Source organism: Bradyrhizobium sp. 190 (assembly GCF_023073415.1).
Lineage (GTDB): Bacteria > Pseudomonadota > Alphaproteobacteria > Rhizobiales > Xanthobacteraceae > Bradyrhizobium.
Window position 1 is genome coordinate 1 of the sequence record NZ_JADPJL010000061.1, and the last position, 57,671, is coordinate 57,671.

Here is a 57,671-nt window from a genome sequence, read left to right on the forward strand (position 1 = left end):
CATCTTGCCAGGGGCAAGCTCTTCTGAAATTGGATGGATTACATCGCTGTGCGGGTGGTGCCGGGGTCAGAGACACTGGCTGGCTTCAGGGGGATGCGCCGCGCTCAACGCGGATACCCTCCCGCGGAGCGGGTTCGTCCAGCGCGGATTATGCGGAGCGTGGCGTTATGCGGATTGGCCTGATTTGAGCGCAGGTTTTTCGGCGCGTTTTGGATGGCGGCGCTCCGCATAATATCGTTGAGGAGAGCCGCGGCGCCTCGCGCGAGGCGAGACGCCGCAAGCCGAGGGTCAGCGCGACCAGACGAGCGCGTAGCCGTCATCGACTGCGACGAGGTTGGCGTAGATCGGCGCCGGGAAGGACGGGTCGTCGAGCTTCACCGAGTGATAGACGGTGTTCTCTTTCGAGGTCCGCTGCCACGCGGCGCCTATCTCAACGTTGCCGGCCGTCACGCGCAGGTCCGGCGCCTTCTCGTTCTCGGAGGGTTCGGCCGGAAGGAAGCGTACCTTGATGTTGAGCAAGAGCGTCCTGATGGTGCCGGTGTACGAGCCATCTTCGGCGCGGGTGAAGGTGCCAATCTGAGCCATGGTGATCTCCTGTTGCTGTTTCCAAGCCCGCGACCATCGCGGCCTTGATGGCGATCTGTGAGCGCCGCAACGACCGCCCCGCAGCCTTGGCCCGCAGCGTGAGCGGAGGATGGCGGGCTGAGCGATTTTGTTGCCTCGCGAGGAATGCCGCCGATTGGCGGCAGGGGAAGAAGATCGCGAACGAGCCCTTGCGGGTAAAGGTCGGCGAGCGCAGCGAGCGTATTGTGGCGCGTGATCCGCCAGCAAAAGGCCGGTATGGACGTGGGCCCAAGCAGCTTCACAGGAGAGCATCGGCTCACAGGCATCACCAAGGCCAATGACGGCGTCACCGCACCAACCAGGTTCACGCGCAACAACAGCGTCCTTCTCCGGTTCCAAGATCGACGGGAGAAGGCTCAACTTGCTGATGTGGCCGGCACGATCGTGCAGCCGCACCGAACGGACCGAAGGCGTGTCACCGTAGCATGATAATGAAGCCTCACGTCGTATCGGACGTAGATTCCAACAAAGAGATAATGCATCCGGCGCCCTGAACCGACCGCGGCGCAGCTCCGGCGGAACGACCGCTTCCACTGCCTCGAGCTTTTCCGAGGGATCCATGCGGAGATAGACCTCGGTTGTGCGGATATCGGCATGCCCAAGCCACAGCGCCACCTTCCGGATATCGTGCGTCGCCTGCAGCATGATCACCGCGCAGCTATGCCGAAGCTGGTGCGGAGAGATCGAACGACTGCGCAAAGACGGGCACGCCTCGGCCGCAGCACGAACGTGCTTGTCGAGCACGTACTCGAAGCCCGCACGGGTCATCGGCTCATCCTGTGCGTTGACGAACAGCTCCGGCACGCGGACTGCTCCCCTGACGCTCAACCAGGCGCGAAGGTCGCGCGCGGTGTCCTTCCAGAGTGGCAGGCAGCGTTCCTTGCGGCCCTTGCCCCGGATCGTCACGCTCGCTCCGTGCTGGAGCGACAGGTTTTCGGTCAGAACGCCGACCAGCTCGGAGACCCGCAAGCCTCCGGCGAAGCAGAGTTGCATCATCGCCCGGTCGCGCACGCCGAATCGTGTCGCAAGATCGGGGGCGTTGAGGATCGCGCGAACCTCCTCCATCGTCAGATGGCGGAAGAGCTTCTGGTCGTGGCGCTTGACCGGGATGGCATGGACGCGATCGATCTGCTCCAGGGCGGAGGGCACACGGTGCTCCACATAACGCATGAACGTCTTGATGGCGGCGAGCCGCAGGTTGCGCGTGGCGGCGCCATTGCCGCGCTCCTGTTCGATGTGGGCCAGGAAGGCGGCGATCAGCGGCGCGTCCAGGTCTTCGATCGTCAGCCGTGACGGACGCGTGCCGAACCGTTTCGCGGCGAAGTCGAACAGCAGCTTGAAGCTGAACGCGTAGGTCTCGCAGCTTTCCGGACTGTATGCATTCGGCACTTTACGGACTTTCATCACTGCGATCATTGGCATTGTAGTGACGCATGCGATGGATGCGTTCCGATCAAGGCTGTCGTCTAGGGCGGCCTAAGAAGCGTCGGTAGGCTTTTCTTTGAGAACGGGTAACGGCTACAGTTTCTTCATGGCAGAGCGAGTGACGGTTTTCTTCTATGGTCTGTTCATGGATCCGGAAGGCCTGGAGGCGAAAGGTCTTCGGCCGCTCAACGTCAGGCAGGCCTATATCGAGCGGTTTGCACTGAGGCTGGGAGATCGAGCGACGTTGCTGGCCGATCCGGATGGGCGGGTCTACGGCACAACCGCGACTCTCACCCACTCCGAGTTAGATCGGCTCTATTCAGAGTCGAGCGTCGCAGCATATCGACCTGAACCTGTTCGCGCCCAATTTTCCAATGGCACGGCCGAGCTTGCGCTTTGCTTCAATCTTCCGAGCATCGCGCAGGAAAAGACGACCGAACCGAACTACGCAGCTGAACTACGAGCAGTCGCCCGCAAAATGGGGTTGCCGGAGTCATACGTGGCTAGCATCGGAAAGAATGAGTAAGGGCTCACGGCACCGCCTCGCGATGCGGCAAGTGCCAGTTTGCAAACGGCCATCGCCGAGCTGGACGCATCGCACGCACTAACTTGCATCGGACGCATGAACCGGAATCGCCTTCGCGCCGGAGGTAGCAGTCTAGCCTACGATCTTTAGCGCTTTGCGAGCTTGCGGCGAGCCGTCGGCTGCGGCTCGCCGTGGGTCAATGCCATGGCACTCCTGGCCATCATCATCAAACCGTCGACAGAAGACACTGCAGGCGAGCTGCTATGAGAAAGCTCAGCATCCTTCAGGCACTTCCTGACGCAGTTGTGGAGTCGCGCAGCCTGCAGGGGCTTGCCATGACGCGTTCGAAATCCGTCAACGGTCCCGGTGGAGAGCGCACCAACGGATCGGCCGCGGAATACTGGCCATCCGTTTTCCCGAATACGTTGCTGTAAAGGTGACAGCGCACAGTCGAGAAATTGCCATCCCAGGACGTCCAGGATCGTCGTCGAGCAGCTAGGCGATAAGATCACCGTAGCAGACGTCGTGCTCATGAAGAAACTTGATTTTCCGGCGACTTAGTTTCAGCTCAGGCAAGGTCTTGCTTGTCATCCCGATCGAAAGAAGGTGTCGGACGGATGCCTAGCCGCCGCCACGCTCCGTATCAGCGTCAGGGATCGAAGCCGCAAGGACCCCGCGGCCTCAGTCCGCGCGAGCGCGGCTGTCGGAGCGAAGGCGCCCGAGGTTGAGGCCATCTCACAACAAAAGCTGCTGAACCTTTTGTTTCAAAAGCGCATCGTCCAGACACACCGCCCATTCCAGCAGCATCTGTCTCACCGTCGTCGGCAAGATGCCGTGAAGCGCAAGTCGATTCAGAACGAGAGATCGGTCCCTGTCAACACGCGCTGCGGTGAGGTCCGAAAGCAAGCGTACGTCATATCCCCGCTCGGCCGTTTGCAGGGCGGCAATAAAGATCTCCTCTTCGAGCCAACTTCCTCCATAGAAAATGATACCGGTTTGGGCTGAAGCCAGATTGTCTGTGAAACGGCGATCCCGCCAAATGGAAAGGGGGTCGACGTCCAGCTGCATCATCGACTGGGTGAGTTGCTGACGAACGTCAATCCCGGCCGGTTGGCATTCGCCGATAACCGTCAACGGGACGGCGAACATCTCTAAGCCTGTGTGCAGTAGTGAGAAGCTGCTGTGACGCGCGGCAAGACCGGCCGAAATTGGCGTCTCGCCGCGCGACAGATTAATCAACACCACATGACTATGTCGTGGGTCTGCGAACATTTGCGTGCCAATCACCTTTTCCGGGCTCAAGAGGCGCGTGTGGTCAGGCGGCCGCGTTGACAGGATCGGGTGAGAGAAGCACAGGACCGCTGACGGCGGCTCGTTCGTACATCCTGTGAAGCGCTTGTTCGGACGTGTCGAGAAACCCGGCAACGGCCATCGTCGATCCGACCTGCTGTGGCGCAGCGATCCGTCTCAATGGCCAGCCTGCTCGCCGGAGAATGCGCTCCATACGCGTATCGGTGACTGTCACGATGTTGTCTGCGCTCGCGCCGCGTGCCGCCTCTATCATCGCGGCGAAAAGGATAAGCGTGGCGCGGTTGAGACTATTGGCGGCCTGCTCGGTGATAAGCCTAGTGTCGACGCAAAAGCGCGAGCTTTCGAGAATTCTTTCGTCCTGCGGCGCGAGGGTCCCGCCGAGCAGGACGGGAAAGGTGTCGGCCAACATGGTCGGTCCCATGGTCGGAAGCAGACGAACCGAACCAACCGGCTCTCCGCCGTCTGACATCAGAATGAGATAAGTCGGCCCGAGCGTGTCATACACATCGAGCTCAAATTCACCTGAGACGGACACGGACCAGTCGAGCCTGTCCATGAAGACACGCCGCCGCAGCCGATACATCGCCGCGAGCAAGTCCAGATGCCGACCAAATTGAGGTGCGTGAAGTCCAAGGGCATGCATGCCAATCTCCCGAAATTATCAGGAGGCCTCAAGACCAGAAAGGAACTTTCTAATCGCCTGTTAGATTTTACAGGTGGGTCTGGTTCAGCTTGATTTCGCTAGATCTTTTTGGACAGAGTACAATAAATAATGAACGGCGTGACAACCGCGCCAGGTCTGTTTTGCATCTTGCGAAATGGGAGGGTGTGGATGATTACGACAACAAACCGCGTCGCAAGGCCTCGGCGACGCACTGGGCAATAGATGCTGCACCGAGCTTGCGGCGAGCGTTCTCAAGATGAAAAACTACCGTGCGCGGCGCAATCTGGACCAGCACCGCGATATCCGCGACGCTTTTTCCCTGTGCGGTCCATGCAAGGCATTGGCGCTCGCGCTGAGTAAGTTCAGTTCCGGAACGTTTATCGGTGGAGGGTACAGCAAGTTTGCTGGAGACATGACTATGAAAATACACCCCAGCGAGTTGTACGAGGCCCTTCCAGTCGGCCACGAGCCGCTCCAGGTGAACGTCGCGGTCGTCCGTCGCCAGCGTAAATGCAGCCATCCGTCCAAATCCGCCCCTGATCGGCACAGTGACGCCTGACCTAATGCCGAAGGTCGCCGCTTCATCGAAGAAGCGGCGCTGCTCGCGATTTCCGACCGGGGCTGAGCCCCCTCCTCCCCAACTGAACAATGCGTGCTCGACACGCGCGCGGCGCACCACAGGGTCAAGCTGCTGATATCCAAGCTGGAAATAGCGGCTGGTCCAGGATTTGGGATAGGACGAAATCAACGTTGGCGTGTCGCCGGTCAGGCGCAGATAGGCAAATCGCTGAAAGCCGAGCTGCTGTGTGAGTCGTGTTGCGACACGCTCGAATTCATCGACGTTGACTGCGGTCTGGATACTATCAATGAATTCCTGGAAGATGCTTTCGACCCGGCTCATTCCGGCTCTACCATCTTGAACACACTAGCCGTACTTTCCTGAGCGCGTTCGGCAAAGGAGCTGTCCGGCAACAGGTCGCGCGATCTACCGACCGATACAGATATGTCCCACGATGCCGCGCGGCCGAGTTGGAGGCGCACCGGCGCTAGTCCTTGCTCCTAGCGCAGCTGCTTCGTCCCAGGCACACGTGTAATAAACCAGAACCATGCGCCAACCTGACCTGCAAGGTTCACTGCAAAGGCGGTCTGGTAAGCAACTTCCGGGTAATGGCCATGCTCAGGCGTCCAATGCTGAACCACGAAACCGAGAAGAGACTGGACCACAAACGCGTAACCGATGTGAAAGACGTTAAGCGCCGCATTCGCACGTCCACCAAGCTCTTTGGGGAAGAAATCGAACAGAATCGCGCCGCTAAGGACAGTTGCAGCGCCGGCAGCAGCGATGATGATCCACGGAGCGGATGATGGCAGAGGGGCTCGCAGGATTATTGCCAGTTGGGCAGCGAAAAACAGAATTGCGACCGAGCCCAAGAGCGCCTGTGGTCCTATCCCGTATCGCCGGAGCTTCTGAGCCGCAACCCCTAGCACCAGGGCGCCCGCACTCAATGCAATTGCCATGGCAAACAGATTGCGAAGCAATCCCGACCGGTCCAGGCCCTCCACATCCGAGAACCACTGGGCAGCCCACAATCCCTGTAGCGCCCAAGCGGTACCAATGCAGCTCGCAGATAGGGGCGCCAAACGCCAGAAGCGAGGATCAGCATAAATCATTCTCAGTCCAATGGTGGTCCCCTTCGCTGCCAATGAGCCCGTGGCCTCTGGCACGACAAGGAAAATTGCAAGTGCACATCCAGCCGATGCGATGGCTAAGAGTTCAAACAATCCCCGCCAGCCGACCGAAACGAGCAGGTATTCGGCCGGCAATGTCCCCGTCACGCCGCCAAGTGCAGCCAGCATGACCATAAGGCCATTGAGCATTGGGACCTGCTCGGCGGGAAACCAGAGAACGACCGCTTTCAATCCGGCCATCAATGCTGCGGAAACGCCGAGACCGATCAACGCCCTGCCGAGAAGAAGAAGCAAAACGTTGTCAGCGATGGCAAACAGCGCTGCGCCGGCGGCGGCTGCCAAAAGCACGACACTCTGGATTCGTCGTGGGCCGTATCGGTCCAACAATATCCCGATAGGAATCTGGGCCGCCGCAAAGATCAGGAAGTAGATGGACGTCAGGAGACCAAGTTCATCGGCACCCAAACCAAACTCGAAAGTTAGCGGCCCAGCTATCGTCGCATTGATGTTACGAAAGAGAAAAGAAAGGTAGTAAGCAGCGACGAACGGCAAGAACACGCGAAAGATTAAAAGCCAATCTGCGTTGAAGGCCCGTGACCGCTGTTGCGCCGTCGCACGCCAGGGCGGCAAAGCGAACCGCGATATCGCGCCACGGATTGTTTGCTCGGCTCTTGAATCGGGTTCGTGCTCGCACCATGCCCCTCCGGCAGAATGCGGGGTTTGTGGTTTGTTGCCGGCGACAGTCGTTGCACCGGCCTTCTGTTCCGGGTGTGTTGAGCGCGTCAGCGCTTCTGGCCCCACCGGTTCTGTTGCAACATGCTCCCGCTCAGTCGAATTTACCCGCTCGATTGTCTCCTTTATAAGGGAAGTTCCTAGGTTAACCCGCCTTGTCACCTGGGTAGCAAATTCGTCGAAGCGCGCGAGCCCGAGGGTACAAGCGTTAGGTTGGTCGGCAGCTGCAAGCGGCGGCGTGACCGCGAGAAGAAATCGAGCCTGAAGCGCAACAGTCTCGCTTACCATTCGCACATCGTCATGAAGCTGTTCGAGGTTCCGGTGTATGGCGCTCAGCCGCCGATCAATTGAGGCCTCTTTGATGTTACGATCAGGGTCGAGGAAATGAGCGAGCGCAGCCTCAACGATCGCCGATTTGGTCGCCCCTGGACTTTTTGCTGCGACTGCGAGCCGCGCGGCGACCGGCTCCGAAAGATAGACACCGATGCAGGGCTTCATGGAAGCGCTCCGTCGAAAATCAATCGAGCGGCTGTAGACTTCTCATGGCTTGAGACGGACTGTTTCCGCCGATCGAGATGACCCCAGCTTCCTCGCTCTACGGAGCTGAAGAAACCTTCAACATGCGCGTTGAATGCCGCAGGCTCTTCGAGGTTGATGGCATGGCCCGTATTGGGGCAGACCCAAATGCCGGCGGACGGAAATGTGGATTTGAGCATCAAGCTGGTTTCAAGACATGCCGTGTCTTCGTCGCCCACCGCGAGCAGCACCGGTAACGGTATGTTTGAAAATTGATCTCGGAAGTCGTACAAGGACGGTCGCACGGCTTGGCACTGAAGCAGAGTATTGGACATCCCGCGTGCAGAATGGTGCTTTAATCGCCCCACAAACTGTTGCCAGCTCTTGGGGTCTTTGTGCTTCAGTCGAATGCGCGTGGAGTGGCCCGCCATTTTCTCGGCCATGGCATCGATACCTCGTGCCGTCAATGTGCGCGCCAAAACCGTCGCGCTTCTTGACCAACTTTCACGATTCGACGCTGGAGATCCTAATCCTGCTCCGGCTGCAAAGATCGCACTGGCCCCTTGGCGGTACCACAAACCAAAAAGCAGAGATGCAAAGGCACCCATGCTCGATCCAACCACGTGGGCTCGACTGATTGATAGACCGCGCATAACGGCATCAATGTTATGTACGGCGAACTCCCAACCGTACGCGGCTGGATTATCGGGAACGTCGCTCGGTGGATATCCCCGCGCATTGTAGGCGATACATCTATAGCTACGGGAAAAATAGCGGATTTGTGCTTCCCAGCTGTGCAGATCCGATTCAAAGTCATGAACGAAAACGATTGGATAGCCGCGACCGTACTCTTCAAAGTAGAGCTTCATTCCACCTGACGCGATAAAAGGCATCACCACCGCCGATCTTTTGGAGCGTCGGCAAGGCATGCCGCGCATCGTGTGGCGTTATGGCCGAGCAGCGACAAAAACGGAGGTGTCGCTTATCCATGATCGGTTTTCGACACACCTGCTTTTCGTATGCCTCGAAATAAAGCTGTCCAATGATTAGGAGTTGGCTGCGGCGGAGGAATCGACCTCCGAATGGCGAGATAGTGACGTCTCAAGCCCGGCGGTGCTCTGAAATCGAAGATCGCCTTGGCATGACGTGCACCAGTGCCGCGGACCTGGCCCTTACCTTCGTGAATCGCTGCAAGCTTTCGGGCTTGAATGGCCCTAAAGCTTGCAGCGCTATTTCTGGCATCCATCTCACGCTAGCCACAGGAGCCGAGCTTTCGCCGTGTATAGTCGCAGCCTTTGTCGGCTTAAAGCGATGAGCGAGCAGGTTCAGTCAAACTTATAGGAAGCCTGGAAAAACGTGCCCCATCGCTCCATGCTGTACTTCGCGAGAGAAGGCCCCTGAATTAGGGTATCCGTGCCGCCGCAGCAGACGAAGGTGGCATTGCTGTCCTTCTTGGTGCACATTGCCCAATATCGGCCGCCAACGCCAACGCTGAGATTCTTAGTGATGATGTAGGATATGATTTCCTTCCAATTTGACGCCCCCGCCACCGTCCCCGCGATGATCGTAGAAAGTTGTTCTCTGGCGAAGGAGATGGTGGTCGCGACCACTGAAATCCGTCCACGGCAGGTAAGCCGCGTCGACGCTCACGCGCCGGCGCTCAAGCAAACGTGGTCTCGGCGCTGAGGCCGATGCGCGGCGCGTTCCAATCGGTGTCTTGGCTGCCTATGAGCCTTCTGTCACTCGGCGTCAAGCATGGATACGGCGAGACGGTCTGCACGCATCCTATCGAGTCGGACTTCTGACCATAATAGGTCCATCCCACAAATGCGCCCACCTTGTAGGTGCTGCCGCGCAGGAAATCGTAACCGGCATCGGCCGTGTAGTACATGAATTTTCCGTTCGCCTGGCCTGATATCGTGTTGCTGTAGGCTTCGCGGTAGCCGACGCTCGAATCCTCATCGTTCATCTTTCCTTTGTTGAAGCGCCCGATGCCAACATTGCTCTTCAGGAAGCCTCCCAGGGACTGTCAAGACGTCCGAACAATTCGCCGGAAACTCCGTCCAGCCCGTCATACGTGAGCCTTGAACTAGGAGTGCCGGCATCTCCAGGCATCAGGGGCGCAAGAATGTAGTCCCATTTGAATTTTCCCCGGCTGAGCCAGAGCCGTGAGCCGCCTTCGAGTGACCAATCGCGTATATGCAAAAGGCGCCGCTTTGGCGGTCGCGCTTGTCGGGTACAGGGGCGCATCGGACCATTCCGGCGCCCTCGGATCCATGCCAAACGATAGTTCAGACCGACCTTTCCGACGTGATAATTGCTAGATAAGCTGCTTGTGTTGGCTGGGACGATTGCAAAAGGCGGAAGCTGCACGGTAGAAGGGGTCGCCACATCCGGCCCGCCAAACCCCATGTAGTCGTACTCAAATTTGACGGACCAAGCGGCCGTGAGCGCTTGCTCAAGGCCGACACCGACGGTCCCCCCGAAACGACCGTAATCGAACTGCGTTGCCCCCGCGGGAAGCCCGCAAAGTTCCCTTCTCTAAATTCGTTGTTATTGGCGATTTCGCCGCGATCGTTTTGCCAAGCGACGCCTCCTTTGACGTAGGCCAGCGTATGGCCCTGAGGGCCAAAAGCGTAACCCACACGAGTGGTCCCTGTGACAAAGACGTTTGGACCTGCCGTGCAGGTCGCGATCACAACAATGGGGGAGAAGGCAAGGCAGGTATTTGTACCGTCCGAGACGGCGCCACTGGCATCCAACTCAAGGCCAAAAACCCAGCGGTCCCCCTACCAATTGTAGCCGATCTGACCTCCGGCGAGGAACACAGGCGTATCGACGACATCGCCGTAAATTGACGGACCGTAGGGATCACTGAACGAAGTCAAGCCGGAGCCCCCCCGCCGACGTGGCCGCCGATATATCCTCCGGTCCAGCGCCACAGTGCCGGTCGAGCCTTTACTGCCGGCCTGAGATCCGCCGAATTGACAGCGCCGCTTACTACGACCGCAGTTGCTGCGGCCCCCCAAAAGAGAAGTTCAGATCGCATATCACCTCCCAACACACAACGCGCGCGCCACCTGGCAACGGGCCGAATGGCCGACGTTATGAGCGCCGCTTCGATGCCGCTTATGGGGTGTAGGATCTATGCCAGCGGACGCGACGCGCATTCCCTGCGGGTTTTGGGGGCGCTGTCGTCTTTGCAACAAGACCGGTGGTTGTTGAAACAAGCCGCGCGTCTGATGTCGAACACCAGGCGCATGCTGCACACCGGCACTTGAGGCGGATTGAATAGGTGAGCACTTGTGAAGAGGTTCATCTCTTGATCCAGTCTCGCGCAATCGTTGCAATGAGATATTGCGTTGAGCGAGTAGTACTTTCGGGGAGTCGGTCAATGTACGGTTTTAGAACCGTTTCCGGAGAAGTCGCGCAATGGCTTCCACATCGTCCTTCGCTCATCCGCGGAACTCTTTCTTGGTACGTTCAGCACGTCTTTCTTTGGTACGTTAAGTACGAAAGTGATGCACCACAGACACAATGTGAAGCGTCACGCAGAAACATACTCTTAAAGCGATCTCGGGATTACCTATTCTCTACCCTAGACAATGCACGCGGAGTCATGCCTTGAACGCGTTCAGAATACGAGTCCGACGATGATCAGCGAAGATTTGGCAGCCATGCGCACTCATCGCAACCGCATCCACTACTATCGCAGGTTACTTGAAGCTCAGCTGGCCGAGCCTGAGCGCCAATATGTCGAGATGCGCCTTTCTGAAGAGCTTTGTGCTTTCGAGGATCTAAAGGCCGCTATCTTTCCCCTAGTTTTCACAATCTCAAACCCGCCTACGGTGCAACGTTGTGCGAGAGCTATATCTCTCTCTTATCCTCTTGATAACAGCGGACTTGCACCTGATCGCCCTCGACAAACAGCACAAACGCGGAAGGGCCATCACGAAGCTGATCCTTGAGTGGTCCTTCGGGGCCAAAAAGCGCAGAGCCGCACGACACGATGTCCACCGGATCCGAACACACGTACGGCATATGCAAGTGCCCGTGAAGAATGATTGAGGGCTTATTGTCTTGGGCCCACTTCAAAACGCTATCTGCGTCCAGGCAACGCAAAAACATCCTCACGGCGCGGCCAATACTCGCCGGAGGGATCTATGTGATGGTGCACAAGCACGAGGAGCGGTTGCGAGCTGCATCGATTTTCCGCGAGTAGTTTTCTTGCCGCGGCCAACTGGGCAGTCCCGACAAGGCCGAGCGCATTGGTGATGGGGGAGTTAGAAGGCCTCTGATTGCTGTCAAGAATCAGGATGTCAACGCCCCAATTTGCACCGCTGATGAACGCCGGAAAGCCTTCGATCGGGCTCGCAGACAGCCGGTTTAGATGGTTTAGCACTTCCTCATGCCGATAGGAGCTGTTGCCGAACAAGCTCTTCAATAAGAATAGCTCCGCCAGATAGGGCAAGACTCCCCGAGCCTCGCGTCTCATTTTCTTGAAATTTTAGTCATGATTTCACGGGGACGCACACGAACGGCGGGTCCATCTTCTTCACTTCCGATTCCAGTCGCAACCAAGCCTCGGCGGCGCCTGTATCGGTTTAGCACAGTATGATCCGGGGTCGAGTTCGGGTGATCGCTTCAAGCATAAAGTCCAGAGCAGGTTGCAAATCCTTGCCGCCTTGCAACGTTCCTTCGCCGGGGGCGGTCAGATGCAGGGCGGAGATCACAAGGATACCGCCAGATGCATCGGCCTGGCGGGAGCGACGGCGTTGATCGCCTATCTCTGATGAAGGAGATCAATATCCGGATGCTTAAGGACGTGCCCCTAATGACCAGTTCGTAAATCATTCGCGCGCTCAACGCGAAGGCGCCCAGGGCAAATATCAGATAAAACACTGCAGCGACCACATCGCGAAGCAGTCCGGTGAAAAAGGATCGCGTATCACCCACACTTGCGCATAACAAATCACCAGCAGGTGCGCCGCAACCTGCAAGGCGAACAGGCCGCAAAGAAGGCCTATACGAGGTTAAAAAGCCGCTCGGTTATCAGGCCGTAAACTCGTGCCGATGGCCTTCGATCGCATAGGGCCGCACTCGACAGAGCCAGCACCAGAGCTAGGCACGCAAGAGACAGCACCATACCGCCCGGTATTATCAATGCGGGCCTTGCGAAATCATGCCATCCGAACAAAACAAGTTGCCAGCGATGACGAGTGTCGTCGGATGTAAGCAGTCGTCCCGTGGTGATCAACGAAAAGAATTGGTTCACCCCGGTCGTGATGAGGCCGATAACGACGAGCCAAATTACGAAATCGAAAAGCGACCGAAATGCTCTTAGCAAGCGCCGCAGAACTCTTATTATGGATTCGCTGACATCTCCCATCTAGGCCACCGCTGTGACATTGTAAGCACCTGACTTCTTGACATTCGTGCGGGCAGCAAGACTGCCGGAAAGGGACACTGGGCGTCCCGATTTGTTTTTGGCAAAACCCAGAAGACAACTCCGTATCGAATGCGCGTGTCTGCACGTTATTGGTACTGAAATAGTCCAGAAGCGTTCGGGATACGGTCGTCTTGCCAACCCCACCCTTGTCCGCACCTACCACAATCACAACCGGCTTTGTCATGGAATCCCCCTAAAGCACTCGCTACCGCCGACCGCGACGTGTGCAATCAGCTAATCTCTGCTTTGGATGCGAACATGGCAGAAAGAAGGGATAGTGGAATATTTGACGCCTCACCAACGCGATTGGTGTAGAGTTTCTTAGTGCGAGGCCATCAGTGACGTTGGGATACGGACGACTAGTTGCTGTGAGCGGTGTTCCACGTCAGGTTTGTGAGCATGCGAACCAGCCGTTCTCGGAAAAAGCCGACTGCGGCGATGATCACCGCGACCACCATCAGATGATCACCACGACCACCATCAGAAGTACATCGCCGTTATATAGATGAGCATCAAACATCTTGAATCTCACGTAGCGTCAGGTTGTAGGCTTGGAAGAACGATGACCACGGCTAACCACGCAGGCATCTATGGCTCATGTGAAAAAATCAAGTTTGATCGGCATGGCTTGCGAAGTCGAGCTTCTCGCTTGCGGATGATGACCGATTATTCAGGTATAGCTTGTGCCAGGAGGGGAAGCGCTCTCAGCGGTTATTGAAATGACACTGAAGGCGAGCAAAGTCGCAATGTGGCCTGGGGAGTCCCCGCGAGGAACGTTGAAGCGCTTCCACCCCGAGATCACCGAGATCGTCGACATAACCACGACTGCGGATCAGATGAAGATCTTCGACACACTGAACTCAGGGCTATCCGTCACCGTGATCGACGCCCGCGCAGGCTTGCTGTCCCCGGCGCTGGCATCCTTGCGCGACATCGGTTTTTTGGATGCCGCGAGGTCCGGCCAGATCACCTTTGCCGTATTCCATATCTTGGGATCCTCCATCGCTTCTCTGGATGAGATCGCTGAGACCGCCGGTTTCATGACTGGTGCAAAGTATTTTCTGGTGAAGAACTTCATCAACGACACTCAATTCTTCCAGTGGGACCAGTCGACCTACAACTCCTACTTCCACCGAATCAAGAACGCGACCGAGCTGACGATCCCGAAGCTCAACGAGATGGCCTATGAGCAGGTCGAAGTTGCTTCCGTCCCGTTCGTGAACTTTGTAGCCAATAAGGGTCGGAACGAGGATGCCGCGAACCACTCCTTCGTGCTGCGCGGCTATGTTCGGCACTGGCTCGCGAATGTCTGGCGCGAATATGATCGCATCAACTTGACCGACTTGGCCGGCGCCAAATGCCGACCATAGCTGATCCGCGACCGCGAGCGGGGTCATTCTCGTCGTCTCCTTACCATGAGAATTCCGAGCAGGCCGAACCCTCTCGCGAGCCGTAGCGGAAGTCGAGAAGGCGCTCCAGCGCACCGAGGGCTATGGCGATTTCAGCAACGGACTTACCCTCGAAGGTGAGATGCGCCTCCTAGAACAAGATGGAGGAAGTCGCTGCCCCCGTTCGCCATCGATTGCGGAACTGCGGCCGCTAGTGTTCTCTCCAACATGCGGCGACATTTCATCGACCGCAGTTCGCTAATGAAATCTCCTGCATCTTGGCTTTGACCGCGCCGAACGTGATCGCTCGGCGGCTAGGATCGGCATCGTCCCGCCCATTGCCGGATAGATGCGGCTATCTGGGCGATTTGCTCGGCCGAATGCCGGCGCGAATTCCGTTTCGTGCGGCCGTACTCGCTTAAAAGGGCCATGTTTCTATAGCCGGCTTATTCGCCGGTGCGACCATGTAGCCCCCGCAAGTTCGTTTATGGGCGGGGAAAGCCCTATTTTCCATGAGCAAAGCGCAACCCGCCGTCAAATCTGGGCGAATCGGGGGTTCCCGCGTACCCTCCCGGGCGCCTCCCCGTCGCTAGGCCGCAACGACGACACCGCGCGAATCAGCGTCGGCGTGATTTCAAGACCAACCTTCTGCGCGCGTCCTCAAAGAGTGATGCACAGCATTCATGCCTTGCGTCGGTGCTCGTCTCCGACTCCTGCAAAGGCGCACATCGAGTACGCCATGGGAAAGCTTTTCGAAAAAACGGTTTCCCGCTGCGCAACGTCCTGCCGGACAACTAGCAGCGGCGATTAATCAGCCTTGGAACCAATGTCAGCAACTTGACGCTACACACACTTACGAAGTGTCGTCAAAAACCTGCAATTCAATTCGGCACGCCGCTTGCTTCGTTCGCGGCATCCTCACAACAGCAGTGCGGTGATCCTCAGGAGCGGACTCGCCGCAGTTTTCAATCGAGGACCTTGAACACCATGAACAAGCCTACCATGCCTCAGTCGGTTACGGCCGCACCGCAAACCGAGGCGCTCGGTGTTTTCTTCGAACAGGCCTTCGAACGGCAAATCCGACTGAGCCCGATGAGAGAGGCCGCCTTGCTGGGGCGCAAAGATCGCCAGCATCTATGGGACGAGATCGACGAACCAGCACGGGACCAAGCGGTTCGCGAGATTCGGCAGGACCTTGATCGACTGCGCGCGGACTTCGATCCGCAGACGTTGCCGGACGCGGCCAAGCTCAGCTATCGGCTATTCGAGAGTAACTGCGTGACAGCGCTAGAAGCGGACAAGTTCCGGCATTACAACTACCCGCTAAACCAAATGGGTGGCTGGCAATCGTCCATTCCGGCCTTCCTGCTCAACCATCATCCCATCGACGCTGTCGAGGATGCGGAGGCCTACATCTCTCGCCTCGAGGGCGTCCGCAGGTTGGTCGCACAACTCATCGACGGTGTCGAGCTGCGTTCTCGCAAGGGGATTTTCGCTCCCAGATTTGTTTATGACAAGGTCATCCGGGATTGTCGCAATCTTCTGAGCGGCGTGCCCTTTCATGCTTCAGGAAAGGACTCGACGTGGCTTGCGGACTTCCGCACCAAGCTCGAGGCGCTGCCAATATCTTACGCGAAGAAGCCCAAGCTCATTGAAGCAGCCATCCAAGCGATGATCAGGTTCGTCCAGCCGGCTTACGTCGATTTGATTGCGGCGGCGGGCCGGCTCGAAGCCTCGTCCAGCACGGACGACGGCGCCTGGAAGCACCCCAACGGACTTGAGTTCTACGCGCAGGCGCTCAGGCACATAACCACGACGGAGCTGTCGGCCGCACAAATCCACGAGTACGGGCTGGAGGAGGTCGCCCGGATCCACGGAGAGATGGAAAAGATAAAGAACTCGCTTGGCTTTGGCGGCGAACTCGCCGCTTTTTTCGAGCACATCAAGACAAACCCCAAGTTTGTCTATCCCGATACCGAGGAGGGACGGAGCACCTACCTCCGCGAAACATCCCGCATTTTGGATGCGATGTACCGCAAGCTCGGCAATTCTTTTGGCAGGCTTCCCAAAGCTCCTTTGGTTGTCAGGCGCGTCGAGGCCTTCCGTGAGAACTCTGGGGCCCTCGCCTTCTATCAGCGCCCGCCGGCTGACGGAAGCCGGCCCGGTGTCTATTACGTCAACCTGTCCAGAATGGAAATCCTGAAGACGTTCCAGCTCGAAGCTCTCGCGTACCACGAGGGCGTGCCGGGTCATCACATGCAGAATGCGATTGCGAGAGAACTAACGGAAGTTCCCGCCTTCCAGAAGTTCGCCTCGTACACCGCCTATTCGGAAGGATGGGCGCTATATGCTGAATCGCTTGCCAAGGACATGGGTGCGTATCGCGATCCGATGTCCGATTTCGGACGGCTCGCGGCGGAGCTGTGGCGCGCCGCGCGGCTTGTGGTGGATACCGGCATCCACACTAGTCGCTGGACGCGCCAACAAGCGATCGACTACCTACGCAAGGTAACGCCGAACCCCTTGTCCGAAATCATAAGTGAGGTGGAACGCTATGTCGTCATCCCGGGTCAGGCTACTGCGTACAAGGTGGGCATGCAGCAATTGCTCGCCTTGAGGAGCAAGGCAAGTTCTCAGCTGGGCCGGGCGTTCGACACGCGCGAGTTCCACGATGTCGTCCTCGGCAGCGGTGCACTTCCCTTCGGACTCCTCAGCGAGCTCGTTGATCGCTGGACTGCAAGCAAAGGCCCCGGCGCAACTTCTCGCGGCTAGCGTGCGATGCGCGCAGATACAAGGCGGGACGATCTGATCCTGCTTCTGTCGCGTCATCTGGGCCGGACGAGAAACGAGGAGCCATCTTCCGGGTGGATTAAGTGCCGACGGTCCAAATGAATCTGGTCGCCGAGGATCGAGCGGGCTGCCCGCAAAGAGGGTGAAATGGGTAGAAATTTCGATCTCCTGCCCCAGACATCTGAAAAAGGAACTGTCCACCCGTAACTTGGCCGCGGCCGAGGAAGCCGCGGCATTTTTGATTGGTTGGGCCGCGGGCGAGACGACGTGTCCTGCGCCAAATTGATCCAGGTCAATCGTGCGGTTTGGAACGCAGGGCCAAGGGCATTCCAAGCGCCGACACGAGAACAGTGGCAGCCCCTAGCCACTGTCTTGCAGTCAGGGTTTCCTGAAGGAAAACAGATGCGAAGATGGACGTAAACATCGGAACTAGCGGCAGCAACAGCGCGGCCGCGATCGCGCTCATGCGCTCCAGCGCAGGGCCGTAGAGAAGAAATGGAATTGACATGAGCAGCAATCCGGATGCGACCACCAAAATAACATCAGTGATAGTTGGCGTGAGCGTCGGCAATGGACGAACACCAATCCATACACATCCCACTGCTGCGAACGCGACGATTTGGCTTGCTGTCGTAAGTCGCAGCGCATCGATCCGACGCGACATCAAAACGGACTGTGACGCTGTAGAGTGAAGCAAATAGAACACCGCCGAGGACGAGGCCGACTCCCAGTCCGCGCGTTGCGTAGGGATCGGGTTCAGAGGTCCAGCTCAGCAAACCAACTCCGGCAAAGGCCAACAAGCAGAGCAAGCCGACGCCCCGGTTGGGGGTCTCGCCAAGGATCAGCCACGCGAGGAGTATGATCATTGGCGTTTCAACTGCGAACAGGATCGCTTCCACAGAAGCCGGTAGCATCGTCAGGCCGAAGATCGACAAACCAGACGCAAGCGCCGGCTGCAGGAGGCCCGGAAGGCCAGCACGCCAATCGCTCAAGCGTGGCGGCGCGCCTGACCAGATGGATAGAACGGTCAGGCTTGCGGCACTCACAGCCAACTGCCCTGTTAGTAGCGAGAGCGGCTCGATACAGCAGAGGGCGGCCTTGGACAGGACGTTGCCGATACTCCAACTAGCCATCGCAAGGGTTCCGCAAAGAAGCGGTACGAAAAGGCTAGGCTGGTTCATCGGATGGCTTTTCGCTTGCATCAGAGCGTGTGACACCCAGGTTCGTGCAATAGATCAGCAGCCGCGGATAACTCCATGGTTGGCTGACACGTCGCAATCAGCCTCCTCCAGAGATAGCGACCAAGGTTCTGGATGGTACCGGATCTGCGAGATAAAGAACCAGGGTGCTAACGTTAGGCATCGCTTGTTTGATCGTGAGGTTGATCACGATGACCGAACGGCTAACGGCCGAGTAATCCAAATCGGCCCGCATCCGTGTGACGCATCGAGCAAAGGAACCAACCTAGCCGCTCCGAGAGAGCTACTCAGCATTTTATCAAAAAGCCGGCCAAGCATCAGGAGCTGCGATCAGGCTCGGCGTCGCCATCTTTTTTGAGCGTCGGCCACTCCTCTGCGCGTCGGGCTAGCTTCTCATATTCCTCGGCGATCTTAAGGAGCCTATCTCTGGACTTGCCTTCAGCGAACGACACCGCTTTGGTCCGCGTCGCTTCCGCACGGCCTCGCCAGAATTCGGGATCGTAGAACGGATTTTTGGGTTTCATGTAGATGAGATGCACTTCGTACATGAAGAGAATGCGACACCAGCCCTCCGTATCATTACGTAGTCGCCCTCCCCGCACAATTCGCAAGGGGGAGTGATTCGCTTGAGAAAGCCGAAGCGGGTGCACACGTATTGAGCTGTTGATAAAGTTGCTTTGCTTATGCCTCACACAGCTCGGTGGCAGCCGGACCCAGCAAGATACGACCCATAGGCGCCACGATCTCCTTCGAAGGCGCGCTAGGTCAAGTTTCTTCCAGGACGAACGTGTAAAGGCGGCACATCTAAAGCGCCTGCCATCTCGGGAATAAACGCTCTTCGCTTTCGAACTGCTACCGCCGCGCGCAGTTTACGCTGACAAGGATCGCAAACCTATTCAATGTTTCGATCTCTCCACTTGCCTGCTTAAAGGGATCAGCCGTGCTGGAGCTGTCGCTTACGTGCACGGCTCCGCTCGGGCTAGATGGGAATGGAACTGAGATTTGCCGTGAAAGGCCTCTCACTCTATTCGCGCCAGATGGCTCTTGGGCCTGCGAGTTTTAGGTATATCCACACGAGCAGTCCTGGCGAGGGCTTGAATCGCACGTAGCGTCAGATTGTACGATCTTAAAAAACAGGTGGCGCCGCCTCTGGCCACCTCAAAGCTTCCCGCCAAGTGATGAGAATTGCTAATGCCCCACACTCGTGAGCTCACGTCGCAAAATCACGATGCTCGAGCACTTACCCGAAAGCGAACTGGTCTATCGGCCGCATCGCAAACTGGCCACGTTGCACCCGGAACAGGATGCGAATTTGGCCCGATCTGCGCAGCATGTGGGTGATAGCCCCGGCTGTTACAGACCGCTCCTGGTTCTCTCTCCTCAACCAGATGCAGCTTCGGGAGCATGTTGGAGGTCGCTCAATCCACAATTGCCCCCGAGGTATATCTTACCGCTATCGTAACTTCTTTCGTCTAGCCGGGTCGCAATCGTTGTTTCGCTCGGCGTTGGCGGCTCTGGCTCATCGGCCGTTTAGCCGCCTCGATGCGCTCGGAAGTTACGGTATCTACGAATAGGCGACCGAAGCACCGCTGCGATGGGTGTGCAGATACGCGAGTGCGCTTCCGCGGCCGTCAATGCTTTGAATGGTTCCGACCTGTTTCGCGGTAGACAGGTCATGCTGCGCTTCGCGCAGAAAGAACAATACCGCAGGATTTATCGACTTGAAGAGGATATCGTGAATCAAAAGCAGCGAACGTATCGGTCTTGGTTTTTCAAAGTACACCGCTGTGCAGCGACACTTGCTGTTGCTGCTGTGACGACAATGGGTCTATGCGCCGAACAGGCGGGTGCGCGAGATCGGCTGGCGACGCCGGAGGAACGAGAGGCTTGCACACCGGACGTGCTTCGCCTTTGTAGCAGCCACATACCTGATGCAGGAGCCATCACTGCCTGTCTCAGAGCCAAGTTCGTAAACCTGAGTGACCAATGTCGCTACGTGATATCGTTTCGAGACTCTGCCAAGGGAAAGGAAGGCTCGAAATGAGCCAGCGCCGATAGCCCGGCGGCTTCGATTGCCCACGTTCGAGAATAGCCCCTGGGGCTGAATCCAGGAGGGTAACGCCGAATGGGGACAGATGAAAGGGCGCGGGCAATTGAGGCTGCACCAACCGCTTGCGAATGACGGAATTCTCGGCGCTGGGCACTTGCTTGGACGAACAGGCGAATGCGTAAATTACCTTTCCAAACCATTCTGATCGCCAACAGAGGCGAGATTGCCGTACGAATCATCAAGACCTTGCGAGGGCTGGGGCTTCGCTCTGCAGTTGTCTACCACGATGCGGATGCGGGGACGCCGGCTGTCGCCATGGCTGACACGGCGATTGCAATCAGCGGTCGCACGCCGATTGCCGCCTATCTCGATATCCCGCAAATCATTGCTGCTGCCCACAAGGCGAGCGCCGACGCTCTTCATCCGGGCTATGGATTTCTCTCCGAGAATGCTGAGTTCGCCAGGGCCGTCACAAAGGCGGGCATTGCTTTCATCGGGCCAACTCCGGAAAGCATCGAGCTGATGGGCGACAAAATCAGGGCCCGCAACTTCGTTCAGCGGAACGGTTTTGCGGTTGCACCTTCGATCGAAGAAGATGATCCAGCGACATTCACATTCAGGGCGCGAACTGTTGGCGTTCCTTTGCTGGTGAAACCATCGGCTGGAGGTGGCGGCAAGGGCATGCGGATCGTGCGCGACCTCGCTAACTTGGAGGATGCGATTGCGCAGGCGCGCAGTGAGGCGCAGAGATACTTCGGCGATGGCCGGCTTTACGTCGAACGATACGTCGAAAACCCGCGGCACATCGAAGTTCAGGTGCTCGGCGACTCCTTCGGAAACGTGGTCCATCTCTTCGAGCGAGAGTGCTCGGTGCAGCGCCGGTTCCAGAAGGTCATCGAGGAGGCGCCGTCCCCCGCACTGTCGCCGGAGTTGCGCAGGCGGGTCTGCGAAGCTGCCGCGGGCATCGCGCGTGCCGCCAAGTACCAGAACGCAGGCACTGTCGAATTCATCTACGGCGGCGGAGAGTTCTATTTTCTTGAGATGAATACGCGTCTGCAAGTTGAGCATAGTGTGACCGAGATGATCACCGGCATCGATCTTGTTGCTCAACAGATCTATGTCGCCGCGGGCCGCGAACTTGGATTTTCGCAGTCCGATATTGTCTCGAAAGGACACGCGATCGAGGCTAGACTGTATGCGGAAGCCCCGGAACGCGGATATGTTCCGACGACTGGCAAGGTACTTGTTCTTGAGTATCCGGACGGCGACGGCATACGGATCGACAGTGGCGTCGTGCAAGGCCAGCAGATCACGACAGCGTTCGATCCCATGCTCGCAAAGATCATCGTGCATTCGCCGACGCGCAATGAGGCTGCGCTGAAGGCCCATCGCGCAATCGGTGAACTGGTGCTTCTCGGCTGCGAGACAAACGCACACTTTCTCACACGTATCCTCCGCGACGAGGCTTTTCTGAGCGGACACGTCCATACGGGATATCTTGAGGAAAATCCGCACATCGCATCGGGCGAAGCTGCGTCCGACTTATCGGCCTTCCTCGCCACAGCCGCCCTCCTGACGAGACCTGTCCGCGAATCGGCAGATGCCGTGCCCGAGCTTCACGCCGCGCTGGGCAGCTGGAGAAACTGACGTGAAACACTCTTTTGAAGTTGATGGCGTAGATTATCAGCTATCGCTTTCACGCTGCCAACAGGGCTATCGCCTTCGCTTGTGTAATAAAGTGATTGCCCCAGTCGCGCTCTCCCAGCAAGCCGAGGGTTGCGGCGTCCTTACCATCGCTGGCGAAAGCGAACCGGTCAGGTTCGCCATCGACGGCGAGGTCATTCACGTGCATATCCGCGGCAGGACGCGCATTTTGCACTACCGCGACCCGTTGAGAACGCTCGCTTGCGCGAATAATGAGGCGGATCATCTTCTGACCCGCGCGCCAATGCCGGGCCTCGTCGTGACAACCAGCGTTTCGCCTGGTCAATCCGTTTCCGCAGGCACGGCGCTCATGAAAATCGAGAGCATGAAGTTGGAAACCATCATACGCTCTTCACGGGACGGCGTGATTGACCGAATCCACTTCAACGAAGGCGAGAGCTTCGAGCGAGGCGCAGTGCTGGTTACGCTCTCCGATGAAGGGCGTTGAGATGCAGCGGATCGCTTCTGCAGCGGATGTCAAATCCCACGACTTTTGCCTCAACGAACTCCACAACAAACGACTTGCGGCCGAATTAAAGGAACGGCAACGTGCCGCCCGCTTCAACCGTCCCGAACGGGACCTTGAGCGCCTGCGTCGGCAAAACAAGCTGTTTGTGCGTGATCGGATTGAGGCTTTGCTCGATCCAGAAACTCCGTTCCTCGAGCTTTCGACGCTAGCCGCTAACAAGGCTTACGACGGCGAGGTGCCTGGAGCAGCGCAGGTTGTCGGCATCGGCATCGTATCGGGTCGCGAAGTCATTGTTCACGCGGATGACGCGAGCGTGAAGGGCGGCGCATGGTACCCGCTATCTGTCAAGAAGATCGTGCGCGCTTTGGATATAGCGATCGAGAACCGTCTGCCCGTGGTTCATCTGTGCGACTGTGCTGGTGGATTCCTGCCTTTGCAGGCGGAGTTCTTCGCGGATCGGTATTACGCGGGTCGAATCTTCCGCAACCAATCCATTCTCTCAAAGATGGGAGTGCCGCAAGTCGCCATCGCAATGGGTCATTGCACCGCGGGAGGGGCGTACGTACCCGCACTTAGCGACTACAACATCATCGTGGAGGGAACGGGCGCGATTTTTCTAGGGGGCCCCCCAGTCGTGAAAGCGGCCACGGGCGAAACGGTATCCGTCGAAGAGCTTGGCGGCGCTCATATGCATACCAGCGTGTCTGGAACGAGTGACTATTTCGCACACTCCGAGATGCACGCGATTGCCATCGCGCGGGACATTGTCGCTCGTTTCAATCGTGTTACGAAAGCCTCGATCAATAGGGTCGCTCCTGAGCCGCCCGCTTACGATGCGTCTGAGTTGTACGGCATTCTTCCCAGGGATCCTCGAGTGCAGTTCGACATGCGGGAGATTATCGCCCGTCTGGTCGACGGCAGCCGATTTCACGAATACCAGCCTCGCTATGGCGAGTCTTTGGTGTGCGGCTTCGCCCGCCTCTATGGATATCAGATCGGGCTTATTGCAAACAACGGCGCGCTGCTCAGCGATAGCGCGCTGAAGGGCGCTCACTTCATCCAATTGTGCGACAAGAATCGAACGCCCCTGCTGTTTCTGCAGAATATCACGGGTTTCATGGTCGGCCGCGAATACGAACGGCGTGGCATCACCAAGGATGGCGCCAAGCTGATCATGGCCGTCTCTGGAGCGTCGGTGCCTAAATTCACGGTTATTTGCAACCGCTCCCACGGAGCGGGGACATTCGCTATGGCGGGACGAGCTTTCGATCCACGCTTTATGTTCTCCTGGCCGCAGTCTCAGATTTCAGCGATGGGTGCAGAGCAAGCGGCAGGCGTGCTTACCCATGTCAAGGCAAGACAATTGGCCCGGGCGGGTGGACGTTTATCGGAACAAGATTTGGCGGCCATTCGAGAGCCTATTGTCGAAGAGTATCGGGAACGATCGAGCGCCTACTATGCAACTTCCGAAATCTGGGACGACGGCATTCTCGATCCCGTCGACACCAGAAACGCGCTCGCAATCGTCCTGAGCGCTTCGCTCAATACTCCCATCGAGCGGCCACGTTACGGCGTCTTCAGACTGTAGCGATCGGATCAGGCGCAAAGCGAGAAGGCGCTGATCATGCCGATCCTTCGATTTGACGGCTTCCAAATCGGCGGCTGGGTCTACCTCCACACTCACGGAAAGGAAGATAAGTGGAAACGCATCACCTTCGCCGCGGCCTTCAGCCGATGAGAGCCGGATCTGAACTCAATGTGCTCCAGTATCGATACTTTCGAAGCAGCTAAAGGAGACCGGGTTCGAACCCGCTCCGGTGGCGACCACTGAGGCGCTGATGCATCAGCGAAGTTTAACGCAACACGCGCGACCGGTTTCAAAAACGTTCTGTGCCAGCACCAGGTCATCACACGAATGGGATTCATCAGCTTCCGACGCCGATATGTCCTTGAGCGAACGCGATTTGCTGTCTCAAGCACGCAGCTTGCGCTTATCGCCTTTGGGGCCCGACTAGCTTTTCGCCTCTCAAAGGATCAAATCCCGCGACCCAAGCGCCCGAAGCGACGTTCTCGTCGCCCCGAACGGACCGAAGAGCACACCTAGTGGACAAGCCCAACAAACAATCAACATTTGAAGAACACTTCGATCAAGGGCAGGCGGTAAAAGACGGGAAATGGCATCACGGCCTGAACCGCGAAGATACTCAGCGCCCCTCGCAAGGTCCAAGTTCGCACATTTGTCAGAGAGGCTGCCCTCGATTCAGTCCCGATTGCGCTTCGCGCTCTGATATTGATCAACTGTGGAGCTGGGCTTGCAGTCTTGTCATCTCTCGAAGGCGTAGAAACCAGAGCCACAATCGATCTGAGCCTTATCGGCGCCCTCTCTTCAGCAGCGATGTACTTCGCGTTGGGGGCTGCGCTCGCTTTCCTTGCAATGTTCGCCGGCGCCGCTGCTGAAATGGCGGTTTCGAGGCTCAGGACTTGTGAGCCACAACGGATCCAAGAGGCGCGCCGCTTGCGCGCTGCGAACGCCGCGCACATTTGCCACGTCTGTTCGTTTATTTCCGCGCTGGCCTCGCTAGCTTTATTCACTTATGGCCGAGGCGAGCTCCACACTGCCGATGCTTCTGCAGAGGTAAGCTGCCCAAGCGCCTTTGGACTTGACTAGAACCGAGCTCGCGAGCTGAGAACTGGCAGGAGCCCCTCGCCCATGCAGTGCCCGAAATGCAACTCCGATGATTGGTGCGAAATCGCGTCACATGATCCCTGGAGCGGCCGACCGATGATTGCCTGCAATGTCTGCGGCGAATATACTGTGCACAAGCCGGCCGAGCACGAGGAGGCGTACGCGGTCATTGCCGGCGCCCTCACTGGCGAGCGCCAACACGATGCGCCGGCTGATGCGGGCAAGATCCTGGATGCCCTGGAGAATGCTGGTCTAATGATCGCGCGCACCTGAAAACGAATAAAAGACCGACCCGTCCATGAACCACACCGTTCTAAGCCCGCAGACCAGACGTCCCGCGGGCCGATAAAAGGGGACTATCGAGGCGGTGCGTGATCGTAATGCGAGGCTTCACGCCGCTATCACCGATCTGAAGCGGCAGGTCGAGCGAGTGGCATCGAGCCAGCACGATCAGCATTTTAGCCGACTATTTCCGTACCCCACCCTCTTGCGCCCTCACCACCTCGAGGAGACCACATTCATGAATGCTGCGTAATGGCTCGCGGCTCTGAGCCGCATGTATTGCACAGTGGAAGATACGCTCGCTCGGGGATTGGTGCGCGATCCGGTGGAGCTGCTGGGTAGTTGCGCCGAGATCTATGCAAGGTCGAGGGGCCCGGTCACGTCATTGTGCGTGTCGTTCTTGGGGCAATAACAGTCGCCGTTGTCGACACAACTTGGCTAGGTCACGGCGGGTTTCCTTTTGGATTCGTTCCTCTCATTCTTTGCGCCCCATCGTGATCTTAAGCTTCTTGGGTTCAATAATTACAGCGTCGACCGTCACGTGGTGGCGATGTCGCGCGGCGCAAGGAGCGGAAGCACGATTCAGGAGGCTCAGCCGCTTTGAAGTTGTCAGCCTCGACGATCCAGAAGCTAAACGACTTCCAGACACTGCCTAGCGACTGTTACGAGTTCTCGACTTCGCGCCTGCCTGTGCGGAATCCGGGCCTTTGTCGTGAACAGCCGGTAAGCGATCGCCATTGTCCGCGGATGCTCCGGATGGACGATTGCGCCCTCGAGCCCATCTGACACGACAACGCTAGGTGTCGTGACGATCTCGATGAAAAAGATCCTAGGATAACCATGTAACCTACGGGCCGTACGGCTGTTGTCGGCGATAGTCGTCCAGCCATGTTCGTCAGCCCAAGCCAGGATGAGTTCTGAAGGCTTGATCTGGCGTCCATCCCGATCGATTCGATAACCAGCATGAATGTGGGAAGTATCATGACTTGCGCGAGGACCCCTGCACTGGTGGCCGCCGCGCGCGGCCCGCTCCTCGGCCGCCAAGATTTCTCAGTCGTCCTGGTCTGCCCGGAAACACGCGCAGAACGTGTTTCCATTCAGCTAAACTGCCCTGGGAGGGCGGTTTCTCAGAGGGCGGCGGGCTGCACTTGGTCGCTTGTGTCCCCGTCACTCTGGAACGCGCGAGATTGCATATTGGGCGGCACAAACGTTTCAGCCAAGCCATTAAAAGGGATTGAACCTGACGTTGCGTCAGGTTGTAGGAATCAATTATGACCAAACCTACGCCACGCAAGCCATGGCTACCGGCTGACGCGCCCGCCGGGTCGCCGAACGCATGAATGCCAATTTGCAACTGACGCCTGTTCGAATCGACCTTCCGCTGATGAAGCCGGAAGGCTGGCAGATCATGCCGCCTGTCGATTTCGCATCCGACGAGGGCAAAGAGCTGAAAGAAGGCCCTCAACACATGTTGTGCGACAAACAGCGCGCGGCCTTTGTCACTAAGCTGGAACATGGAGGTCGGCACATCGATCAAAGAGGCTACCTTCGCCCTGGCAAAACGCTGGCAATAGCTACAACCAAGCACGTTCGAAAGCACGATGGACGCCCTCAAATCGATTATTGGCAAGCTCGCCAGTGGCGCCACGTTGACCTGCGAGGAGACGGCATCAGCTTTTCACAGCATGATGTCGGGCGAAGCCACACCCTCGCAGATGGGCGGACTTCTGATGGCGCTGCGGGTGCGCGGCGAGACGGTGGACGAAATTACCGGCGCCGCTTCCGCGATGCGGAGTAAGATGCTGCGAGTCAATGCGCCGCACGATTCCGTCGACATTGTCGGCACTGGCGGCGACGCTTTGGGCTCGGTCAACGTGTCGACCTGCGCCGCTTTCATCGTCGCTGGTGCTGGCGTACGGGTGGCCAAACATGGCAACGGCGCACTGTCCTCGCGCTCGGGCGCTGCTGACGTGTTGGCGTCGCTCGGTGTGAGGATCGACATCACCCCTGAAGACATCGCTCGCTGCGTGCGCGAAGCCGGCATCGGCTTCATGTTTGCGCCGGTCCATCATCCCGTTATGAAGCACGTCCGCCCGACCCGGCTTGAGCTTGCGACCCGCACCATCTTCAATCTGCTCGGACCGCTGTGCAATCCGGCGGGCGTCAAGCGACAGATAGTTGGGGTGTTTTCGCGGCAGTGGGTGCTGCCTTTGGCGCAAGTGTTGAAGACTCTTGGCGCTGAGTCGGTGTGGGTGGTGCACGGCTTGGACGGACTTGATGAGCTCACCTTGACCGGCCCGACCTTTGTTGCCTCGCTTGAGACCGGCGAGATCCGCACCTTCGAAGTGACCCCCGAAGAGGCCGGTCTCCCCCGCTGTGCCAGCGAGGGACTGAAGGGCGGCGATGCCGATGCCAATGCAGTGGCGCTGCAAAGCGTGCTCGACGGCACCCCAAGCCCGTATCGCGATATCGCGCTTCTCAATGCGGCCGCGGCATTGATCGTGGCCGGCCGTGCCAAAACCTTGAAGGAAGGCGTCGCTCTTGGGCAGAAATCGCTTGGTAGCGGTGCCGCGGCGGCGCGGTTGAAACACCTAATCGCAGTATCCAACGCTTAACAGCCGAGCCTAACCGATGTCCGATATCTTGACGAAGATCAAAACCTACAAGCGCGAAGAGATCGCAGCCGCCAAGCGCGCCTTGCCACTTTCAGAGGTCGAAGCGCTGGCGCGGCAGGCCTCGCCCCCGCGGGGTTTTCTCGCCGCCATCTGCAACAAGCACGCAGCAGATGAATATGCGCTGATCGCCGAGATCAAAAAGGCCTCTCCCTCCAAAGGCCTTATCCGGAGCGACTTCGATCCGCCCTCGCTAGCCAGGGCCTATGAAGGGGGCGGCGCGGCCTGTCTGTCGGTGCTGACGGACACGCACCTCTTTCAGGGGGACCCTGATTTCATGGTCGCGGCGCGCGCGGCAACATATCTTCCGGTGCTGCGCAAGGACTTCTTGTTCGACACCTATCAGGTGGCAGAAGCGCGCGCTCAGGGGGCCGACTGCATCCTGATCATCATGGCGGCGCTCGAAGACGAAGCCGCTCGTGAGATAGAGGCTGCGGCCATGGCCCATGGTATGGATGTGCTGATCGAGATCAACGACGTCGACGAGATCGATCGGGCGCTAAAACTTCGCTCGCCGATGATCGGCATCAACAACCGCAACCTGCGCACCTTCGAGACCTCTCTTACGATCAGCGAAGCGCTGGCGCCGCTCGTACCGAAGAATCGCGTGATCGTCGGCGAAAGCGGTATCCGCTCGCAGGGCGATGTTCTGCGTCTTTCGCGGCTTGGCATTTCGACCTTCCTGGTCGGAGAAAGTCTGATGCGGCAGGCTGATGTGAGGGCGGCGACCCGCGCGCTGCTCTCGCGCGAGGCGGCGGTTTCAACCGGAGCGCAGTGATGCGCGCAAAACCTCCCAGCCAAGCTCCCTTCGCTCCGAATACTGCTCGGCGTCGCCGCTGTTCGACGACGGCTATTCAGCATTCAGAAGGTTCGCGGAACTCAATCACGTCAGCCCGGAGCCGTGGTCTCCCTTGTTTTGAGAGGGCCGATAAGTGCAGCCGGTGATGGAGAGGCGAAATGCACCTTTTGAACGAAATAGCGGTGCCCTAGCCCGGGGATTTTAACGGCAGAATCATGGAAAGTTTTCAAAAATCGGGTCGGAGATTCGTCAGATGAGTGCGGTCTATGCTGTGTTCAGCTGCATCGCCAGATCAGTCAGATTATCGGTGCCACCAAACGCGAACAGCGCGGAGGCAACTTCAACGGTCGCGAACCTACGCAATCTCCGCATGCCTCAAAGGTTCGAAGTCAAACGCCACTCTGGAGCTAGCCTATGAGCTGCCAATCGCCTCCCGGGATAAGCGATATTCGGTCAATCGAGGCGATCGAGTTTCGCCAAGCCATGCGAAATCTGGCGAGCGGCGTGTCCATTGTAGCGACCGGAACGGCCCACGGACGGCGCGGCTTAACTGTCAGCTCTATTACCTCGATCTGCATGGAGCCTCCCTGCCTGCTGGTCGGCATTAATGCCAGTTCCGAAACTCACGACGCGATACTGGCCAACGGCACTTTTGGCGTGAGTCTTCTCGGCGGCAATCAGCAGGACCTCGCACTGCGTTTCGCCGGCCGGCATGGCGCAAACGGTGTCCATCGTTTCGATACAACGCCATGGGATCAGGGCGTCCTTGACGTACCAGTACTGCAAAGCGCAGTTTGTGTGCTCGAATGCGTCTTGCATCACCACCAAATCATCGGCACTCATGGGATCTTTATCGGCCGGGTTGTCGCGACGCGAGCAGCTCAAGGCAATCCACTCATCAGCTTCCGTGGCGAGCTTCGAACGCTACTGTACGGCTGAGTGCGTGTTTTCACCGCAATTCGCTATTCGTAACGAAACTCTACGGCTAGGCTTATGTTGAAAGCCGCAATGAAGGAGCCGAGTTTATGATCTTAGAATACTCGCCCGAGAGAGGGGTGCAACTGGCGGAGCCCTTCGATTTTTGCGGGTTTAAGCTCGTCTTGAAGGGCCCGCATGCCGCCAAGCCTTCAGACTTGAAAGGGATCACGCTCGTTGACCACGACAACGCGCTGGTGCCTATTGATTTATGCCTATCCTGCCTGGCTGCCCCAAGGACAACGAAACCTGGGAAGCAGCCTATGCCAAGATGGTCGCAAGCGCGCGCGAGCGCGGCTGGATTGACGCTAAAGCAAATGCGATTCGCGCACACATCGAAAGAAGGTTCTGATCAGAAAAATCCGAGGCAGCTCGCATCCTGAGTTAGTGCCCTGCATGCGAGTGACACTCGTCCCTAATCTGTCTCGATAGCGACTCCTTTGGCAGCTCGGCTTCTTGCCCAGAAGCGGACAGCATGATGGCGGCAAGAAGATCAGCCCTGAATGGAAACCCGCCAGGCATCAGCTGCGCCGCTCACCAAGACGGCGTCCTTAAGGCCTTGGCGCTGGCACGCTAGCCCGGCTCGGGCCAGATGAACATATGCACACGACGGCCGCCCAAAAGGACTTGAATCGCACGTGGCGTCAAATTGTAAGATCTCAAAACAGGTGGCGCCGGCTTCCGGCCGCGCCGCGCTCAATCCGAGAAGCGTGGTTTTGTTCTGTCCGCACAGACCCCTGGGAGCTGGTATGGCGACAAGATCGCGCAAATGCATAAAAGTCGACTGGGTTGCAGAAGCTCCCAAGGAGCTGTGGCGGCAAGCTTCGCTCGCCAGGATCGGCGCGACATAGAAGAGATTTCCGAGTATCTCGGAGCGGGAATGTGAAAAGACCTGACGGCTCCAGGAAGGTCTTGCTAGTCAACCACACTGAAGGCCAATGCCGGGCCATTGTCGGCCTCAAAGATGGAGATGCCGGAGCCGCCTATATGTGTGGCGAGCCTGTACTGAGAAGATCGCGCACGAAACTCTCGTCATGGTGCGCTTATCACCATTGTCGGATGCACGCAGCCCCTGTCGGGCAAAACTGAAGTACGTGAGCAAGAGCCTACACTTTGAGTCTCCGGATTACATCCACCCTATCTGAGGCCCCATGGCTTCGTCACAAGCTGCACTCTTGCAGATACCTGACGGGAGACGCCTCATCTAAGACAATAAAGCCGTAATTGATACCTTTCGAGCGACGTTGAGGAGCTCTCATTGGCCGCTTCGGCAGGGAAAGTACTGCGCAAGCCAGGGAAAACGGAAGACTAATGATTGATCTCTGCACGCTGATTGAGCGCAACGCGGCGTTCTCTCCCGACAAGCCCGCGATCCGTTTCCAGGGCGAGACCTTGAGCTACGCGCTCTTCAATCAACGGATCGAGCAGGTCGCGCGCGCCCTAAAAAGCCAGCTCGGTGTGGAGAGAGGCGATCGCGTCGCGATCCTCAGCCTTAACCGGCCTGAACATCTGGTGCTGCTCTATGCGTGCGCGCGGCTCGGCGCAATGCTCGTGCCACTGAACTGGAGGCTTGCGCTCGCCGAGCAGCTCTTCATCCTTTCCGACGCCGCCCCCAGGGTGCTGGTGGTCGAACAAGCCTTCGAGGCACTCCTGCCGGTGCTGGCGGAGCAACTGCCGGATATCTTTGTCGTCGGCTTGGATTTTGTGCCCCTCGGCGGAAGTAAATGGGATGGCCTGCTGAACCGAGGGCGCGGCGATGGTCGCAATCCGCACACGGACCTGTCCTGCCCGCTTCTGATCGTCTATACCTCGGGCACCACAGGGCGGCCGAAAGGGGCTGTGCTGCGCCAAGAGGCGTTGCTGTGGAATGGGGTTATGAGTCAGCACATGCATGGCCTCACCTCGGCTGATCATGTCTTGACAGTGTTGCCGCTGTTCCACGTGGGTGGCCTCAATATCCAGACGACGCCAGCGTTGCATCACGGCGCGACGGTAACGATCCACACGCGGTTTACGCCAGAGGCGACGCTTGCTGCGTTCGAGCGCGAACGGCCAACTCTGACCGTGCTGGTGCCTGCCACGATTCAAGCCCTGACCGAGCATCCCCAGTGGTCGACCACCGACCTGACCTCACTCAGAGCAATTTCCACCGGCTCAACCATGGTGCCGCAGCACCTGATCGAACGCTTTGTCACACGCAGCGTACCAGTGCTGCAGGTGTATGGATCGACGGAGACCTGCCCAATTGCTGTCTATACGAGGCTCGGCGGTGATCTCTCACGTGAGGGTACGGCTGGCCTGCCCGGCCTTCTCTGCGAAGCGGCAATCATCAATGATGGGCGCAACAAACTGCCGCCAGGCACCCTGGGCGAGATCGCCGTGCGCGGGCCTAATGTCTTCTGCGAATATTGGGGCAATCAAGAAGCAACGCGCGAGGCGCTGCATAACGGCTGGTATCACACTGGCGACATCGGCCGCCGCGATGCCGATGGGTATTTTTGGGTCCATGATCGTAAGAAGAATCTGATCATTTCCGGCGGGGAAAACATTTATCCGGCGGAAGTCGAGCGTGTGCTTGTGGAGCATCCCGATGTTGCAGAATGCGCTGTCGTGGGTCGGCCCGATTCGCGTTGGGATGAAGTACCAGTCGCCTATGTGATCAGGCGGTCGGGCGCGCGGATTGAAGCGGAAGCACTGAACGCGCATATGCAGTCGCAGCTCGCCCGTTTCAAAGTGCCGCGCGAAATCATTTTCACGGAAGAATTGCCGCGAACGGGGTTGGGCAAGATCCAGCACTTTATGCTGAAAGCGCTCGATGCGCGAAGCCAGCAGGGAGGCACCAAATGAATATCGCGGATTGGGTCTGGCAATATTTCCCTTGCTTCCCGCAGGCGATCTTCCGTCTCAAGCTCACTGAGCCGTTTCGATCAACTGCTCTACATTAATACGCTGCCGCACGTTAATCGTAGTGCGGCTTGCGCTTCCGTCGCAATATGCCAAGTACCACGGAGCTCGTTGATGCCGCGGATCCTAATTATGAACGCCGGTACCGCCCAAATGTCGGGTGCCGATCTGACGGCAATCCAACTTTCGCTTGCAGCCAAGTCGGCCTGGCGCTCCGTATGGTTTGCGCAAGCGGGCGACCTAATTGTCTCTCCGGTAGCGATCCCAAATGACCTGCTTCACTACGTTGGCGCGACGCTAAGGTTCGACCCATCGACTGTCCTGGTGCTCGTGCCAGAAAACGCGGACGAGACCCGAGTCCTTTGTGACTTCACTCTGCAGTCCAATACAATTGTGGAACAAATCCGCCGCCACATTCGTGAGAAAACACATTGGGAACTATGTGCTTGCTATTCCACTGAAGGCGTTGCGCGCTTGGCGGCAATGCTCGGCATACAGCAGAACGGGGAGGACTTCGCTCTGCAGCGAGGCCCTGATCTATTGAATCGTAAAAGCCACTTCCGTCAATTGGCAACAAGCGTCACGCTTCCGTTGCCCAGTGGATGCATAGCAACAAGCTCAGAAGAATTGTTCAGAGCGGTCAACTCCCTAAAGCTTGAAACCGGCAGCGTCATTGTAAAGTTAGATAATGGAGCCGGCGGGGTTGGAAATGTCATATTAACTGGCAAGGAGAGCGCTCCACTACCTGGGGCAAGGGAGACGCGGCGGGTCCTTTGGCCGTCGTTTGATCCTGATGCACTTTGGTCTGAGATGACAACCCCCTCCTGTAAAACAGTCGTCGTAGAATCATACCACTTGGCCCGTTCTCTGTTCTACCTCGAGTTTGAAATCGAGGAAAATGGTTCAATCGCATACGTCAACAGTGGAAACATACGTCTGCATCGAAGCGAAGATCGGGCCGAAAGAGCTCTCGTCTGGACTGGTCTAGAGCTTCCGAGCGACCTGAGCAATGAGCAGTACTCGACCGCTTACGCGCACGCCTATCGATTTGTGGAGCTTGCGCGGACATTGGGTTACCGCGGAATGATCAACATAGATGCCATTTTCTCGATCGACGGGCGGCTGCTGTTTAATGAAGCGAACGGTCGGTGGGGCGGTGGCTCGGTACTGCACAGCATTGCTGACCGGTTGCTAGGAGCGGACTATTCCCATTCCTACGTGATTTCATCTGTGCGGAATGTCCGACTAAACTCCCTCCGAACGGCGCTTGATTGCTTTGTCGATGAAGGATTGCTATTTGATAGCATACACAAGGAAGGCGTTATTCCGCTTGCCGCCGACCAAGAGGCAGGCACGGTGGAGTGTCTCGTGATCGCGCGCGACAGGCTGGTGGGCCGGAATTTCGAGCATCGATTATTGAGGATAGTCTGATCTGGACCACTGCCCCATGTTCCACCCTTCAAGATGCTTTGTTCGGTCCATTTGTTCCAACTTGCACAACAGCCCTGTTCCCAACCATCTGCTGGAGCCCAAAGGCGCCTGATGAGATGGCAAAGCACTCTCTTCAGTGGCCGCTCGCGCCGCTGTCTTATTCTGCCATTCCAAACCCACCTTGTTCGGCGCACGAATTGTCACGCTTCTCATGAACATACCACAACCGTGCAAACGGTTTAGTTTCTGTACTCCCGACGCGCGGAGCACCAGACTTCCGGAGCGATGCAGATCGGCAGCCAACTTTGCGGTAATTGGCCCTGTTCTTCAGTTGATCAAAGTAGTTAGGCCGGCGCTGCGGCGTTTGTCGGTGCCATCTAGATTCCGCGCGCGAGTGCGACAGTATCGAGCAAGATCGTTTTCGTAAGCTTACGCTAAGTTACCAGACTACAACTAGTTCTGCTACGACATGGCATGAAGCGCGGCAGACCTGCCGACCTGACCGAAGGACGCGTCCGCGACGGCGGTGCTCGACGTGAGAGCTCTCCACGGGTTCGCGGCTCGCGATCTCTAACTGGGCACGATCAATTCGGCTCGTGTCCTTTCGCGCTTGTCGCCCAAACCCGAGACGCTCGTGCGTGATCGGTGACGCGAGCTCCGGCGACGTTGACGGCACGCGATCACTGGGCCAGAGCGCGAGCATGCGCGCGAGCGTTGTCATTGTTGCCCATCGTCATGCCCCGGGCTTCTCCGGCAGGAAGAGTTTGCTGGGCATACCGAACCAGCACAACCAACGAATGCGCGATAGCCCTGGGCGACAGGGCGATGGGTTGGCCAGAACAAAGTCCTTCCGTTATAGCGACGGGCGACGAAGACCACAAAGTATCTTTGTGCGCAGCTACGGGCGCATCCAGTTAGGGCATCCGGCCTGCATCAATAGACCTCATTCGCGACGCCATCACACGCCGTGCCATCTAGCTAGCCGACCGCACGCGAGCGGAATGGTCTTCGACTATCCGGCGGTTCGCACCGTCGTATTTTGAACAAAAGTAGACGAGTGACCGACGTTCCCCCGCGTGCACCTGCCTTACCTCATGCCAGAACCTACATGTTGTGATAAGCACTGTTCCTAAGTGTGGACGAAACACTTGGAGTTTACGGTCGGTTGAATACACGACGAACTCACCGCCCTCGAACTCTGTCGCGAGCTGGACAATTACAGAATACTCGAAGTCGGGGTCGCTCTCAGCATCCAAATGGATACTAACGAAGGACCGAGGCGGCATGCGATGCACTTGGCATCGACGAATCACGTACTCCGATGACGCTCCGAAGATCCTTCTAAGCGCAGAGACCCGCTCTTTTCTTTCCAGCAGTTCGATGATCTGCGCTGAAGCTGTACCATTCACGTTGCTAGGATTATGGCCGGCGTGATCTAGCCGCACTCGTTTCACAAAAACATTGTGACAATCGCCGGCATCGCCCTTCCGAACCTGTTCTTCTGGAATATCGGACTGCAGCTGATCGATCCTCGTCAACTCGTCTTTGGTGAACAGCGTATCGGGGGCAATCAGGACCGTACCTTTATCTGCCAGCTCTGCACGGTATTTCGCGATGGCATCTTCTGAAAGCAGACCAAGTTTATCACTCATTGTGCGCGCCTTTCGGATTCACTCAAATTCGACTCTTCTAATCCGCCTGCAACGAGCGGATCGCCAGATCCCAATTCTGGCCGTCGAAATCATCTATTCTTATGCTTTCGATCGTCGCTCCATCTAGGCATCGAACATTTACGCTGAATCCTGAAGGATTCGATCGCGGCCGATAGAATGGCTTGATGCCGCAAACCGGACAAAACGTATGCCGAGCGATGTTCTTATTGAACTTGTATGTAGTGAGGAGTTCTTCGCCGCATTCAATCCTGAGCTTGTCGTCGGCAACGAGCATGTGCAAAAATCCAGACATTTCGCAGATTGAGCAATTGCACTTCACTGCAGAAATCTCTGCTGGCGCTCGTACGTAGAACTTGACAGACCCACAGTGACAGCGGCCACTGTGTTCAACCTCCGGCCGACCATCTCCGTCAAGCGAATCAATTCCGACTAGATTGCGGCACCACTCTAAGCTGAGATCATACGCCCGGTCGAATTCATCCAACAAACGGCTATTGCAGTCGGCAGGGACCAGTTCGCTAATGAGCCTGCTTGTCATCTCTCCGTGATATTTCTCCGCAGGATCCTCGCCGCCAACATGGACCTGGAAATACTCAAGATCGTTAGATCGAGCATCAAAGGTTATGACTAAAGTGGTCCAAAGTGCCTGGATCATTTCCGCAGCATGTAGCTCAAAGGCAACCATGTAGGCGCAGCGCATTATGGGGTCTCTCGACGACAAGCCATGATATAGCGCACGCAAGTAACGGCTCGTTCTGGCGCTGTAGTTAGGCTGTATTTCTCGGCCAAGTAGGCGCCACGCATCTCGTTTAAAGAGCTTTGAGTGGAAGTTTTCTGTGTTCAGAGTGCTGGGTAGCGCAGCGTTGCCGCCTTGTAGAACCCGACTATGACCTCCCGTTTCATCCCAGCAGATAAAATTTGCGACCACACTGGTCAGCTCAACGTCCCTCGGGAGGTCTCGATTGCGATGTATTGCGTCGAATATGAGATCCCTTTGCGATCCCGCCTGCAGGTACGGGAACGCTTGTGACATCGCCAAGTATTCTGGCAGCAGACTGGCAACCCGATCTTTGGACATCTCCGCAGCGAACGGATGGAGACCAAGCAGAGCCCGGGCTCGGCTAGCCAAGTGCTCGCCAACTGGTATCTCTGAAGGTTGTTGCAGCTTAGAAGGAGAAGCTTGGGATAACGTCATTCGAACCCGGGCATGCAGAGAGAGAGATAGAGAATTCAATGGCTTGGCAACGAAGCAATACGCAAGCTTAGCGAAAACACCTAAGCCAGGGGACAAGTTTCAGCGCGCCCTTTCCTTGCCGCTCGAGCCTGATTTGCCATGAGCGATAGACGCTTGCGTCGCATAGCGTTGATCTTCGCTTTTCCACGCTACAACCTGACGCTACGTGAGATTCAAGCACTTAATTACATATCCATATCGATGATGTGCAGCTGATGGTGAAAGCAGTGATCATCACCGAGCGCCGTCGCCGCACTTCTCTTCCAAATTATTGCAAACCTGACGTGGAGCACCATCAGTAGTGACCGCTCAACATTCTTGTTCGCATGCATTTCGCGATACGTCGTGATGGAATGATATTAGAAAGCCCACCAATTGCTTTGGTAAGGTCTCAAAGATCCGCTTGTCCCTTCTTTCTGCCACGTTTGCCTCCAAAGAAGCGTTCAAGACTTGCTGATCGCGCGCTTCGCGATCGGGGTTAGCGCTTGTGAAGGGAATTCCATGGTAAAGCCGGTTGTGATTGTGGTGGGTGCGGATAAGGGCGGGGTCGGCAAGACGACCGTGTCGCGGACGCTCCTGGATTACTTCAGCGCCAACAACGTGCCGACCCGGGCATTCGACACCGAATCGCCGCGCGGCACTCTGAAGCGCTTCCATCCCGACATCACCGAAATCGTCGACATGACGACGACCTCCGACCAAATGAAGATCTTTGATACGCTGAGCTCAGGGGTATCCGTCACTGTGATCGACGTCCGCGCGGGCTTGCTGTCACCTGCGCTCGCATCACTGCGCGACATCGGCTTCTTGGATGACGCGCGGTCCGGCCAGAGCACCTTTGCCGTGTTCCATATTCTGGGATCCTCGATCGCCTCGCTGGACGAGATTGCCGAGACCTCGCGTTTCATGAGCGGAGCCAGATATTTCCTGGTGAAGAACTTCATCAACGACACCCAGTTCTTCCAGTGGGACCAGTCGACCTACAACTCCTATTTCCATCGCATCAAGCACGCTACCGACCTGACCATCCCCAAGCTCAACGAGATGGCCTATGAGCAGGTCGAGGTCGCTTCCGTCCCGTTCCTCAACTTCGTCGCCAACAAGGGCCGGCACGATGACGCCACCAACTACTCGTTCGTGCTGCGCGGCTATGTTCGGCACTGGCTCACCAATGTCTGGAGCGAATACGACCGTATCAAGCTGACGGACCTGGTCGGTGCCAAGTCGGTGACGCGCGGCGGCGAAAAATAGTCGCCTCGTTCCGTCGCATGCAGAGCTGGATTATGCACGAACTTCGCCCGATATAGCTGCGATGTCAGCAACGCCCGTCTACGTCATCTGCTCTCCTACCCCGCAGGTCGGCAAAACCATGATCGCGCGGCTGTTGAGCGAGTTCTTGCTCTTGAAGAACGGCAAGGTGCTCTCCTTCGATATAAATCTGAGGGAGCCCTCGCTGCTCGATTACCTGCCCAATATCACCGAGACCGCAGACGTGATCGATACCTACGGCAAGATGCGGCTGATGGACCCGCTGATCGTCAATGACGGGTTTGCCAAGGTGATCGATCTCGGCTTCCACGCCTTCGACGAGTTCTTCAAAATGTGCGAGGAGATCGGCTTCATGAAGGAGGCGCAGCGTCGCCGCGTTGCGCCGGTCATCCTATTCGTCGCCGACACCAACCGCGTGGCCGCGCGCAGCTATGAGATGCTGCGGCGGCACATTCCGCCACGGGCGCTAATCACCGTCCACAATGAATTCGTGCTGCGGAGCCAATTGCCAGAGGCGTTGGACCGCGGCCACGTGCTCCATTTCAGCGCGTTGCCAGTATTTCTGAAGATCTATATCAACAGACTGCGTTTTTCCTTCACCGGCTATCTGCGCCAAGAGAAGGATTCGTCCAGCGAGCTGCATCAGTGGATCCGGCGGAACTACACCATCTTCCGCGATCTCGAATTGAGTCTGATGGAGCGATCGTCTTGAGCCGGAGCTCAATGCAGCGGGCTCCCATCGCGCACGAGCTCATTGAAGTGCGATCGGATCGCTTGCATCCATGTCCGGTCTATGGTGCGGTTGGTTAACTGCCGGCCACGTTTCGGCGATGCGTGGCCTACTCAACCGTGCAACCTGTCGGCCGATGAGCTCCGCGCATCTGCTCACATACCAAAGCCCCATCTACCTGCTCGTCCGTTGCGGTTGCAACAGGACAGCAGCATTTTGGAAACTCACGCTCGTACACAGCGTCAGATTGTACGTTCTCAAACACAACGAGACAAACTGCCCATGTGCCCGGCCAGCGGCCGGCGACAAGGATCACAGAGTTTAGAAGAGGACTGTCATTAGCTCAGACGATACCAGTATGATCGCAGAATGACGGCCAACCCAGCACAGCTCCTATTCCACGTGCTCATCGGCTCCGTTTAACACTTTTGGGTCTCTGGCAAGGTTGTCGCTAGGCATCTTTTTCGCGTGGCGACGTCGCCATGCAGCGAGGCGACGACGGAGCGCCGGCGTACCGGACCTGTCCAAAGCCGCGTCTAAGTCGACGCTATTGCACAGACGTAGGGATGTGCGTTGCGAGGTTCGCCGATCCGGGCAAGCACAGGTTCTTTGCATTAGTGTATCCGACCTGTGTTTAGTGTGCTCGGGGCTATCATGGTTGCTAACAATGCGATCTGATTAGCGGTGGCCACCAGTGTACGCATGCGCTGGAAAGACCGGTTCCCCACGTCGTCTTCATCCTGTCCTCGACCTTGCAGGGCGATCCCCATGAATCGGCCCTTCGCTTGTTCGGAATGCAAATTGGGATTTGTGCCATGGCGCTGATTTCCAGTACGTCAGGACGAAACAGTCGAGGATGCCTCGGCGCGGATCTTCAGACGCCAGGAAACACAGGCCGTTAGTGTCGGAACGTTCGGAACGGCCAACTGCGCCGCGATATAGGTGCGGATCCCGCCCGCCGTGCTTTGAGAACGATTGCTTGAACAATGCCGGTCTTCGCCTTTTAGTCGAGCCGGCGGTACAGCTCTTGCCAACGAGAGACCGAGTCCGCCAAGCTTTTCCCGATCTTCAGAAGATGCCCTGCGAAATAGAACAAATTGTTTCCGCGGCCGCTCGGCATGATCCGACGGCGCGAATGTCGCGGATGGGTCCGTCACGATAGCGCCTCGATCCGCGCAAACAACATCGCGGCTTCGGATGGTCCAAGCCCAACGACGCCTACGAAGCTTGCTGGCGGCATCGGAATGTCCTGGTTGATCGGCTTCCAGAGATGGAGACAATACCGGCTGTTATTCACGTACTGCGACTGAGGCGGATGCAGTTGCATTACACATTCCTCTTCATCCCAAAACAGGTCTTTGACGAAACACATCTCTTCCCAGTTCGGACAACGCCGCGGCGTCGAGACGGACACATGCTCCCACCCTGGGCGGACAAATCCAATGATCTTGAGTTTACATCCGCAATGCCCTTGCACAAAGAAGTGACCGCAAGGACCTGAACCCGGCGCGCTGGCAAACTGGCCATGTCGTACGCGGCCAGCCTCAAGTTTTTCCCCAATTTGCGCTCTCACTAGCCCCTCCCCACCTGGCAGGTGCCTTTGAAATCGACGTGGACCACATTGTCCTTGGAATCCTCTATCGCCTCCAGCGAGAACTGCTGCGCAATATCTGAATTCGGTCCTTCCGTTTGCATTATCTTCTGGATCTTCAAAAACCCGTTGCGCAAACCATAGATGTAGATCATCTCACTTTCTCCTACCAACGCCCGTGAGCACACGCCGCCAGGCCCGTTTCCGATGTCAGTACACCCCCCGGTGCGCCGGACAGGGTTCCATCTCCTTCAGCCTCGTCTCAATGAAGGCGTCAGCTTCCGCACGTATATGCTCGATCTGGTCACAAAGAGGTTTGTCGAGCAGGGTTTTGCTTTCAGCATCGATTCTCCTTTTCGATGGCGCGCGGCAAGTTGCCATAGTGCACGGTGGGGGTCCGGAAAGGACCCGCCTAGCTCAAAAGCAGCGCGCGGCGAGCTCCTTTCGCCCGCACACTCGGTGGCTCAATTTGAGCGAGCCGCGTTGAACACCTCGATCATGGCGCAGTCCGGCCAGGCACCGCCCAGAGCACTGCCATGTGCTCATCGACGGCCACAAGTCATCGCGATCCAGCACCTCTGGTGCGAGATGCCCCGGATCGAACGAACTGTGCCGCGTCGGCGACCGGGGCGGGTAGATGATGATTCAGCTAACGCCTTTTCACATCGTCAAAGCTGGCTCGGGACGAGCTCTCCAATGTAATCGCAACGAGGATCTTTGCTCCGTACTCTGCGTCATGGCTGACGAAGTGCTTGGGCAGCTGGGCGAGTCATGGGGCCGGAGGCCGCGATTCTGCCGGTCTGATGCTGCATCTCGATCTAGTACTGCTCATTCTTAAGCCTTTCGCTGCTGGCCGAGCCTGAAACAGTGCCAATGCGTCATCTATGTGGCGAAACTTGATTTGCGTTGAGAGCCCGAATAGAGCTCGCACTTGGGCGCCGCTGCACCACGCGGCTGCGGGCATCAGGCCGTTCAACCCGGCGGAAGGGAGTTTCGGACGCGGAGGTGCCTTTCGAGTGCGCGGGTCGGTCGCAGGTTTGAATGTCATCCGTGAGGACGCTTGGTGAACACTGGACGGATCTATCCGCATCGCCTGAGCAAATTTTGCCGAGTGGCGGCTCTTCGCAGTTTTAGGTTAGTGCAAGTCGTGAGCGCCCTCAGAGATCGTTCGGAGGCGGACGAACCCGTTTAACATCAATGGATGGTCTAAGGCGTAGCCCGGAGCAGCGAGATTCGCAGGTGGCCCGTACCTCTCAGCGAGCACTCTCGACGTGTCGGCGAAGTCGCCCGCTTCAATGAAGCTGGGCACGATGCGCCCGGCACCCAAAGCAAAACACCGCAAGTCCGCCGCAGATGCTGGCCGTTTGGCGGCACGAGGTTCCGGCGGCATTTGCTCTTGTCGTACGAGCGCCATGTCCGGTTGACGACACGACGTGGGAAACCTGACTACAGCGGCTAAATCATTTCGCCGGTGCCGCGGCAAACACGTTGTTTTTCTCTCTTCGATGATTCTCACAGCACTTTCTCGTCCGGCACGCCGATTGCTGAGATGAAAACCGCTGCAGCTAGAGGCGGCGCACTGGTCAATGTCCCAGGAGTTTAGATTGAGATTTGGTCTACTGACCTTGATCGGCATTAAAGCCGATCCGTAACTGCACAACCGCCAGATATCGATGTGGCAGTCGTCACGAACTTCACCGAATCGACTGAGGTCGCCGCGACGATCAAGCTGACGACCCCGGTTATGAGACAAGCTTTGAGCTTCGGCGCGGAGCGGAGGGGGCAATACAGCCGCATCTCGCAGGCGCGCCATTCCAGAGCGATCAGGCTTAGCAGCCTAACGACCGTGTTTCCACCAGCGTCGGGACGCTATTCGCCTGATTTGATGGTCTTCAATACTGATCAATTAGCCAACTCAAGAATATGGTACGAACAACGCACTGGCGCAAACAAAGACTGCGCGTGATTGAAGGCGGCAGAGCCGGTATCGCATCGCGTCCTGATGCTTCGCAACCGGCAACATGGAATTTCTGGCCCCTTGTGGCGATCCTCCTTAACGCGCTGCTCTGGGCCGGCATCTACTGGGTGATCAGTGCGTTCTCATGAGCGAGACGGTTCCGGCCAGCAGTTCTGAACGTGCCGGATCTGCACGACGTTATTGAATCTGCCGCGCTCAAGAAGATGCCCGCGATAATTTGTGTGCCCCTCATCCGACACTTTTGTTGTTGCGCACCGCTGGTCTGGGCATTGGTCTCCATCGCACCGAACCGCAGCGTGCTGGTCGAACTGCCAGCGCCACCCAGGCGACATAGCTCTGCTGGCTCAGCATGCGGGTGTTCGAAAGCGCGAGCATCTTGATCTTAGCCGATGCGTATACCCGAATTCCCGACCGCAACGCACTTCCAGAATGTTTATACTGAGACTATTGACGTTGTCGAACGCGCGTTTTGAAGCGGATCGTTCACCCGGCGCTACCACTGCGCTAGCGCCGCCGGTCCGCTTGCCTATTGCATCGCGCCACTAGGCCGGCAGCTCGATCGACGGAGCAACGTAATCTGCACTTACAGCACGCCCGCCGAGCAACGCGACCATGAATCACGAATGAGAGCAGACTCGCGCTCTTAACAATGCCTTTAAGCAAGTGCGCGTCCTCGATCACTTTTCGCAATGGCGCACCCGGATTTCCAATGGGCTCCCGGAGCTTTCGTTTGCGTGAATTTCACTATGACACGTGGCGCGTTGAACAGTGACTTGAACCCTAGTGCGATTTGATCCATCCATCTGATATCTGCCAAACAGCAAGGAAATGCCCGACGCACCCGGGGGAACGGATGCGTCGGGCCCCAACCCGGGCTGGTTGGGACATGGGGGGATCCATGCCCAAGACTAATCATGCAAGTGATATGCCGCTAAGCTATCCATGTGCGTCCAGCCGGCGAGCCGCTGAGCGATATTGCAGCATTGAGAATTGTGCGCCCATTTCCACACGGCCAACGACAGACTGTCGGGAATCGAACAAACGTATCATCGAACGAGGAGCCAGATCCGTCTGTTTTCAACCCATCGCATCTCATGCGACTCGATGCCGGAGATCGCCAGTCATTTGGGCGCTCTCAAGAGCGCCGCATCGATTCCGCGGCGCGTTAGGGCGGCTACGATCTACTCGACGGATTGGATCGCGACAGGCGCTCGTCGTAACGCACGCAGACGTAAAACGCTTTCTGCTGGCAAAGCCTTGTGTACAACGATCGGCGCACACGATGTACTCCGCCACGCATTGCTCTTGCACTTATCAGGAATTCCGCCGACAGCAGGCGTTGGGGTCCCTACTGCAATCTGGATCGGAAATTTTCCCGTGTTGCTGATAGTGTTCGAACCCCAATACACAATTGTTACGCCGGGAGGTCTAACTCCGTCTGTAAAACGCTGATTGTTGCGTGCGCGACAAGTGTTCCAAATCCCACAATGCAAGTAGAAATCGCGCCGCTGCGCCGATCATCCAACAATCGGCTAAATACGACTAAGACCAGGTGATGCGCCTGAGCGTCCCTCCTCCTATGCTGAAAGCCATGAAAAAGCCCGACGCACGCTGCCGGGTACGAGGTGCGTCGGGCCAGTGGGTTATCGGCGCGGTACCAGACCGTGTCGCCCACAGACCACGTATTGCAAACCACGTGCCGCCCATCAAGCTACCGAGATGACTAGCCCGACCAGCCTTTCAACGGGGCGGGGCGTTCCTATTTGCAGGCGCGCGTGCGTACGGGTACTCTGCCCCGGCCTTATGCGCTATCCATCTCCCTTCCACGCTCGGGGTGCCACGGTATCCTACACGGCAGTCTCTAGACTTTTCTCCCCTACCGCTCTGGGCGTTTCAAGCGGTGGATTGACTTCGGTTACCTCAGAGTAACCAGGGCTCGGACGTCGAGGACAAGCTGCTTGCATGGCCGGGCGCGACATGCGGCAGACTGGCTGATAAAAGTCACCGGAAACCTTTAGCCGCTCTGAGCGTGAGCCACCTGGGACTTGTCGAGAAGCAGCGAAGCATTAAGAATGATTGGACTCTGCATCCCGGTCCTCTCTTAACGTCTGCCATTCTTCCGCTCGCCGGGCTAGCCGCTCATATTCCTTGGCGATTTTAACGAGCCTGTCTCTGGATCTGAAACAGCCGAGCGACTCCGCTTTGGTCCGCGTTGCTTCCGCCCGCTGACGCCAATGTTTCGCACCGTACAATGGGTTTTTCGATTTCATGTAGATGGTCATGCAATCGCTGGGCCAAGCAAGCGCGATCGCCTTCCGAACAGCAAGGCATCTGCAGAGAGAGAGAGAGAGAGAGAGAGAGAGAGAGAGAGAGAGAGAGAGACTACGTCTTGGGAATACCAAACGAAGCAGCGAACGCTAGCGGCAATGCCCTCGCTGCAAACAGACAATCCCTAACCGTCTTCCGACGGAAGTTGCCGTGATGTGTTGCAGCGTCACTCCTTTCGACCGACCGCCTCCCCGCGTCTGTCCACGGATCAATGTGCTTGTCGGCCCCTCCGCAAATGAGGTGAACTGCGAGTCGTATGTCAGTTTAGGCCTGACATTTGAGCCACATGTACGAGTCTCGACATATTCACACGTCGTTTCTCGATTGGGCTTGAATCGTACGTAGCGTCAGATTGTACGGTCTCAAAGCAAGTGGCGACGGCTTCCGGTTGTCACGAAAATCGTCCTGACAGGTACTAAACATTGCGAATGTCTCAAACGCCCAGTGCGAAACAGACCCCACCCACGAGTCTCTTGCCAGATGGATTGCTGCCTCAGCGTCCCACTGCGCATGAGGGAACGCCCGGATAGCTAAGGGTTCAGCGTGTCTCTTAGCGGCCATCGCAACGCCGCTCCGCGGTCCTTTCCCCCTGCGTTCGTGGCGTAGGGTCTTATCGGTCGGCTGCCAGGTACAACAACACTGATAATGGACTTCGGCACAACATCGGAAGCTCAACATGTCAATTTCTCTCGCGATTCACCTGCAACTGAGCCGGTCTCTTTCGATCTTGATTTCGGTTGCGAGCGCCGCCGAGGTTGACATTACGGTGGTGGGACCGAGCGCCGCAAGCAGCACTGAGATCGGCGTGCCGGCCGGCAAGAGTGCTTTTCGGCCATCGATGCTTTCAGTGGCTGCGGCGCGTTCCCGATAGGAAGGCCATATTGCGCATCGCGCAGAAAGGGCAATACCCCAGGATGTTCCAACTAAACGAGGATATAATGAATCAAAAGCAGCGCACGCGTGGGTCTTGGATCTACAGAGCACATTACTGGGCAGCAGTCCCTATTGTTGCTCTACTGACGACAACAGCTCTATGCATCGAACGGGCGAGTGCGCGAGATCAGTCGGCGACAGCGGAGGAGCAACAGGCTTGCACACCGAACGTGTTTCGCTTTTTGTAGCAGCCGCATACCGGATCCGGACGCCATCGCAGCCTGTCTGAAGGTCAAGTTGTCAAGCTTGAGTGACCAATGTCGCTACGTGATATCAGTTCGAGATGCTGCGAAGGCAAACGCACGATCAAAATGAGTTGCCGCCAACAAGCCGGTAAGCTTTGATTGGCCCCGTCCGGACTAGTACCCAGCCTCATCTGGCGTGCGGTAGCGCCGATCATGTCGCACTTCAGGTGCTCGGCGACGCGTTCGGAAACATGGGCTACTGCGACTTATTGCGAAAGCTTGCTTCCGGGAACCAGAGGCAGATCATCTCGTGGCCAGCACCCGATGCCGGGCGTCGTCGTTACGATCAGGGTTTCACTTAGTAATCGGGTTCAGCAAGCACGGCGCTGATGATAATTGAGGGTATGAAGTTGGAGACGGTCATAAGTTTTCAACAGGACGGTGTCGCCGACCGAATTCACTTCAAGGACGGCGAGAGCTTCAGAACGGCGTTCGTTCTTAACGTCTTGTTCGTCGCTAAGATCTTCTACTTCAAGAGGTACGCATGAAACACTTTGTCATCAGATCCCGATAGCCATGGTTGCTGCGGGAGAGCTAGCCAGCGGAGGTCCGCCGCACGCCCATTCCACTTTTCTCATTCCCTCGCCCAGACTGTTCTCAATTGTCCAAGCGAGACAGCCGAGGGTTCCTCAATGCCGGCCTGCATTTGGCAGGCTGTGTCCTTCTGCCCAAACCGCCTTTAGGTTGCGCGAAAGTGCATTTTGAAAATGCCGGTCGTTGCCGCCTGCCAAAGACGCTTAAGCGAGTAATCCACTGATGTCATCCTCTTCAAACAAGATCGCGCTCTTTATCGATGGCGCCAATCTTTACGCGACCGCCAAGACGCTCGGCTTCGATATTGATTACAAACGCCTGCTCCAGGAATTCCAGAGCCGCGGCACGCTGCTGCGCGCCTGCTACTACACGGCGATGGTTGAGGATCAGGAATATTCGTCGATCCGTCCCTTGATCGACTGGCTCGATTACAACGGCTACACCGTGGTCACCAAAGCGACCAAGGAGTTCATCGACGCCTCCGGCCGCCGCAAGCTCAAGGGCAACATGGACGTCGAGCTCGCGGTTGATGCTATGGAGCTCGCGGAGCACATCGACCAAATGGTGCTGTTCTCCGGCGACGGCGACTTCCGCTTCCTCGTGGAGGCGGTGCAGCGCCGCGGTGTGCGAGTCACGGTGATCTCGACCATCTCGACCCAGCCACCGATGATCGCCGACGAACTGCGCCGGCAGGCCGACGCCTTCATCGATCTTGTGGAGCTGCAGTCGAAACTGGGCCGAGATCCGTCCGACCGTCCGGCGCCGCGCGAGTCGGCTCACCATACGTCGCCATTCCTGCAGCGCGCCACGGTGGCGCCTGGAGGCGGCGATGACGACTTCGACAATCGAGACTTGCTGAGGCCACAGTGAAATAAGGTTCAGCAAGAGCACTCAAGGGCTTGAATACCACCTAGCGTCAGGTTGTAGGCTGCGAATCCGACAATGACCTATCGTAGCCTACACAACACAACCCTCGATAGGGGTCGGCTGTGGCGGCAGGCTTCCCTGCGCACGAATGGCAACTCGCCGCTATGATCGCAGTCTAGGTGCCGTGCACACGAATGCTAATGTGCAATTGATAGCTGTTCGAGTCGAACTTTCGGTAATGAAGAGGGAAGGACGCAAGCTTATGTAGGACCTAAGGGGTTCCGCATGCCGGTCCGCGGAGCAAGACCGAAGCGGGGAAAAGAGGAGATCCCAGTCTCGGCCGATGACTCGGCCTGTCCTGCTGCGGGATCGCCGTGGTCTACCGTCACCTTGGGGTATCTAAATTATCGTCTTTAGTAGGTGACTGCGGTCATGATTGGGGGCTTTCATGAAGCAACTGCGATTTGAGCAGATGGATACGGAGGAGCTGTGGGCTTTGCATCTTCGGGTGTTGCAGGCTTTGGATGAAAAACTGAGTGCCGAGAAGGCCGTGCTCGAGCAGCGTCTGAAGCAGCTCAGGGAAAGGTCGGCCGCACCGGCGCCGGGCGCCTCCGAAGTCAGGAAATATCCCGCGGTTTTACCGAAGTATCGTAATCCGTCAGATCCTTCGGAGACGTGGTCGGGCAGGGGCAAGACCCCGCGCTGGATAAAGGCGGCGCTGGCATCCGGCGGCAAGCTGGGAGATTACAAGATTTGAATCCCGAGAGTTTCCATCGGCGACGTTTCGCTGTCAGGGCATAATTTCGGAGCCTGGAGGGGCGCTAATGACAGGTCTACCGGGTCGCAGAGGACATTGAGGCCGTCGCCATGGCGCATAGCATGGACGTGCTGGTCGAGATCCATAACCGCGCGGAACGCGATCGCGCCCTCACCTTCGCTCGCCCAGAATTGGCATGAACAACCGCAACCTGCGCACCTTCGAGACGAAACTTGCGACCAGTGAGACGCTGGAACCTCATTACCATAGACTGCCTGATCGTCGGCGAAATCAGTATCTTCGCACCGGCCGATCTCATGCGTCTTTCGCGATTCGCCATTCCACCTTCCTGGTTGGCCAGAGTCTGACGAGGCAGGCCAATGTGACAGGCGGAACGCGTGTGCTGCTCTCGCCCGGAGCGAGCCTTGAGACAGGGGCGCTCTTCCAGCCGAGCTGTGTTCGCTCGCAAGGTTGCTCACCGCGGACGGCATTGAGGCGCCGCGTCGTTCGAGGACGACCACATCAGTATTCAGAAAGCCCATCAGCACCGACGCCGCGCTCTCTCGCATTCTGACGAGGCGAGCTGCGGGCGAGAGACATGGTCAGCATCGGTGGACGAAATGCACAGCTTCAACAGAAAACCGTGATCCAACTAAGACGGCAAAGGTAAGTCATGAAAATGCTTCACAAACCGAGACGGAGCTTTGTCAGATGGAGGCGGCGCAGGCCCAGCGGCAACTCGCATGTCAGGCTAGAGGCCAACGGAAAGAATTTTGTCGAGCGGATCGAGGCCAGAGCGCCGCGCGACAATGGACCGCCGCTTGGACCGCAGACGCCGGCGCTACGTGCCCGGCCGAGATCGTCGACATATCCGCCCGGATCGCTTGCACGCTTTCGCGCCAAAGGAGACACACAATGATGTCCTGGCGAATGACCATGGTACTCGGATCGATCGGAAACATCGAACGTATCCTTGGCAAATTTCGGGAACTGATCGATACAGACGATTCGATCTCACCCGAGCTGCGGAGTGCGCTGCACACTACACTGGATGGGCATCTTCTGTCCGAGAGAGAGCGCCTTCTCAAGATTGTCGGCGAGCAATAGGGCGAGGCTCATCGCGAGCCAAGCAATCTCCGCATGGCGCAAGCGTCCGAAACCAACTACCAGTCCGCAAGTGGGCTATGAGCCACCAATTGCCTCCCGATATGAACGAAACTAAGTCCATCGGCCAGATCGAGTTTCGCTAGGCGATAGGAAATCTGGCGAGCTGCGCCGCCATTGTTGGGGCCGGAAAGACGTTGGGACGCCGCGGGTTAACGGTAACTTCTCTTACCTCGAACTTCATGGAGCTGCCTTGCTTGCTGGTCGGCATTAATGACTGCTCTGAGACTCTCACGATGCGATACTCGCCAGCGGCCGCTTTGGCGTCAATCTTCTCGGCGGCGATCAGCGGGAGCTCGCACTGAGCTTCGCTTGCTGGGATGGTGCCGGAATGTCCGCCGCTTCGATACAGCGCCGTGAGATCTAGGCGTTCTCGACGTACCAATTCTGCAAAGGCAGTGTGCGTGCTCGAATGCGTCTTGCATCGCCCGCCATAGAATCTTTATCGGCGGCATCGAGTGACGCGACCAGGTTAAGGCAATCCACTCAACTTCCGGTGCGAGCTTCGAACGTTACCGCACGGCTCAGTGACGCTTCTCGCCATGCGGTCATTAGAAGCGAACTGGGGCTATCTCATCTTCCCGAGCCACAAATATGGAGTAGCATACTCGCCCGGCAAGCGGCGTGCACTTGGCGGAGCCCTCGATTTACAGGTCGCTTAATACCCATAAGCGAACAGCATGATTGCGGCGAGAAGATTCGCCTGAGAGAGACCCGACACCGCGTCAGCTGAACCCCTCACAAAGGCGGCACCTTAAGATCGCCCGCTAGCAACGACCGATGCTTTGAGGAATGGCGTTGCTTCCTTCAATTTTCGTATGATCGTTGCTCCTGGAGCCGACGAGTTGGGACATATTTTTCTACCAGCGCCCTAAAGGGACTTGAATCGTACGTAGCGTCAAATTGTACGGTATCAAAGTAGGCAGCACCGGTCCACGTGTCCCAGCTCCTCAAGAAAGTAACGATAGTCGAAAAACAGCAGACGTGATTCCTAGTGCGCTTGCTGGAGCCGCCTGTTTCGCGCGTGTGACGGCTTGCTCCTCCGTGCCAGCACACAACCAGCTCAGGTCGAAGGCTTTTGTTATGTCCGCACAGATCACTGGGAGGTGATATGCCGACTAAACGCAGAAAGGTCGAGCTTTGGCGGCAAGCCTCGCTCGCCATGACCGGCACGACATTCCAAGAGATTGCCCGTTACTTCGGAGCGGCAACGTGAAAAACCCCGACGGTTCTAAGAAGGTCTTGTGTGGCGAGCCTGTATTGCGAGGGCCGCGCACGACAATGTCGTCTTGGTGCTCTTATCACTACGATCAGATGCACTCAGCTCCTGTCGAGCAGTACGTGAGCAAGAGCCTATTCCCGATTCGCCCTTCCAAGCAAAAGAAACGCGCGGAGCTCAAATTGTTTGTGTCCACCCATGGCGCCTCGGCAGGCTTTGGCCGAGCCGGAGCTTAACTTAGGTCCATCATGGACGTGTAGAAATTGCGTCGCAGGCATCCGTCGTGCGTGGGTACGTCAGCTTCTCTCGCCTTTTCGCAGATCGCGCAAGCTGCCATCATTCTGGCCGGTGACTCGATGCGGCCCTCAAGGATAAGAGCACGGCGATGACGAACCCGGGCGCGATCGAACAGGCGAGCCAGCACTGGCTAGCGCAGCATGTCCCGACCACGCTTCCCGCTGACGCGCATAGGAGCCCCGCGCCCATACAAACCCGGAATGTAACGTCGATGCTGGCGCCACACAGCGTCGCGTCATCCTTGTACCCGTCGGCCGGTGTTCGCCTACAAGGTGTACCGCAAATATGCCGAGTGCGAGCAAGCGCACACGACTATTACTATGGTCCCAGCAGCTGGCGTGTTCGGCAGCGAGCACCAAAGTGGCCGAGCGAAACTTTCGGTGTTGAATCGCCGCCTCATGATCGCTCGCTCCTGAAACGCCACTTGACGCAATGATACCGTGGTCCAGCTCTTCCAAGGAGGTGGAGCGCCCTGCCTTGATCGCGTTGGGAGGGATTTAGTGCATTCATCGTTGGAGGATGGCAATAACATTAAATGCCCCCGGATCCCCTTCATGCGACGGTTCTTAGTCATAATTTACTCCGCGCTTATGCAGCGACGGCCTCTCGACCAGCGCGATCTGCCTGGCTTTTCCTTTAGCGATTCACGTCTATCCGGACGATCACCATGGCCGCCGTGCTGGTAAGTCCGACCTCTCCGCCTCCGGCGCGCTGTTGACGCGACTGAAGTTCTGTATCGCCTTCGAGACGAGCTGCTGTCGGGTGAGAAGAAAATTTTGCGGCTGCGTATGCAGCAGCGATAGCACGTCACGCCTTTTCGCGTGCTTAAAGGATCCATCCAGCATTTTCTTGTATAGTGAGAGGCTATCCCATCTCATGAGATCGCCGCGCGACTTCACGCGGAAGATCGCTTCCGCGGCAATTCTCCCTGAGATCATTGAAACATTCCCGCCTTGGTGATCGATGGTGTCGTTGGGCTGGGCGGCATCCCCGACAACCACCCAGCCCTTGCCATAGAGCCTAGGTATGGTGTTGTAGCCGCCTTTGGAAATGAGGTGTGCGGAGTATTCTCTAATATTCGAGCCGTCGATTAGCGGTACGATCGACGGGTGACGCTTGAAACGGTCGAGTAGCTCGTAGGCTGTTTCTCCCGTGCGCTGGAACTCGGAGACTAAGCAGCCGATCCCGAGGGAGATGCTCTCTCTATTCGCGTAGATGAAACCTACGACCGTCATGCCGCGCGAGATGTTGCCGACGGCCTCGATCACAACGCCTTTGTCGCCCTTGAGATTGAGACGGGCTTCGATGGCCTCGCGCGGCAAACAGTGCATTTCTTTTACTGTCAGCGCAACCTGATCGGGCTTCGGCCTTTCGCGCAAGCCCGCACGCGTGCCGAGCAAGCCATTAACGCCTTCGGCGAGCACCACCACATCGGCGTAAATTATGCCAACCTGGCGGTCGGTACGCACACCAATGACACGGCCACGGCGGTTCTGTGACAGCTCCGTAACGTTGGTTTGGCACAGGACGGTGGCACCCGCCTCCCTTACCTTGGAGGAGAACCATTTGTCGAACGGGGCGCGGATAATGGTGTAGCGGTTGGAAGGCCCGTAGCTGAAATCGTCAAAGCGATAGCGCAGCCCCATGCGGGAGCAGTCATCCAGCATCCAGAACCGCTGCTCGGTTACATGACGCTCGAGCGGTGCATCCTTGCGGAAATCCGGGATCAGCTCGGCCAGCATGTCGGCATTCAGGATTTCACTCTGCACATTCTTAGATCCGGAGTATTCGCCGCGCTCGAGCTGCAGCACCTTCAAGCCGCGCTTGGCCATGGTTAGCGCCGCAGCGTTGCCGGCCATTCCGGCGCCGACTACGATTGCATCGAACCTATCGTCGATCATGGGCGTTCTCCTTCGTTCAGTTGCGCCGTTTGGAATTCCTGCCTTCTTCCGAGCCGGTCGCGAATGCGGCGATGGCCGCGCACGCAATGCGGCTGTGAGCGACGGCCATAAACTGGCTCGCGTCGCTGGCGCTACCGATGCGTGAAGAAAGATCGGCGTGTTGTTGCCGATGATCAGGTCGGTGCCTTCGACGCCGACACGATGCTGGGTGCGCCGGAAAAAACCGGGAGGCGATATACAGACTCGGCTTGCCGTCTTGCCGGCTTGCCCTATTTGCCCGTCGTACGTGAGACGGCCCTTCTGTACCGACGGACGCGAGCGCCATATTCGGCAAGCGCTGCGCCGAGCTGGCGATTGTCCGGGGTACCCTAACCCCAAACCGCGGGGAACTAAGACGCCGGCATAGGCGAGATTGGATTCAGCGGATTCGCGGCCAGGTATAAACGATAGCATTTTGGCGACGAGGCCGGCTTTGAGCAGATCCACGGAATAGATGATAACAGTGCCAAGATCGCGCGTGACGCGCTCGGGCATTGCCATCACGCGCGGGCGTACGGTGGCCATTTGCGGTCCTATTCATTTTGTAGATCGTGCACGGCAGCGAGGTGCTGCCGGCAAGCAACGTGGCCGTCACGGAGCCGGTCAGATCGCAGCCGAACGTCGTCCGGGATGGCAGGATTGTCGGCCTGTGGGAGTTGACGGCGTCGATCAGCGCCTTCGTGTAGAACTCCTTGCGATGCTCCTGCTGCACATTATAGACCAAGTCGGCATACACCATGTCGGCGCCGTAAGAGGATGCGCGCGCGGCATTGCGCATCGCCTCGCGCTCGAGGCGGAGCGCGACGGCTGCGACATCGACCTTCAGCTTTCCCGCAAGTTTCCGGTCGGCTCCCATCAGCTCCCAGGATATGGGATGCACGTCGCCGCGCCCCTGCTCAATGCCTACCCAGAAATGGTTGTCGGCCTTGAAATGCTCCGCGTTCTTCTTGACGGCAGCGCGCCCTTCCCTAATCGACGCGGCAGCTTTTATTGCAGTGCTCATCGCTAAAACTGCTTCAGATCAGGGATCGCCGGTCAGGGCTGCAAGGTCGGCTTCAAGCCTCGGCTGGTACTTGAACATGGCGTCAATTAATGCTTCCGCCGGTTGCTCGGCAGGCTCCACCAATACGGCCTTCTCAGCGCGCGCAGTTGGCGCGAAGACCCGCTTGACGACCGTTGGCGAGCCCTTGAGACCACATTTTGAGATGTCTTCGACATCTGCGTGCTGCGCGCTCCATTTCACGATCTGGGCCCGGGCGGCACGCAATGCATCCGCCATGGCGCCGCGGCGGATCTGGTTGGTCGCCTCCAGCATGGTAATAAGACACGGCAGTCTCGTACGCAGCACCTGGACGCCGCCTTCTGAGCGCCGTTCCGCTTCAATCGTGCGTGCGGCGAGATCGAGGGCTCTGATCTTGGCGACGTAGGTGAGCTGTAGCACACGAAGCCGCTTCGCGATGCCGGGCCCAACCTGCGCGGTGTCGCCATCGATGGTCTGCTTGCCCGTAAAGATGAGGTCGGGCTGGCCGTATTCCTTGCCGATTTTGCGGATGGCAGTCGCCAGTGCGTAAGTCGTCGCCAATGTGTCGGCGCCCGCGAAGCAGCGGTCGGTGAGCAGTACGGCGCGATCGGCGCCAAAGGTCAGTGCCTTACGTAAGGACTCCTCGGCCGACGGCGGCCCCATTGTAAGGACGGTGATCTCGCCGCCAAATTTATCGCGCAGCTCGAGCGCGGCTTCCAATGCAAACAGATCGTAAGGATTGATGATGGTCGGCACCCCCTGGCGCATGATCGTGTTGGTGACGGGGTGCACACGGATCTGCGCGGAGTCAGGGACCTGCTTGATGCAGACGACATTGTGCATGTGCTTCTCCAGGCGTTACGTGGGCCTGTGAACGAACAGCAAGCCTCGTACCATTGCAGCGATTTCGAAAACGGACAGCAACACAAGGGCTTGTGCGAGGCTCATGACAATGTCGGCAACGTTCCCCAGCGCCAGAATTGCGACATTCGTCGTGAATGCGACAGCTACCGCCATTGATTAACAAGAGCGCGGCCGACCCGGGATGCGCTTCCCCTCAATGCATTAGTAGATCCGCTCCCGTAGCGGAGCTGCATAGCTCACGAGCGACTGTGACCGCCTGAGCCGATTCGTACTCCATGATACTTCGAATCACAGGAGCAAATCGCCCTCTGCGTCTCACTGAGGTGAACGCATCTTTTGAGATTCGGCTCTGCATGAGCTCACGCTAGCAAACTCAAATCTCGTATGCATAGCGGACCGTCGTTCAGATCACGAGGCGGCTTGTTTGACGCGCTCAGGCGAACCGCGCTATTAGAAACGCTTGATCTCGATACCGTATTTCCTCAGCGCGTATCCGATTTGACGCGGCGTCACTCCAAGCAGGCGCGCCGCCTTTGCCTGCACCCAGCCTGACCTCTCCATAGCCGCGATAACGCGCTCGCGATCGACCATGTTCGCACCGCTGACGAGAGGTGCGCCGGCAGGCGCCAGCGGAGCCTGCTCGCTGCCGCCGGGCGAGACCGCAAACGCCGCCGATGGAGCAGCCTGGAATGTGGCCGGTTTCGCGGGCACTGGTACAATTGGGCCCGGCTGCAGCGCTATCTCATCCGATGCGCTCTTCCACAGAATCGCGGAAAGGCACTGACCGTGGCAACAGGCAAAGTCGTCTCTGACAATCGATGGTCCATGGGCGAGCGTCGCTGTCCGCTGCACGCAGTTTTCGAGCTCGCGGACATTGCCAGGAAAACCGCAGTTCATCAGCACTCCAATCGCACTCGCATCGAATGTCAACGTACGGCCGTTTTCGCTGTTGAAATTCTTAAGAAACTGAGCAGCGAGGAGCGGAATATCACTGCGCCTTTCGCGCAGCGGCGGCAGCAGCAAGGGGACCACACTAATACGATAATAAAGGTCGGTTCGGAACTCGTTCCTTGCCACCGCCTCTTCTAGGTTCTTATTCGTCGCGGCGATCACGCGAACATCGACCTTAATGGTCTGATTACCGCCGACGCGCTCAAATTCCTGCTCCTGCAGCACGCGCAGCAGCTTTGCCTGGAACGAGGCCGAGATCTCCCCAATCTCGTCTAGAAACAGGGTCCCCTTGTCGGCGAGCTCGAATCGACCTTTACGTGCATTGAACGCGCCGGTGAAGGCGCCCTTCTCATGGCCGAACAATTCGGATTCGAGGACCGTCTCAGGGAGTGCCGCGCAATTGAGCTTTATGAACGGCCGCTTAGCGCGGGCCGATTGCTCGTGAATGGCCTTAGCGACCAGCTCCTTCCCTGTACCGGATTCGCCGCGCAACAGAACGGTGCTATTCGACTTAGCTACAACAGCGATCTTCTCCAGCATCGCGCGCAGCGCCGGACTGTCGCCAATGATCCCCTCGACACTAACCTTCTTCCCCTCCCGCACCGGGTGCTTTAGCTCGGACAACTGCTTCTGCAGCCGGTCCTTCTCCGCCATAAGTCGCTCGCGATCGCACCCGAACAGTCGATGCAGCTTTACCGTCTGACCGACCAGGTCGGCGATCATGGTAAGCAGCCTGACGTCGTAATCGAGCCGGATACTTGACCTGCTGTCCAAAAGGCGGTCGATGGTCAGCGCACCTACGACTTTCGCATCGATGCGAATAGGAACCCCGATGAATGAAACCGGAATGTCGTCGGAGGCCCCAAGCACATCCAGGTCGGAAGCACTAAAGGCAGAATGCAGCGTGACGTTCTCGGCGACGAGCGGCCCCTCCGTCGCCGCGATCAGGTCGATTGCCTTCTGCGGCGGTCGCATCCGGTCGCGCTCGTCGCTGCGTTCGCTCAATCCGGCGCCAACGGTTATGTCCGCTACGCCATCATCGTCGAAAAGCGAGATGATGCTGTGCCGTACCTGCACAAGCGATTGTAGAAGATCTACGACATTGGCCAATGTGACTTCGAGGCGGCAGGGAGCAGTCAGAAGCTTCGCAATTTCGAAGATGCCGGCGAGCGCGTTCTCATGCGACGGCGCAATTGTAACCTCGAGGTCCGTTTCTGACCTTGAGTTAGGCCTTTCGCGTACAGAAGCGATATGCAGCATGACCGTGTCTCCGTTGTTCTGGCCGTCCTCCCTGTCACCTTGTTCGGATTTGCGGGTACTGTGTTGCAATGCCATCCTCGATCTCGGGCCAACTTTCACGGATGACGGCAAGAGATAACGCATTTTCATGGCACGACAGTAAACAAGGCAGTAAAATTATAGTGCCTCGATTTTGCTGCTTACTTTTCGCGCCATCGACGCGCGAGTTTTCTCGGCGAACGCGAGTTCCATTGAGGTAACTCAAATCAGCTGCGAATTGACTATTCCGGGTGCGTCCGATCACAGGTGTTGGCCACCGTTGATCGGAACCTCGGTGCCGGTGACATAACTCGCCGCATCCGAGCATAGGAAAAAGACGACCCGCGCGACCTCTTCTGGCGTGCCCACGCGGCGCAGCGGGATGTTTGGCACAAGCCGGGCTTCCGTGTCAGGTGACAGAATGTCCGTCTTGATTTCGCCGGGCGCAATCGCATTGACGCGAATGCCATGCGGCGCATAGTCGTGCGCCATTTCGCGCGTTAGGCAGGCGAG

At 57.6% G+C, this 57,671-nt stretch carries 38 protein-coding genes and 3 pseudogenes (1 of these 41 running past the window's edge); 20 read left to right on the forward strand and 21 right to left on the reverse strand.

Annotation, left to right across the window (positions count from 1 at the left end; translation table 11 throughout):
- Positions 1-288: 288 nt before the first annotated feature.
- The gene (locus tag IVB22_RS28900; RefSeq protein ID WP_247520578.1) at positions 289-2,040 is read right to left on the reverse strand and encodes a DUF736 family protein; all 1,752 of its coding nucleotides are present in this window, start codon (positions 2,038-2,040) and stop codon (positions 289-291) included.
- A gap of 127 nt (positions 2,041-2,167) precedes the next feature.
- Between IVB22_RS28900 and IVB22_RS28905 the strand changes: the two genes are divergently transcribed.
- Positions 2,168-2,575 carry a gamma-glutamylcyclotransferase family protein gene (locus IVB22_RS28905; RefSeq protein WP_247520579.1) on the forward strand — a complete coding sequence of 136 codons (408 nt, stop codon included), beginning with the start codon at positions 2,168-2,170 and terminating at the stop codon, positions 2,573-2,575.
- 263 nt (positions 2,576-2,838) lie between these two features.
- The gene (locus IVB22_RS28910; RefSeq protein ID WP_247520580.1) at positions 2,839-3,009 is read left to right on the forward strand and encodes a hypothetical protein; all 171 of its coding nucleotides are present in this window, start codon (positions 2,839-2,841) and stop codon (positions 3,007-3,009) included.
- 301 nt (positions 3,010-3,310) lie between these two features.
- Here IVB22_RS28910 and IVB22_RS28915 read toward each other — a convergent pair whose 3' ends face one another.
- The 7 genes from IVB22_RS28915 to IVB22_RS28945 form a co-directional block, all read right to left on the reverse strand.
- Positions 3,311-3,877 (reverse strand): hypothetical protein, encoded by a 567-nt coding sequence (locus IVB22_RS28915; RefSeq protein ID WP_247520581.1) that lies wholly within the window; start codon positions 3,875-3,877, stop codon positions 3,311-3,313.
- Positions 3,878-3,890: 13 nt separating this feature from the next.
- Positions 3,891-4,529 (reverse strand): acyl-homoserine-lactone synthase, encoded by a 639-nt coding sequence (locus IVB22_RS28920; protein WP_247520582.1) that lies wholly within the window; start codon positions 4,527-4,529, stop codon positions 3,891-3,893.
- Between the two features lie 193 nt (positions 4,530-4,722).
- A complete protein-coding gene (locus IVB22_RS28925; RefSeq protein ID WP_247520583.1) occupies positions 4,723-5,451 on the reverse strand; it encodes an autoinducer binding domain-containing protein in 729 nt (242 codons plus the stop codon).
- Positions 5,452-5,609: 158 nt separating this feature from the next.
- A complete protein-coding gene (locus tag IVB22_RS28930; RefSeq protein WP_247520584.1) occupies positions 5,610-7,469 on the reverse strand; it encodes a nitrate/nitrite transporter in 1,860 nt (619 codons plus the stop codon).
- A complete protein-coding gene (locus IVB22_RS28935) occupies positions 7,466-8,380 on the reverse strand; it encodes an alpha/beta fold hydrolase (RefSeq protein ID WP_247520585.1) in 915 nt (304 codons plus the stop codon). Before IVB22_RS28935 ends, IVB22_RS28930 begins: the two co-directional genes overlap by 4 nt.
- Before the next feature lie 432 nt (positions 8,381-8,812).
- On the reverse strand, positions 8,813-9,097 hold the full coding sequence (locus tag IVB22_RS28940) for a hypothetical protein (RefSeq protein WP_247520586.1): 285 nt from the start codon (positions 9,095-9,097) through the stop codon (positions 8,813-8,815).
- A 50-nt stretch (positions 9,098-9,147) separates the two neighbouring features.
- The gene (locus IVB22_RS28945) at positions 9,148-9,456 is read right to left on the reverse strand and encodes a hypothetical protein (RefSeq protein ID WP_247520587.1); all 309 of its coding nucleotides are present in this window, start codon (positions 9,454-9,456) and stop codon (positions 9,148-9,150) included.
- A 1,684-nt stretch (positions 9,457-11,140) separates the two neighbouring features.
- Between IVB22_RS28945 and IVB22_RS28950 the strand changes: the two genes are divergently transcribed.
- Entirely contained in the window at positions 11,141-11,455 is a 315-nt protein-coding gene (locus IVB22_RS28950) for a hypothetical protein (protein WP_247520588.1), read from the forward strand.
- A gap of 131 nt (positions 11,456-11,586) precedes the next feature.
- Here the strand turns inward: IVB22_RS28950 and IVB22_RS28955 are convergent, their stop codons facing one another.
- Positions 11,587-11,958, reverse strand: a complete 372-nt coding sequence (locus tag IVB22_RS28955) for a metallophosphoesterase (protein ID WP_247520589.1) — start codon at positions 11,956-11,958, stop codon at positions 11,587-11,589.
- Between the two features lie 1,736 nt (positions 11,959-13,694).
- Here IVB22_RS28955 and IVB22_RS28960 point away from each other — a divergent pair.
- Both IVB22_RS28960 and IVB22_RS28965 read left to right on the forward strand, forming a co-directional pair.
- Positions 13,695-14,306 (forward strand): annotated as a pseudogene (locus IVB22_RS28960) (hypothetical protein); the annotation flags it as partial.
- 1,005 nt (positions 14,307-15,311) lie between these two features.
- Positions 15,312-17,096 carry a DUF885 family protein gene (locus tag IVB22_RS28965; RefSeq protein ID WP_247520590.1) on the forward strand — a complete coding sequence of 595 codons (1,785 nt, stop codon included), beginning with the start codon at positions 15,312-15,314 and terminating at the stop codon, positions 17,094-17,096.
- A 310-nt stretch (positions 17,097-17,406) separates the two neighbouring features.
- Here IVB22_RS28965 and IVB22_RS28970 read toward each other — a convergent pair whose 3' ends face one another.
- The 3 genes from IVB22_RS28970 to IVB22_RS28980 form a co-directional block, all read right to left on the reverse strand.
- Positions 17,407-17,766 carry an EamA family transporter gene (locus IVB22_RS28970; RefSeq protein ID WP_247520629.1) on the reverse strand — a complete coding sequence of 120 codons (360 nt, stop codon included), beginning with the start codon at positions 17,764-17,766 and terminating at the stop codon, positions 17,407-17,409.
- A complete protein-coding gene (locus IVB22_RS28975) occupies positions 17,657-18,316 on the reverse strand; it encodes a DMT family transporter (protein WP_308200475.1) in 660 nt (219 codons plus the stop codon). The genes IVB22_RS28970 and IVB22_RS28975 overlap by 110 nt, the downstream gene beginning before the upstream one ends.
- Positions 18,317-18,630: 314 nt before the next feature.
- On the reverse strand, positions 18,631-18,861 hold the full coding sequence (locus tag IVB22_RS28980; RefSeq protein WP_247520591.1) for a hypothetical protein: 231 nt from the start codon (positions 18,859-18,861) through the stop codon (positions 18,631-18,633).
- A 1,676-nt stretch (positions 18,862-20,537) separates the two neighbouring features.
- Here IVB22_RS28980 and IVB22_RS28990 point away from each other — a divergent pair.
- The 9 genes from IVB22_RS28990 to IVB22_RS29030 all read left to right on the forward strand — a co-directional run bounded on the left by IVB22_RS28990 (position 20,538) and on the right by IVB22_RS29030 (position 34,285).
- Positions 20,538-22,010 (forward strand): acetyl/propionyl/methylcrotonyl-CoA carboxylase subunit alpha, encoded by a 1,473-nt coding sequence (locus IVB22_RS28990; RefSeq protein WP_247520592.1) that lies wholly within the window; start codon positions 20,538-20,540, stop codon positions 22,008-22,010.
- A gap of 1 nt (position 22,011) precedes the next feature.
- Positions 22,012-22,515, forward strand: a complete 504-nt coding sequence (locus tag IVB22_RS41715; protein ID WP_065745456.1) for a biotin/lipoyl-containing protein — start codon at positions 22,012-22,014, stop codon at positions 22,513-22,515.
- A 1-nt stretch (position 22,516) separates the two neighbouring features.
- The gene (locus IVB22_RS29000; protein ID WP_374207723.1) at positions 22,517-24,124 is read left to right on the forward strand and encodes an acyl-CoA carboxylase subunit beta; all 1,608 of its coding nucleotides are present in this window, start codon (positions 22,517-22,519) and stop codon (positions 24,122-24,124) included.
- A 1,194-nt stretch (positions 24,125-25,318) separates the two neighbouring features.
- The gene (locus tag IVB22_RS29005) at positions 25,319-25,495 is read left to right on the forward strand and encodes a hypothetical protein (protein WP_247520594.1); all 177 of its coding nucleotides are present in this window, start codon (positions 25,319-25,321) and stop codon (positions 25,493-25,495) included.
- Between the two features lie 1,610 nt (positions 25,496-27,105).
- Positions 27,106-28,119: an anthranilate phosphoribosyltransferase gene (gene trpD / locus IVB22_RS29010; RefSeq protein WP_247520595.1), complete on the forward strand. Its 1,014-nt coding sequence runs from the start codon at positions 27,106-27,108 to the stop codon at positions 28,117-28,119.
- Between the two features lie 16 nt (positions 28,120-28,135).
- A complete protein-coding gene (gene trpC / locus IVB22_RS29015) occupies positions 28,136-28,954 on the forward strand; it encodes an indole-3-glycerol phosphate synthase TrpC (RefSeq protein ID WP_247520596.1) in 819 nt (272 codons plus the stop codon).
- A gap of 435 nt (positions 28,955-29,389) precedes the next feature.
- Positions 29,390-29,914 (forward strand): flavin reductase family protein, encoded by a 525-nt coding sequence (locus tag IVB22_RS29020; protein WP_247520597.1) that lies wholly within the window; start codon positions 29,390-29,392, stop codon positions 29,912-29,914.
- 1,350 nt (positions 29,915-31,264) lie between these two features.
- Positions 31,265-32,797: a class I adenylate-forming enzyme family protein gene (locus IVB22_RS29025; RefSeq protein WP_247520632.1), complete on the forward strand. Its 1,533-nt coding sequence runs from the start codon at positions 31,265-31,267 to the stop codon at positions 32,795-32,797.
- A gap of 189 nt (positions 32,798-32,986) precedes the next feature.
- Positions 32,987-34,285: a hypothetical protein gene (locus IVB22_RS29030; RefSeq protein ID WP_247520598.1), complete on the forward strand. Its 1,299-nt coding sequence runs from the start codon at positions 32,987-32,989 to the stop codon at positions 34,283-34,285.
- A gap of 974 nt (positions 34,286-35,259) precedes the next feature.
- Here IVB22_RS29030 and IVB22_RS29035 read toward each other — a convergent pair.
- Together IVB22_RS29035 and IVB22_RS29040 are read right to left on the reverse strand one after the other, a co-directional pair.
- Positions 35,260-35,937 (reverse strand): 2OG-Fe(II) oxygenase, encoded by a 678-nt coding sequence (locus IVB22_RS29035; protein ID WP_247520599.1) that lies wholly within the window; start codon positions 35,935-35,937, stop codon positions 35,260-35,262.
- Between the two features lie 37 nt (positions 35,938-35,974).
- Positions 35,975-36,658, reverse strand: a complete 684-nt coding sequence (locus IVB22_RS29040; protein ID WP_247520600.1) for a GFA family protein — start codon at positions 36,656-36,658, stop codon at positions 35,975-35,977.
- A 1,035-nt stretch (positions 36,659-37,693) separates the two neighbouring features.
- Between IVB22_RS29040 and IVB22_RS29045 the strand changes: the two genes are divergently transcribed.
- Positions 37,694-38,443, forward strand: coding sequence for a hypothetical protein (locus IVB22_RS29045; protein WP_247520601.1), 750 nt, complete (start codon positions 37,694-37,696; stop codon positions 38,441-38,443).
- Positions 38,444-38,504: 61 nt separating this feature from the next.
- Positions 38,505-39,173 carry a hypothetical protein gene (locus tag IVB22_RS29050; protein WP_247520602.1) on the forward strand — a complete coding sequence of 223 codons (669 nt, stop codon included), beginning with the start codon at positions 38,505-38,507 and terminating at the stop codon, positions 39,171-39,173.
- 1,171 nt (positions 39,174-40,344) lie between these two features.
- Here the strand turns inward: IVB22_RS29050 and IVB22_RS29055 are convergent.
- Together IVB22_RS29055 and IVB22_RS29060 are read right to left on the reverse strand one after the other, a co-directional pair.
- Positions 40,345-40,518, reverse strand: a complete 174-nt coding sequence (locus tag IVB22_RS29055) for a hypothetical protein (protein WP_247520603.1) — start codon at positions 40,516-40,518, stop codon at positions 40,345-40,347.
- 245 nt (positions 40,519-40,763) lie between these two features.
- Positions 40,764-40,937: a hypothetical protein gene (locus tag IVB22_RS29060; RefSeq protein ID WP_247520604.1), complete on the reverse strand. Its 174-nt coding sequence runs from the start codon at positions 40,935-40,937 to the stop codon at positions 40,764-40,766.
- Between the two features lie 5,658 nt (positions 40,938-46,595).
- Here IVB22_RS29060 and IVB22_RS42100 point away from each other — a divergent pair.
- The 4 genes and pseudogenes from IVB22_RS42100 to IVB22_RS29075 form a co-directional block, all read left to right on the forward strand.
- Entirely contained in the window at positions 46,596-46,754 is a 159-nt protein-coding gene (locus tag IVB22_RS42100; RefSeq protein ID WP_374207721.1) for a hypothetical protein, read from the forward strand.
- 268 nt (positions 46,755-47,022) lie between these two features.
- Complete coding sequence (locus IVB22_RS29065; RefSeq protein ID WP_247520605.1) at positions 47,023-47,670, forward strand: NYN domain-containing protein; 648 nt, start codon at positions 47,023-47,025, stop codon at positions 47,668-47,670.
- A 445-nt stretch (positions 47,671-48,115) separates the two neighbouring features.
- Positions 48,116-48,424: an H-NS family nucleoid-associated regulatory protein gene (locus IVB22_RS29070; RefSeq protein WP_247520606.1), complete on the forward strand. Its 309-nt coding sequence runs from the start codon at positions 48,116-48,118 to the stop codon at positions 48,422-48,424.
- 86 nt (positions 48,425-48,510) lie between these two features.
- Positions 48,511-48,863: pseudogene (locus tag IVB22_RS29075) on the forward strand (indole-3-glycerol-phosphate synthase TrpC); the annotation flags it as partial.
- Between the two features lie 2,933 nt (positions 48,864-51,796).
- Here IVB22_RS29075 and IVB22_RS29080 read toward each other — a convergent pair.
- From IVB22_RS29080 to IVB22_RS29100, 5 genes and pseudogenes are all read right to left on the reverse strand, one after another.
- A pseudogene (locus tag IVB22_RS29080) lies at positions 51,797-53,005 on the reverse strand (FAD-dependent oxidoreductase); the annotation flags it as partial.
- 418 nt (positions 53,006-53,423) lie between these two features.
- Entirely contained in the window at positions 53,424-53,900 is a 477-nt protein-coding gene (locus tag IVB22_RS42105) for a hypothetical protein (RefSeq protein WP_374207722.1), read from the reverse strand.
- 165 nt (positions 53,901-54,065) lie between these two features.
- Positions 54,066-54,908: an electron transfer flavoprotein subunit beta/FixA family protein gene (locus tag IVB22_RS29090; protein WP_247520607.1), complete on the reverse strand. Its 843-nt coding sequence runs from the start codon at positions 54,906-54,908 to the stop codon at positions 54,066-54,068.
- Positions 54,909-55,379: 471 nt separating this feature from the next.
- Positions 55,380-57,140: a nif-specific transcriptional activator NifA gene (nifA, locus tag IVB22_RS29095; protein WP_247520633.1), complete on the reverse strand. Its 1,761-nt coding sequence runs from the start codon at positions 57,138-57,140 to the stop codon at positions 55,380-55,382.
- Between the two features lie 279 nt (positions 57,141-57,419).
- Positions 57,420-57,671, reverse strand: the 3' portion of a protein-coding gene (locus tag IVB22_RS29100; protein ID WP_247520634.1) for an SDR family NAD(P)-dependent oxidoreductase. It continues 528 nt past the right edge of the window; only the last 252 of its 780 coding nucleotides appear in the window; its start codon lies beyond the right edge, outside the window; the stop codon is at positions 57,420-57,422.

What these genes read in the sequence shown, in the direction of transcription:
- IVB22_RS28900 (WP_247520578.1), bottom strand. Translation starts at nt 2,040, where the DNA reads ATGATCGCAGTGATGAAAGTCCGTAAAGTGCCGAATGCATACAGTCCG.
- IVB22_RS28910 (WP_247520580.1), top strand. Translation starts at nt 2,839, where the DNA reads ATGAGAAAGCTCAGCATCCTTCAGGCACTTCCTGACGCAGTTGTGGAG.
- IVB22_RS28920 (WP_247520582.1), bottom strand. Translation starts at nt 4,529, where the DNA reads ATGCATGCCCTTGGACTTCACGCACCTCAATTTGGTCGGCATCTGGAC.
- IVB22_RS28925 (WP_247520583.1), bottom strand. Translation starts at nt 5,451, where the DNA reads ATGAGCCGGGTCGAAAGCATCTTCCAGGAATTCATTGATAGTATCCAG.
- IVB22_RS28930 (WP_247520584.1), bottom strand. Translation starts at nt 7,469, where the DNA reads ATGAAGCCCTGCATCGGTGTCTATCTTTCGGAGCCGGTCGCCGCGCGG.
- IVB22_RS28935 (WP_247520585.1), bottom strand. Translation starts at nt 8,380, where the DNA reads ATGCCTTTTATCGCGTCAGGTGGAATGAAGCTCTACTTTGAAGAGTAC.
- IVB22_RS28945 (WP_247520587.1), bottom strand. Translation starts at nt 9,456, where the DNA reads ATGAACGATGAGGATTCGAGCGTCGGCTACCGCGAAGCCTACAGCAAC.
- IVB22_RS28950 (WP_247520588.1), top strand. Translation starts at nt 11,141, where the DNA reads ATGATCAGCGAAGATTTGGCAGCCATGCGCACTCATCGCAACCGCATC.
- IVB22_RS28965 (WP_247520590.1), top strand. Translation starts at nt 15,312, where the DNA reads ATGAACAAGCCTACCATGCCTCAGTCGGTTACGGCCGCACCGCAAACC.
- IVB22_RS28975 (WP_308200475.1), bottom strand. Translation starts at nt 18,316, where the DNA reads ATGCAAGCGAAAAGCCATCCGATGAACCAGCCTAGCCTTTTCGTACCG.
- IVB22_RS28980 (WP_247520591.1), bottom strand. Translation starts at nt 18,861, where the DNA reads ATGTACGAAGTGCATCTCATCTACATGAAACCCAAAAATCCGTTCTAC.
- IVB22_RS28990 (WP_247520592.1), top strand. Translation starts at nt 20,538, where the DNA reads ATGCGTAAATTACCTTTCCAAACCATTCTGATCGCCAACAGAGGCGAG.
- IVB22_RS29000 (WP_374207723.1), top strand. Translation starts at nt 22,517, where the DNA reads ATGCAGCGGATCGCTTCTGCAGCGGATGTCAAATCCCACGACTTTTGC.
- IVB22_RS29005 (WP_247520594.1), top strand. Translation starts at nt 25,319, where the DNA reads ATGATTGCCTGCAATGTCTGCGGCGAATATACTGTGCACAAGCCGGCC.
- trpD (WP_247520595.1), top strand. Translation starts at nt 27,106, where the DNA reads ATGGACGCCCTCAAATCGATTATTGGCAAGCTCGCCAGTGGCGCCACG.
- trpC (WP_247520596.1), top strand. Translation starts at nt 28,136, where the DNA reads ATGTCCGATATCTTGACGAAGATCAAAACCTACAAGCGCGAAGAGATC.
- IVB22_RS29020 (WP_247520597.1), top strand. Translation starts at nt 29,390, where the DNA reads ATGAGCTGCCAATCGCCTCCCGGGATAAGCGATATTCGGTCAATCGAG.
- IVB22_RS29030 (WP_247520598.1), top strand. Translation starts at nt 32,987, where the DNA reads ATGAACGCCGGTACCGCCCAAATGTCGGGTGCCGATCTGACGGCAATC.
- IVB22_RS29035 (WP_247520599.1), bottom strand. Translation starts at nt 35,937, where the DNA reads ATGAGTGATAAACTTGGTCTGCTTTCAGAAGATGCCATCGCGAAATAC.
- IVB22_RS29040 (WP_247520600.1), bottom strand. Translation starts at nt 36,658, where the DNA reads ATGCGCTGCGCCTACATGGTTGCCTTTGAGCTACATGCTGCGGAAATG.
- IVB22_RS29045 (WP_247520601.1), top strand. Translation starts at nt 37,694, where the DNA reads ATGGTAAAGCCGGTTGTGATTGTGGTGGGTGCGGATAAGGGCGGGGTC.
- IVB22_RS29050 (WP_247520602.1), top strand. Translation starts at nt 38,505, where the DNA reads ATGTCAGCAACGCCCGTCTACGTCATCTGCTCTCCTACCCCGCAGGTC.
- IVB22_RS29055 (WP_247520603.1), bottom strand. Translation starts at nt 40,518, where the DNA reads ATGCAACTGCATCCGCCTCAGTCGCAGTACGTGAATAACAGCCGGTAT.
- IVB22_RS29060 (WP_247520604.1), bottom strand. Translation starts at nt 40,937, where the DNA reads ATGATCTACATCTATGGTTTGCGCAACGGGTTTTTGAAGATCCAGAAG.
- IVB22_RS42100 (WP_374207721.1), top strand. Translation starts at nt 46,596, where the DNA reads ATGATAATTGAGGGTATGAAGTTGGAGACGGTCATAAGTTTTCAACAG.
- IVB22_RS29065 (WP_247520605.1), top strand. Translation starts at nt 47,023, where the DNA reads ATGTCATCCTCTTCAAACAAGATCGCGCTCTTTATCGATGGCGCCAAT.
- IVB22_RS29070 (WP_247520606.1), top strand. Translation starts at nt 48,116, where the DNA reads ATGAAGCAACTGCGATTTGAGCAGATGGATACGGAGGAGCTGTGGGCT.
- IVB22_RS42105 (WP_374207722.1), bottom strand. Translation starts at nt 53,900, where the DNA reads ATGGGAGCCGACCGGAAACTTGCGGGAAAGCTGAAGGTCGATGTCGCA.
- IVB22_RS29090 (WP_247520607.1), bottom strand. Translation starts at nt 54,908, where the DNA reads ATGCACAATGTCGTCTGCATCAAGCAGGTCCCTGACTCCGCGCAGATC.
- nifA (WP_247520633.1), bottom strand. Translation starts at nt 57,140, where the DNA reads ATGCTGCATATCGCTTCTGTACGCGAAAGGCCTAACTCAAGGTCAGAA.